This is a genomic window from Moraxella sp. CTOTU46934 (assembly GCF_031979465.1).
GTDB lineage: Bacteria > Pseudomonadota > Gammaproteobacteria > Pseudomonadales > Moraxellaceae > Faucicola > Faucicola tetraodonis.
Window position 1 is genome coordinate 1 of record NZ_DALZEG010000007.1, and the last position, 57,671, is coordinate 57,671.

The following is a 57,671-nucleotide window of genomic DNA, read 5'->3' on the forward strand; positions in this document are numbered from 1 at the left end:
ATTTACCAATCTTGCTTTCATCGCTTTGTTATTGAAAAGATTGTGAACAGGTTCTAATAACCATTCATCAGCATTTAAGTATTTAGCGACATATTCTAGGATATCGTCATAATCAAGATAGTGACGTTCTTGCTTTTGTTTTTGATAGCCTGCCATGATAAGTTTTATCTCATCCATCACTGGCTGATAGTCAGGTAGCTGCTTATACAGTGCATCTTCAAATTTGGTTTGGGTATTGCGGGCATAGGAGTATAAGTCAGCCAGTTCTTTAGCCTTTGGTAGCTTCTCACCGACGGGTTGCTGACGATTGTTTTGAAAGGTAATGGTTTTACCCGTTGACGTGATTTGGCTATTACGTTTGTCTTCGAGTTTACCACGAAGTAGCTTGAACATCATAACTTGGTCATCACGGTCGATGACGTTAAAGCCTTGTAAGCCAAACACTTTTGAATAGCGACGTAGAATAGTTAAACAAAAGGTATGGAAGGTGGACGCGCGCAGTCCTTCTGCTTGCAATCCTAAATGACTTTCGACACGGGTGACAATCTCACTGGCAGCACGACGGGTAAAGGTGACGATTTGGATTTCATTGGCAGGCACACCTTTATCAATTAGATAGGCAGCGCGAGCCACAATGGTCTTAGTTTTACCACTGCCTGCCCCTGCCAACACCAAAGTATTTTGAGCGTTGGTGGTGGCAGCTTTGCGCTGGGCAGGATTAAGTTCGTCAAGCAAGTTATTGATGGTCATAGTAAAGGAATTTGGCTAATAAGCATTGGTTTAGGCTAGCAAACTATATAGAGGTTGTCTAATTATATTCTTGAGACGTCAGATTGATAAATCGGTTTTAGAAGAGCATACGTAACGAATTTTTGTTCTATTTAATAAATATGTGCGACTTAGATTAACTTAAATGATTATTAAATTCATTTAAAACCCCAAATTTAACGTCGGGGTCACTTTAAAAAAGGGTGAAAAATGCGTGGTCACAAAATGGTCACGTTTTGGTCACGGTCTAAAATTTTGCAAAAAATTGATTAGTTAAATTAACAAAGCATTTTTAGTAAAAAAGGGAGCACAAAGCTTGAAAGCCTTGATACAGGCGGATTTATAAACAATAAAAAAGCCTAACTATTAAGTTAGGCTTTCTTGAATTTGGAGCGGGAAACGAGATTCGAACTCGCGACCCCGACCTTGGCAAGGTCGTGCTCTACCAACTGAGCTATTCCCGCATTAGGTGGTCAACTAGCAATGTTGAATATTTGTTGCGTCGTTGTGGATGCGTATTATAAGGATTTTTGACACGGCGTCAAGCATTTTTGCAAAAAAAAATCAAAAAAATGCGTTTTTTTTAAATTTAACTGTTTTTACTGGGTTTCATGGGGAAGTAGTTTTTTTTGACTCCTTATTCTCTTATTAATTTTTTCCTTTCTACCCATAATTATTAGCTTGTTTTATCACACTATGAAACACACCACGTATCTATCGTTACGCAATTACTGCAAATCTCAGCAGATTGTTTTTTAATGACTTCGCTATAATGCGTTTAAACTTGCTATTTCTCTTGGTCCTTTTTGCTGTTTTTGGAGATAACGATAAGATGAAAATTTCAAAAAAACTCATGATGTCAAGTTTGGCGGCATCGGTCATTGCAGTAGGTGCCACCGGTTGCTCAACCACTACTGACACGGGCGCGATTGGCGTTGACCGTAATCAGTTGTTGGTAGTATCCGACCAACAAGTGCAACAACTTTCTAATCAAGCTTTTCAACAAGAAATTGCCGCTGCCCGTGCCAAAGGTCTGCTTGATACCAATCCGGCACAGTTGGCGCGTTTACAGAAAATTTCTCAGCGTTTGATTGCACAGACAGGTGCCTATCGCAGCGATGCAAGACAATGGCCGTGGGAAGTGCATGTCATTAAAAGTAATGAGCTTAATGCGCACGTATTCCCCGGCGGTAAAATTGTCTTTTACTCAGGTATTATCGATCGTTTGAGTCTAACCGATGCTGAGATTGCTGCCATTATGGGTCATGAGATGGCGCATGCATTACGTGAGCATACCCGTGAGCGTCTATCGCGTGAGGTGGCGACCCAGACAGGGATTGGTATTGCCGCGAGTGTCTTAGGTTTATCTCAAGGTCAGACACAATTAGCAGGCTTAGCTGGGGATTTGGGTATTTCACGTCCCCATAGCCGTACCCAAGAAACGGAAGCTGATTTGATGGGGCTAGAGTTGATGGCACGGGCAGGTTACGACCCTAATGCAGCAATTAGCCTATGGCGTAAAATGCAGAGTGCGAGTGGTCGCGGCGAGCCACCTCAGTTTTTAAGTACTCACCCGGTGAGCTCAACACGTATCGCCACCATTCAATCATTATTGCCACGTGTGATGCCATTGTACCAACAAAGCCGTTACCGTTAATTTTAACTTTGTATTTTATAAGCCAATATTCAGTTGATATTGGCTTTTTTAGTGAGCAAATTTGGTAATCAAAATAACGGATCGATTAAAATTTTGCTTATCCACAATAATCCATTGCGCATCAATTTACTCAACAATTGACCTACTCATCAATTTATCTAGCAAGCCTAACAAGTTGTCAAAAAACCGATTGATTGAAGTTTTTTAACTATCTCAACAGCACAGCGGCATCGTCAGTGGCATAATAAGCGTTTGGTCACCGCTATAGGGTAAATTCATGAATCAGCTTGATATTAATTTGCTAGTCTTGTTCGTCATTTTGGGCTGCGGTATTTTTGTGCACAATCCCACGATTTGGGTCAGTGCGACTGCGCTGATTATCATCAAATTTTTACCCCACAACCAACCTATCTTTTCTTATATTCAGCAATATGGACTCAACTTAGGTATTTTGCTGCTCACCATTGCCGTCATTGCGCCCATCGCTTCCGAACAAGTCAGTAGCAAAGCCTTGATGACCTCTTTTGCCAGTTGGCGCTCATTATTGGCTATTGCCGTGGGATTGCTGGTGACTTGGCTGGGTGCAAGAGGGGTGAATTTAATGAAAGTTGACCCCAATGTGGTCACGGGGTTGATGATTGGCACAGTAGCAGGGGTGGTATTGTTTCGCGGGGTGGCGGTCGGTCCGTTAATTGCCGCAGGGATTTTATCCTTGCTATATTGGTCCAAGTGAGCCATAGAAGCTACTGAGCCATCAAACATAGAGAAAAATTGAGCGGTATTGACACAAGATTATTTTTGCCCCTCAAACCCATTTGATAGATTAGGCTACCTTAAAACTATGCTAAAATAGCTAAAATGCGGTAAGTGGTGACCAGTTGGATTTGTCATTGGCTACCCATTTTTGATGAATAAAATCAGTGAACCGAGGACGACATGAGTCAACTTGCTACCCCGATTGCCGATGCCGTGACAGCGCGTTTGCAAACGTTACAGCCCAGTGTCTATCAGCTAGAAAACGAGTCAATGCGCCATGCTGGCTATTTTGAGGGCAAAGAAACCCATTTTAAACTGACCATTGTCAGTGAGGCATTTACCGGCAAACGCTTGGTACAGCGTCATCAGTTGGTGTATGGACTCATTCATACGTTACTGTCACAAGGCGGTGGGCAAATTCACGCGTTTTCAATTCATGCTTATACCCAAGCAGAATGGCAAGCGGTTGGGCAATCTCCTGAAAGTCCCAATTGCGCAGGACAAAACGCAGGGTAATATGATAAAAAAGAGTGTCAACATAAGCTAAAACCACAGACCCATTGAGTTAATTTACGCTATATTATGATAAAAAAGGTTGATGTATGAAACACGCACATATGCTGATGGCATTGATTTTAATTGCCTTATTCTTGTGGCAAGCCGTGTTGGTATTTACCGCACCAAAAGGACAAGGCTTGCCAAAATCTGCCAAAATCGGCGCCCACGTGATGTATGCCTTGGTGATTTTAACAGGCGCGGTGACAGCCATGCCATTGTTTGGCGCAGGTATAGTGCCGCACTGGTTGATTGCCAAGATGGTATTACTCATTGTTGCCATTTCGGCGACTGTCAAAGCCACGCGCCAGACGACTACGCCCAATCAAGCCAAAATAGGTATGTTGATTGCTTTTATTGCCTATATAGGTATTTTGACATTGGCATTTGTTAAGCCGCTCAACCTATTTTAAGGCTAAAGCAGTGAACATAAGGGAGTAGGATAATGAAAAAATTAGCTAGCTCAATACTTTTAGCGACGGCCGCCACGGCAGGTTTGACAGGGTGTATGACCACGCCTACCCCTGAATACGTATCCGCCAACAATTACCAAAGCTATGACTGTGTTGCGCTTGCTAATGAATACACGCGCGTCAATCAATACATTGATGCCAATGCCAATCAGCGCACGGGCTTGCAAGCTTCAGGTATCGGGATTGGTGTATCGGGCAATCGCCATGGTATTTATCCTACCGTGAGTGTCGGCTTAGGCTCAATCAATGGCGGCAACCGTCATAATCTATCGATTGCTATGGGACAACGAGATGCGATGGTACAAGCCGCTCGCTTAAAACAATGTCCCTTTGCTACCGGCATCAAACTCTATAGCGAAAAATAATTTATCCCATTTTACCCTGTTAAGTGTAGAACCCATCTTTACATAGTGAGATGGGTTTTTTTATGGTCAGCCAAATCAGTGGCTGGGTTAGGGGTATTCAGTGTCATTGAATACCTATTGAATATGTATCGAATATTTTTTTAGCTTAAAGATAATTTTTATTTCGATAAAGATTGTCTCGTTTTAGATTGACAAGTCCATAATTTATTGATTAATATGTCACATATTGATGGTTAAACACGGTAAAAATTTTAAAAAAATGAATTAAAATGCGTGTGAGAACAATACTTTAAGTCAAGGAATACTTGGGTATTAATCAGTGGGTAAAAATTTTTACTCAGGTAAACACGAAGTTTTCACTAGCTTTCGTCAATACCTTTAGTAAACACCCCAAAAAATTGATAGAAAGACACGCTAAAAAACACGATAGTAAGGATGCTACCATGACCAAAGACGTGCTAACCCTGCCACGCATCGTAATGGGTGCGAAATCTGCCAACGCCCCACTCACCCAAAGCTATGATAAAGGACCGGTCACGCCACTGATAGAACTGACCATTGGTGATTTTTTTGATCAGATGGTGGAACAAAACCCCGATAAAGACGCCTTAATTTCCGCACACCAAAACATTCGTCTCACCTACCGCGAGCTACAGCGTAAAGTCAATCAGCTAGCAAGCAGCATGATTCGTATGGGTCTGCAAAAAGGTGATCGCGTGGGTATTTGGTCACACAACAACGTTGAATGGGTCATCATGCAATTGGCGACAGCCAAAGCCGGTATCATACTGGTCAACATCAACCCAGCGTATCGTATCTTTGAGCTTGAATACGCCATCAACAAAGTCGACTGCCAAGTGCTGGTATTGATGCGTCACTTCAGATCTAGCGACTATGCGGTGATGCTTCAAGAGCTTGCCCCTGAAGCGCGTCACCAAAGCTACCAAAATTTAGAGCTCGTACAATTACCCAATCTCAAACGGGTCATCTGGATTGATAGCCCAGAGTCCACTGAAGATTTTAGCTATATGCAAAAATTCTCAGCGTGGATTGCTGAAGGCGATGCCGATGATCCGGCAGTGGCGGAACGTGCCAAAAAGCTCAACCCCAATGACCCGATAAATATCCAATTTACCAGTGGCACCACAGGCACGCCCAAAGGCGCGACGCTTACCCACCGCAATATTTTGAACAACGGTTATTTCATCGGTGAAGCCATGAGCTTCACTGCCGATGACCGTCTGTGTATCCCTGTCCCGCTTTACCACTGTTTTGGCATGGTACTGGGCAACCTTGCCATCTTGACCCACGGTGGCACGATTGTGTATCCCAACGATGGCTTTGACCCCATCACCGTACTTGAAACCGTGCAAAAAGAACAATGTACAGGTCTGCATGGGGTACCGACCATGTTTATCGCCGAGCTTGACCACCCAGATTTTGCCAATTATGACTTATCGACTTTACGTACCGGCATCATGGCAGGCTCAAGCTGTCCGATTGAGGTCATGCGCCGCGTGATTGACCAAATGCACATGAAAGAAGTCACCATTGCCTATGGCATGACCGAAACATCGCCGGTATCTTGTCAAACCAACCAGCACACGCCACTTGAAAAACAAGTCTCAACCGTAGGTCTGGTACAGCCAAACCTAGAAGTCAAAATCGTCAACCCAGAAACGGGCGAAACGCTTGGCATCGGTGAGACAGGTGAGCTGTGTACCAAAGGTTACTCAATCATGCTCGGCTATTGGAATGACACCAATAAAACGGCGGAAGCCATTGTCGATGGCTGGATGTATACCGGTGACTTGGCAACCATGGACGAAGAAGGTTATGTCAAAATCGTCGGACGTAGTAAAGATATGGTGATTCGCGGTGGTGAAAACATTTACCCTGTTGAAATTGAAAACTACCTATATCGCCACCCAAAAATCCGTGACGTCCAAATCGTGGGCGTACCCGACAAGAAATTTGGTGAAGTCCTTGCCGCTTGGATTATCCCCAAAAAAGACAGCAACTTAACCGAACAAGACATCCGTGATTTTTGTAAAGATCACATCGCACACTATAAAGTACCGACTTACATGAAGTTTGTCGACGAGTTCCCAATGACCGTCACGGGTAAAATTCAAAAATTCAAAATCGTGGAAGCGATGACACAAGAATTAGGACTCTAAATTTTCAACTTCAGCAAAAACTTAACATAAATACAGAGGGCATCTGATAGCAATTTAGCTGCACCCTTTGACAGAATTAGGATTTACAATGACGGTTATCCAAAGTAAATTAAGCCCAAATGGTGCGGAGTTTCAAGCCAATGCCGCTGCCATGCAAACTATCGTTGATGACCTCAAAGCCAAACTTGCGGTCATTGCTCAGGGCGGTTCAGCGTCTGCCCGCGCCAAACATGTGGCTCGGGGTAAGTTATTGCCCCGTGAACGTGTCGAGCGCTTGCTAGATGCCGGTACGCCATTTTTGGAAGTCTCACCGATGGCAGCGTATGGCATGTATGATGCCGATATCCCTGCCGCAGGCGTGATTGCTGGCATTGGTCGTGTCGCTGGTATTGACTGTATGATTGTGTGTAACGATGCCACCGTCAAAGGCGGCACTTACTACCCGATGACGGTCAAAAAACATTTACGGGCGCAAGAAATCGCACGAGAAAACCGCTTGCCATGTATCTATTTGGTGGACTCTGGCGGCGCGAACTTACCCAACCAAGATGAAGTATTCCCAGATAAAGACCACTTTGGTCGTATCTTCTTTAACCAAGCCAATATGAGCGCCGAAGGCATACCCCAAATCGCCGTCGTGATGGGTAGCTGTACTGCAGGTGGTGCCTATGTACCCGCCATGAGTGACGAGTCGATTATCGTCAAAGATCAAGGGACGATTTTTTTGGGCGGACCGCCGCTGGTCAAAGCTGCCACAGGTGAAGAAGTGACTGCAGAAGACTTAGGCGGTGGCGATGTGCATACCCGTCTGTCAGGCGTGGTTGACCATCTTGCCCAAAACGATTTACACGCGTTATCACTGGCGCGCAACATCGTCGGCAATTTAAACCAACAAAAAATGCCTATCCACCACGCTACCGCGCAAAAAACCCCGCGTCCACCCAAATACGACGCCAAAGAATTGTACGGTATCATCCCAACTGACACCCGTAAGCCGTTTGATATCCGTGAAATCATCGCTCGCATTGTCGATGGCAGTGAGTTTGATGAGTTTAAAGCCCGTTTTGGCACGACGCTGGTGTGTGGTTTTGCCCATATTGAAGGTATGCCAGTGGGTATTATCGCTAACAACGGTATTTTATTTAGCGAGTCAGCGCAAAAAGCCACCCATTTTATCGAGCTATGCTGCAAACGTAAAATTCCGCTGGTGTTTTTGCAAAATATCACAGGCTTTATGGTCGGGCGCAAATACGAAAATGAAGGGATTGCCCGTCATGGTGCCAAAATGGTGATGGCGGTTGCCAATGCCAAAGTGCCGAAGTTTACTGTGATTGTCGGCGGCTCATTCGGTGCAGGCAACTACGGTATGTGTGGTCGTGCGTACAGTCCACGTTTCTTGTGGATGTGGCCAAATGCGCGTATCTCGGTGATGGGTGGCGAGCAAGCGGCCTCAGTATTAGCAACGGTCAAACGCAGCCAATACCATGCCAAAGGTGAGAACTGGTCTAGCGAGGACGAAGAAGCGTTCAAAGCGCCAGTGCGTCAGCAATTTGATGAGCAAGGTCATCCGTATTATGCCTCGGCTAGACTGTGGGATGATGGCGTGATTGACCCAGCCGATACCCGTCAAGTATTGGCACTCGGCTTAAGTGCCGCTTATAACGCACCGATTGAAGACACCACCTTTGGTGTATTTAGAATGTAATTTTCAGCGTGTAAAATCGGAAGTCTTGGTTGGTTGTTCTATCACCATTGAGCAAGCATCAAAAACGCTTCAACTTTACCCAACAAGAAAAAGGAAAAACACGATGAAATTACCGACTTATGACAGCCTACTGTTAGACATTGACCAGCACGTAGCGACCATTACCCTCAATCGCCCAGACAAACGCAATGCCTTTAATGACGATGTCATCCAAGAACTGACCGATGTGTTTCAATTTTGCGCTGCGCAAGACGAAGTGCGTGTGGTGGTATTGACTGCCAATGGCAAAGCCTTCTGTGCCGGTGCAGACCTAAACTGGATGCGCGCGATGGCGGATTATAGCCACGATGAAAACTTGGCAGACGCTGGCAAGCTTGCGCAAATGCTAGCCACCATCTACCACTGTCCAAAACCGACTGTCGCTGCCATTCAAGGCGATGTGTATGCCGGTGGTATGGGTCTGGTTGCGGCTTGTGATATCGCTATTAGCGTTAAAAACGCCAATTTTTGCTTAAGTGAAGTCAAACTTGGCTTGATTCCTGCGACCATTAGCCCGTATGTGATTCGTGCGATGGGTGCACGAGCCGCGCATCGGTACTTCTTAACCGCTGAAGTATTTGATGCCAAAGAAGCCAAAAAAATCGGTTTTATCCATGAGCGGGTGGATGAAGAAGAGTTTACACAAAGCCTTGATAATTTGGTCAAACACTTGGTCAATGCTAGCCCAAACGCTGTTAAAGTGTGTAAAAAACTGGTGCAAGATGTGGCATTTGCGGAGATTAATGAGCAGTTAATCAAAGATACCGTTGCAGGCATTGCTGATATCCGCGCATCTGATGAAGGTAAAGAAGGCGTACAGTCATTTTTGCAAAAACGTAAACCAAGCTGGCTTGAATGACGCAGGTAAAATAACTGAGGTAAAAAGCTGGATTTTATAAGCCAAATTTTATAAGTATGCCAAGTTAGATTCGCGGTGATGCGGTCTTGAAAAAATAAAAAGGGACGATTATGTTTTCAAAAATCTTAATAGCCAATCGGGGTGAGATTGCTTGCCGCGTGGCAGCCACCGCCAAAAAACTGGGCGTGCGTACCGTTGCGGTATATTCAGACGCTGACCGCTTTGCCAAGCACGTAGCCGTGTGTGATGAAGCCATTTATATAGGCGGTTCTGCGCCCAAAGACAGCTATCTGCGTTGGGAGCGCATTTTGGAGGCTGCCAAACAAACAGGCGCACAAGCGATTCACCCTGGCTATGGGTTTTTGAGTGAAAACGACGAATTTGCCCAAGCGTGCGTGGATGCGGGTTTGGTGTTTATCGGTCCCCCTGCGTCTGCCATCACCGCCATGGGTCTTAAAGCCGAGTCCAAACGCTTGATGGAAGCGGCCAATGTACCACTCATTCCAGGGTATCATGGCACCAACCAAGACCCTGATTTTTTACATAACGAGGCCGACAAAATTGGCTACCCTGTGCTAATCAAAGCCAGCTCTGGTGGCGGCGGCAAAGGGATGCGGTTAGTTGAAAAAACCGAAGATTTTATTGATGCCTTAGGCTCATGTCAACGTGAAGCCATTAGCAGCTTTGGCAATGACAGCGTATTGATTGAAAAATACGCCCTACGTCCCCGCCATATTGAAATTCAAGTCTTTGGCGACAGCCACGGCAACTATGTGTATTTATTTGAGCGTGATTGCTCGGTACAGCGCCGCCATCAAAAAGTGCTCGAAGAAGCCCCTGCCCCCGATGTCAGCGTGGCAATGCGGGAGGCGATGGGCGCAGCGGCGATAGCGGCGGCAAAAGCGGTCAATTATGTGGGGGCGGGTACGGTTGAATTTATCGTAGAGCAACGTGAGTGTTCACCCGAAGATAAATTTGGCGGCATGAATTTCTACTTTATGGAAATGAATACGCGCCTGCAAGTAGAACATCCTGTCACCGAGGCGATTACTGGTACTGACCTTGTCGAGTGGCAACTGCGTATTGCTAGCGGCGAGCCGTTACCAAAACAGCAAGCAGACTTGACCATTAACGGTCATGCGATTGAAGCACGTATCAATGCTGAAAACCCAGACAACAACTTCTTGCCCGCCACAGGTACGCTAAACGTTTACCGCACGCCAACTCACAGCGAGTTTAGGGTGTCAGATGTGCGTATAGATGATGGGGTACGCGAAGGCGATGTCATCAGTCCTTACTATGACTCGATGATTGCCAAACTCATCGTCCATGCGCCAACCCGTGAGCAGGCGCTTGCCAAACTAGACAAAGCCTTATCAGAAACCCGTATTGTCGGTTTGCCAAACAACGTGGCGTTTTTGCGTCACGTGGTGCAATCAGATTCGTTCAAATATGCCAATCTTGATACTGCATTGATTGAACGTGAAAAAGACGTACTGTTTGGACAGCAGCGCGGTGAGCTACCTTGGCTGGTAGCCACCGCGATTGTCAAAGAGCTTGCCCAAGAAGCGCAAACCCAAAACCACGACCCCTTTAGCAAAACTGACGCATGGCGCGCGTATAGCCACTATGAGCGTCCGTTTGATTTGGTGTATCACGATAAGCCATTGCGGGCTGTTATCAGCCAAATTCAGGGGCAAGCATTTCATCTAACGATTAACGCCATTGCCAAAGCGGAAAAACAAGGCGCGGATGTTGCCACGCCCATCTATCAAGGCGATGTTCGTTATTTGCCCACTGCCGATGATACCTTCACGATATGGCTAAGTGACGGAGAAACAGCCGGCAAACGCCAACAGATGCAGGCATGGCGACACAATGAGCAAGTATATGTGTTCTCAAATCATGCCAGCGATACCATCACCTTGGTGGATAGCATGGCGCATGTGGGCATCGAGCCCCAAGATGCCGGTAGCCTCAAATCGCCCATGCCAGGTCAAGTGGTGGCGTTTCGGGTCAATGTGGGCGATGAAGTGAAAAAAGGTCAAGCCTTGGCGGTGATTGAAGCCATGAAAATTGAGCATACCATCAATGCCCCGGCTGATGGTACGGTGGCAGAGCTGCTGTTCAAAGCAGGGGATTTGGTATCCGATGGCGATGAGCTATTAAAACTTGATACGGGCAGCCAATCATGAACTACCCAAATTTTGTCAAAATCATCGACGTGGGCGCAAGAGACGGACTACAAAACGAAAAGCAAGCCGTACCCAGCGACGTCAAAATCGAGTTGATTAATGGCTTGATTGATGCAGGGGTGCGCAAGCTTGAAGCCACTAGCTTTGTGTCGCCAAAGTGGGTACCACAAATGGCAGACAATGATACCGTATTAAATGGCATTAGCAAACGCGATGACGTGGTCTATTCGGTGCTGACGCCTAATATGAAAGGCTTTGATGCCGCCCTTGCCCACCGTGACCAATTTGCCAATTATGAAGTGGTGATTTTTGGCTCAGCGAGTGAAGCTTTTAGCCAAAAAAATATCAACTGTAGCATCGCTGAGAGTATTGAGCGTTTTGCCCCCGTGGCTGACGCTGCCAAAGCGCATGGCATCAAAGTGCGCGGTGTCATCTCTTGTACCGTGGGCTGCCCGTATGAAGGGGATATTTCAGCTGATAAAGTCGCCTATGTGACAGAAAAGCTCGTTGCCATTGGCGCTCAGCATATTGGCATTGCTGATACCATCGGCGTGGGCACACCTATCAAGGTGCAAAAAGCGTTGGATGCTGCCTTGCGTTATATTGATATTGACAATATTTCTGGGCATTTTCATGACACCTATGGTCAAGCACTGAGCAATACCTTAGCGGCATTACAAATGGGTGTATGGCAGTTTGATACCTCGGTGGCAGGGCTTGGCGGCTGTCCGTATGCCAAAGGCGCAACCGGCAATGTTGCCACTGAAGATGTGGTATATCTGCTACATGGCATGGGTATTGAAACGGGCATTGACCTCGACAAACTGGTCGATGTCGGACAAAAAATTAGCGCGTTTTTGGGCAGGCAAAATGGCTCAAAGGTGGCAACAGCGATTTTAAATAAACGTAAATCTTTAACAGTCAGTTAATAAACAAGGAATGACTATGAACTTAGGACTCGATTACCAACTTGGCGATGACATCAACGCCCTACGCGAAACCGTCAAAGCCTTTGCCGATGCCGAAATCGTCCCACGTGCTGCCGAGCTTGACCGCACCGACCAATTCCCGATGGACTTGTGGCAAAAAATGGGTGAGCTTGGACTGCATGGCATCACTGTACCCGAAACTTACGGTGGCGTGGACATGGGCTATGTGGCGCACATGGTCGCCATGGAAGAAATCAGCCGCGCATCAGGCTCAGTGGCGCTAAGCTATGGCGCGCACTCCAATTTATGTATCAACCAAATCAAACGCAACGGTACAGAAGCCCAAAAACAAAAATACTTGCCAAAGCTCATCAGCGGTGAATTCATTGGTGCCTTAGCCATGAGTGAACCCGGTGCAGGCTCAGACGTGACCAGCATGAAACTACGTGCCGAAGACAAAGGTGGCGTATATGTACTAAACGGCTCAAAAATGTGGATTACCAATGGACCGGATGCCGATGTGATGGTGGTGTATGCCAAAACCAACCCAGAGCTCGGGGCAAAAGGCATCACCGCGTTTTTGGTAGAAAAAGGCATGAAAGGCTTTTATACCGCACAAAAACTCGACAAACTCGGTATGCGCGGCAGTCACACAGGTGAGATGGTGTTTGACAATGTCGAAGTGCCAAGCGACAACATCTTGGGCGGTCTTAACAACGGCGTCAAAGTATTGATGAGTGGCTTGGACTACGAGCGTGCGGTACTTGCCGCAGGTCCTATCGGGCTGATGCAAGCAGTGATGGACAACGTCATTCCCTACATCCACGACCGCAAGCAATTTGGTCAAGCCATCGGTGAATTCCAGTTGATTCAAGGTAAAGTGGCGGACATGTACACCACCTTACAGGCAGGACGCAGCTTTCTTTACACCGTGGGCAAAAACTTGGATAGGCTAGGCTCAGACCATGTGCGCCAAGTACGTAAAGACTGCGCCAGCGTAATTTTGTGGACAGCGGAAAAAGCCACTTGGATGGCAGGAGAAGGTATCCAAATCTTCGGCGGCAATGGCTATACCAACGAGTACCCACTAGGGCGTATTTGGCGTGATGCCAAGCTATATGAGATTGGCGCAGGTACTAGCGAGGTACGGCGTATGCTGATTGGTCGTGAGCTGTTCAACGAAACCGCTTAATTGATTAGCTTTGTCAGCACCAGCCCTAGCTAAAACTAGGGCTTTTTTATTAGATTGTCAAAATAGGTTGTCAAAATCCGCCTTATTAGCTGTGCGCTATGTTAAGGTTGATTGTAAAATCGCTTGGTATTGCGCCGGTTTGAGACGGGGTCCGAACTGCTGAATGATTTGGCTTGCGACGCTACTGGCTAATTTGCCACAATCTGCCAACGCATGACCATGCGATAGCGCGTATAAAAAACTGCCCGCAAAATTATCGCCTGCCCCATTGGTATCTAGCACTTGGTCAACGGGTAGCGATGCCACGTCAATCAATTTTGTTTCACGTGAAACATCGTCCCGTACCGCAATGATTGACCCTGCTGCACCATTGGTCACCACTGCCATATTGGCAACTGACAATAACGCTGCTGCGGCTTGCGAATGACTGGTTTGGTTGGTAAATAGCTGCGCTTCATCACAGTTACAAAACACCGCATCCACGCCACCTTCTAGCATGGCATCAAGTCCTTCGCGACCAAATTTGACCACAGCAGGGTCGGCAAAACTGACCGCGATTTTAGCCCCTTTGTTTTTGGCTTGTTGTTTTAGCTGGGCAATCGCCTGTTGTACCGAGGGGGACATAGCAAGATAACCTTCAAGGTACAACCAATCAGCATCATTAAGCGCATCAAAGTCGATATCGGTTTCGCTGATTTCTGCTGAAGTACCCAAATGCGTTTGCATGGTGCGCTCGCCATCTGGGGTCACCATCACCATACAACTGCCTGTGGTACCATCAGCAAATGACTTGGTAGATGTCTTGATACCTGCGGCATTTAAATCCGCCAAATAAAAACGCCCTGCCTCGTCTTCACCCACTCGGCAAGCGTAAAAAGTATCGCTACCGAGGCTTGCGGCGGCATAGATACTGTTGGCAGCCGAGCCGCCACCTGCTTGTTTGGTCGCAGTGATGTTTTGCGTGGTGAGCGAGGCGATGAGGTCAGCTTGCTCACTGTGACTGGCTAGGGTCATGTTACCTTTGGTCAGGCCTGTGGCGTTAAGCTGTGCATCGGTGACGACAAATTCACTGTCAACTAACGCATTGCCGATGGCGACGATTTTTGCCATGTGGTTTTTCCTTTTTGAGATAAATTGGTTAGGGTGTTTTTTTATGTACTTGATGGTTCATTAGGCATGACTATTAAAAAATCTGTCATACCAATGTCAACACCTTGTTGAGATAATAGCGTTGTGGTTTGCCCACGATGGTGTGTTTGGTGATTAAAAAAGTGACTGAGTAACAAACCAAATTCTCGGTTAAATGTCTGTCCTTTGGTATTGTGATAAATCATTGGCTGTTGCAATTGGCTTTCAGTCACTTCTTCCACCAAAGCTATAATGATATTGTCAAGCTCAGTTCTTGCAGCTGCATAGGCTGTTAAGTTGTCAAACAATAACGTATCTAAAGCAGTCGGTTTTGGAAAATTGGCTAAAATCTGTAAAATTTTAAAATTAAAGAACTGGTTGAAACGATTTAACCAAATTAAATCCCCTACCATCAAATGATTCATGGTACCTAAAATTGAGCCAAAAAATGCGTGCTGATTTTTAAGTAAACTATCGGTATCAAGTTGTTTCATCGCTTGAATCATTGCTTGATTCAAGTTTTGATTATAGTTTGCAAATAGTTGAAACATGGGCTTTCGCATGATTTTTCCATTTTTATTCTAAGGCTGGTTTATCATAGCAGACTTTATTGTCCAAATCCGTAGCAGCATTTTACTGTAAAAATTGAAACTTTACTTGATAACAATAAGTCATTTTCTCTTTAATAAAACGATTTTGACCCCCATTTCTCAAAAATAAATCCGACAAAACTGCTATACTTTCTGTTTGTTTTTACAGTTGGTTTTGCTGATAAATTCTGACAAATATTATGATGACACACAGGTAACTTCATGCCCGCAACTTCTCACGACTCTGCTTTAGATTTGACCCTACACCCTGATTTTACCCTACGCTCTCATGAGCGTATCGATGCGTTATCGCTTGATGTGCTAGTGAGCGAACATAACGCCACTGGGTTGATTCATTATCACCTCGCCCACCCGAGTGATGAAAATGCCTTTATGATTGGCTTTCGCACCCAGCCGATGACCGACCGCGGTGAGGCGCATATTTTGGAGCATACCAGTCTATGTGGCTCTGAAAAATATCCCGTGCGCGACCCGTTTTTTAGCATGATTAAGCGCTCGCTCAATACGTTTATGAATGCGTTTACCGCGGCAGATTGGACGGCGTATCCGTTTGCCACCCAAAACCGTCAAGATTATTTTAACTTGTTGTCGGTGTATTTAGATGCGACATTTTTCCCAAGTTTAAATCCGCTCGATTTTGCCCAAGAAGGGATTCGTGTGGAGCTTGATGATGATGGCAAACCGCAGTATAAAGGCATTGTGTTTAATGAAATGAAAGGCGCGATGAGTGGCGAGATTGACCAGTTGTATCACACGCTGGCGCGTCATTTATTCCCCACAACCACTTATCACTACAATTCTGGCGGTGAGCCTGCTGCTATTACTGAGCTGACTCATGCTGATTTGGTCAAATTTCATCAAAGTCACTATCACCCAAGCAATGCGGTGGTGATGAGCTTTGGCAATATCCCTGTGGCAGAGACCCAAGCCCGTATCCACGAGGATGCATTGGCGGTGGCAGGCAAAGCGTTTGCTAAAGGGCAAAAACACGCCTCACGACTCGAAAAACCATTGACCGCGCCAATCAGCGTGACGGACACTTACAGTGTCGATACGGTGAAACCCAAACAAACCCATCACGTCATGGCATGGTTATTACCATCGATTTTAGACGGTAAGCAGCGTCTGGCTATGCGATTACTTGAAGGCGTATTGGTTGAACATGCAGGTTCGCCGCTGCGGGCGTATCTTGATAGCCATCCGCTGGCATCTGCCCCGACGCCGCTACTGGGCTTGGATGACAGCCATTATCAGATGGTGTTTTATGCGGGGGTTCGTGGCTCTGAGCCTGAGCATGGCGATGCCATTGAGCAAGGGATTTTGGACTTACTCAAACAAGTGGCAGACCAGCCTGTGGACAGTGAAGCGATTGAAACCATTTTGCACCAAATCGAAATCGACCAACGTCATATCGGTGGCGATAGTATGCCATATGGTCTAAATTTGATGCTAGAAGGCTTTAGTACTGCTATCCACGACGGCGACCCCATGCATGTGTGGGATATCGATGAAAACCTAAACTGGCTACGTGAGCAAGTACAAAACCCTGATTTTATCGCCAATTTGATTCGCAGCTTTTTGCTCGACAATCCGCATCGCGTGCGCTTGACACTCATCCCTGATGCGAGCAAATCTGAGCAACAAGCCAAGGATGAGCAAGCCAAACTTGACACCATCGCAGCGGCACTGACCGATGACACCCGTAATGCACTCATCAGCCAAGCCAAAGCCCTTGCCGAACGCCAAGCTACGCCTGATGATGTGGATTTGCTACCCAAAGTGGGATTGGCGGATATTCCTGCCCAAATTCAATTTAAAACAGGTACAAAACGCGATATCACTTTAAGTGGTGTGCCAAGTACGTTGTATGAATATGAAGCAGGCACCAACGGTCTGTACTATTATCAAGTGATTATGCCCCTAGAGGGTCATGAAGCGCTCATCAATCACCCAGATTTACCAACGTATCTGAGCTTGATCAGCGAAGTGGGCACGCGCAAACACGATGCTTTGGCATTTCAAGCGCGGCAAGCACGTCATTCAAGCGGTGTGACTGTCAGAATCAGCCAGCGCACATCGCCAGACAACCCCGAAAAAATGGATAGCTTCTTGGTGGTCGCTACCCGCTCATTGTCACGTAAATTTGAAGCGATTGAGCTGCTTAAAGAAGTACTCAACGACACTATTTTTACCGAATATGCGCGGATGGAAGAGCTACTGACCCAAAAACAAATGGGCTGGCAATCGCGCCTTGCCAATGCAGGTCATGCGTATGCCATGCAAACAGCGAGCCGTAACACCAGTAAAATCGCCCGTCTTGAATATGTACGCGGTGGTTTGCCTGCATTAAATAGCTTAACTGAATTTTTGCAGCAAGCGGAGCAAGATAGCAGTGCGTGGCAAAAGCTCGGAGAGCGCTTAGCCAATTTACATCGCTACATCAAAGCCCTGCCAAAACAAGCACTTATCATCGCCGAAGCAGAGGTATTACCGACGCTGCAGCAAGCAATTAGCGAGAGCTGGCAAGCGCCTGTTGACGAGCCTACCGCTACTTTAATCGAATCGCCTATTACCACTGACGGTAACGATATCGCGTGGCTTGCGCAAACCAATGTGTTTCATCATGCGCTTGTCTTTGCTGCCGTGCCGACCAACCATCCCGATGCCCCTGCCTTGATGGTGCTCTCAAGCGTGCTACGCAATAACTATCTGCATCGTACCATTCGTGAGCAAGGCGGGGCGTATGGCGGCGGCGCGAGCTATGATAGCAATGCTTGCTCTTTCAAGTTTTATAGCTACCGTGACCCGCGTGACCAAGCCACGTTTGATGATTTTTTGGGCAGTATTGATTGGTTACTGGCGCAAACCACAGGCGAAAAAACCGATGCTTGGATTGAAGAAGCGATTTTAGGATTGATGGCAGGCATGGACAAACCCGCAAGTCCTGCGGGTGAAGCGGTCAAGGCGCTGTTTGCTGAGTTACACGGTCGCGGCAAAGACTGGCAACAAGCGATGCGTGCCAAAATCTTGGCGGTCAGCCTTGATGACTTACAGCGCGTGGCAAGAACTTATCTTAAAGACAAGCCTTACACACGCGCAAGCCTTGCGCCGTTTGATAAAGCTGAACTCATGCAAAACATGGGTTTTCAGATTGAAAAAGTGCTATAACAAACGTAACAATAAAATTAATCATCTTAATAAAAAAGGCGCTGTTATTAGCGCCTTTTTTCATCTTTTATACTCGAAGTTTTACACAACCAGCAACTCAATTTTACCCAGTCCGTCAATTTGCGCGAGGATGGTATCGCCTTTGACCACCGCACCGACGCCCGCTGGCGTCCCTGTAAAAATCAAATCCCCTGCTTTGAGCTCAAAAAACTCAGATAAATTGGCAATGGTCTCTGCCACATTCCAGATTAACTGATTGATATTGCCTTGTTGTTTGGGCTCGCCATTCACCGCCAGTGAAATATTTGCTTGTTGTATCTCAGCAACGCTAGCAACGGGATAAATTTCGCCAATGGGTGCCGAATAGTCAAACGCTTTGCCAATCTCCCACGGACGACCGTTTTGCTTCATGACGTTTTGCAAGTCGCGGCGCGTCATGTCGAGCCCCACGGCATAGCCAAAAATCAAGTTATGTGCCTCTGCCACACTCACATTAGCGCCCGCTTTGCCAATCGCAACTACCAATTCTACTTCATAATGTAGCGCTTGCGTTTTAGTCGGATAAGGCAATTGGGCAACGCTATCGGGTCGAACTGCAATAATCGACTCACTGTCACCGGCTTTACAGAAGAAAAATGGCGGCTCACGGTCTGGGTCACTACCCATTTCTCGGGCGTGGTCGGCATAGTTGCGCCCCACGCAATACACGCGGCGGACAGGAAAGGTTTGCTCAGATTGATGGATGGGCAGTGCCACCACTTGGCTGGGTGGAAAAATCGTATTCATGGTGATTCTACTTGGGTGGTTGGGTTATCAGATGATAGCTGGGTGATGGCGATATCAGTGACACGTTGGTCAGCGGCTAAATTGCTAGCAGGTTGCCACGCTTGCAAAAATTTATCATGGCGCAGGCTATTGTCTTGATTGGTGAACGATTGCAGATAGTCTCGGGTGGTGGACTCCCATTGCTCGCTTTGCTGCGCTGAAAATTGTCCCGTGAGTCGTTGGTAGCGCAAAAAAATCAGCCAAGTATTAAGCACATCACTTTCACAATAAGTAGTGAGCTTATCCCATGCTTCTGCTTGCACCATAGGCACCACATCATAGCCGTCCAACGCTTGCTTGCCTGCAAAGCCGCATAAGGATGCCACGACATCAAGTTTTTGCGACGTGCTATTCATGGCAAGCTTCACCATCAAATCGGTATGACGGTCATGATAGCGGTTGATATAGTTGTTGTATCTCATCTCACCGGTTTGGCTAAACAGCTTGGGCGCGGTTAGACCATGCTGTAACGCCCGATACACCATGACGGGTATATCAAAGCCCTTGCCATTCCAGCTCACCAACAACGGATTTTTTTCGATGGCATTAAAAAAGGTTTGAATCATTTGCGCTTCGCTATGGTCAGCCAGCGACAGCGATTTGAGCGTCATTTTGCCGCCCGCCACCCACAACACCGAAAGACAGGCGATTTGGTGCAAAGGCAGGGGCATAAAAGGATGCCCAACATCCTGCTCACGCAGTGCCATGAGCTTAGTCATGGCATCGTTATCCGATAACCCAGCCAACTCAGGGTATAGCCGCTTGCCTGTGGCAACATCGGGTATGGTTTCGATATCAAATACTAAAATCGGCGCTGGCGTAGCCATAATACTTCCTTGTTAGTTTCTGCTTTATGCTTTCTGCTTTAGTTTATTGGGTATTAAACGTCATCTTTAACACCAAACAACCCTGTTGATAGATAACGATCGCCACGGTCACAGACGATAAATGCAATCACCGCATCCGGGTGTTCTTTAGCGATTTGGTATGCTGCCCACGCCGCCCCACCTGATGACACCCCCGCAAAAAGCCCTTCTTCGCGGGCAAGCTTACGCATAAACACTTCCGCATCGTGCTGCTCGATGTCCATCACTATATCCACCAAACTTGGCTCAAAAATCTTTGGCAAATAGGCGGCTGGCCATCGGCGAATCCCTGCGATATTAGCGCCTTCAGCGGGCTGTAAACCGATAATTTGCACGTTTGGGTTTTGCTCTTTTAGGTATTTGGACACGCCCATGATGGTGCCTGTGGTCCCCATTGAGCTAATAAAGTGGGTAATCGTGCCATTCGTTTGCTGCCAAATCTCAGGACCTGTGGTCAGATAATGCGCTTGTTTGTTGTCAGGGTTGTTAAACTGGTCGAGTACGATGCCTTTACCTTCTGCCTGCATTTGCTGGGCAAGGTCACGTGCCGACTCCATGTTATCGACTTCAATCAATGTCGCCCCATACGCTGCCATCGCGTCTTTACGCTCTTGGGTAGAGTTGCTAGGCATAATCAGCGTCATCGCATAGCCGCGCATTGCTGCGACCATGGCAAGGGCGATGCCTGTATTGCCACTGGTGGCCTCAATGATGGTGTCGCCTGGCTTGATAGTGCCACGCAGTTCCGCTTGATAAAACATATTAAACGCAGGGCGGTCTTTCACTGAGCCCGCTGGATTGTTGCCTTCAAGTTTGGCAAGCAGGGTGGCTGTGCCTTGGTCGGTTTGCGGTGCAAATCGCGCTAGCTTAACCAGTGGCGTATGTCCAATGCAGTCATTGAGCGTGCTGGTTTCAGTGATGAAATTATTATGGGTCATAAGACAACCTTAGTTTTTGGCCATGAAGTTTTGATGATACGAGTTTTGAGCAGACGCATTTAGTCTAGCTTATAGATTAGCTAGCGTTGATTAGTTTTTTTAACAGTAAATTTTTTGGATTGTGCGCGTAGTTTAGCAAAATTCGTATCACCCGTCAGTGGCGAATCATGATTATTATGCAAGTCATTTTTCCACCGCTACCCCTTCTGATTTTATCTGGATTTTTTGCTGGGGTATAGACTTGTCAAAAATTTACTTGCGACAAAAACCCTAGCCGCGCAAGCAAAATTGGCTAAAATCCTATAAAATGAAACGCTATACCCCAAAACCCTGATAAAAAATCTGATGCCTAAATTAGGCTGATGCAAGGCTAGCAATGTGAGCAAACGATTTCACTTGGATTTTTCCACCGCTTATGGACAGTTGATACTGTTGGTGTTTTTGCCGATTAGCGCACTCGCGTTGACGGGTGGTTTTTTGGTGTTATCGGATACCAGCCGTGCTGCGCGTACTATTCAGCAATCAACCGCGGATAATTTGCTGGTGACTCTGCAGCCAGTCGCCGCTTCTATGCAGACGAATCTGCTTAAAATCAACCAAGCGCTATCTACAACTAGCACTCAGACTAATAGCGATAATGGTTCAAACAAAGATGGCTTAAATAAAGATAACTTAAACAAACACAGCGCAAATAAAGCTGAGCTATCGCCCAAAGAGTTGGCGGCGCTACAAGCCAGTGTGAAATTTGCCCTACAAAATGCCATCAACGACAAACACTTGCAAGGCGTGGCGATTGTCAACGAACAAAGTAAAGTGTTGGTCAGTTTTGGTGATTTGTCACAACAGCCCAATCCACGCTTGTTGCCTTTTTTGGGACGCCACCTTGAGGCGCAAAGCAATACGCAGCAAACTTATTTGCTAACGCAGCTCAACACCCAATCCAACAGCCTGTTTAATAGCAAGGGTAGTAGCTTATTTGGTCGAAAATTGGTACTAAGCGCGCCCGCCAATGCGACTGCCCCACTACCGACCTTATGGCTTATTGTCAATATTGATAATGAGCCGCTACAAGTGGCTCGATATCAAGTGATGTTGGCGTTAGCGATTACCGGACTCTTTACTATTTTACTGCTGCTATTGACCACCCATATATATGCTAGACGCTGGATTGCGCCGATTTATGAGATGCGGTTACATTTGCAGCGCACCAACGCCAACAACCTGTATAAACCGATGACCATCAACGCCAGTGGTGAAATCAACCAGCTGCAACAGGATTTGGTCAAGACCTTAAGACGTCTGCATAAAAGTTTCCAAGAACTCAAAAATCACGCCGAACAGACCGAAGATGATTTGCGATTGGCTTTTGACGAGATGGAAATGCAAAACATCTCAATTCGCAATGCGCGTGATGCCGCGGTTTCAGCCAGTCAAACCAAATCGGCATTTTTAGCCAATATCAGTCATGAATTACGCACCCCACTTAACAGTATTGATGGGTTTATCAACCTATTATCCCGTCATGGCGGCTTAAATGCCGAGCAAGACTTGTACGTGCAAACGATTCGTAAGTCTTCAGCGCACCTATTAGCACTGGTCAATGACGTGCTTGATTTTTCTAAGATTGAAGCCGGTAAACTGGTACTGGATAGTCATGAATTTGACCTGTATGCCAGTATCTACGATGTGGTGGATATGCTATCGCCACTTGCGGCAGAGAAAGATTTACGCCTGTCGGTGTTCTTCTATGACGATGTGCCGCATTATCTGGTGGGGGATGCGTTACGCACCAAGCAAGTGTTGACCAATCTTGTTAACAACGCCATCAAATTTACCGATGATGGCGAGGTCATTGTGCGGGTCAGTCTGGATGATGACATCGATGATTTAATTCATATCAGTGTGCAAGATACAGGGCGCGGGATTTCGCCTGAGCATCAAAAAGTGCTGTTCCAAAGTTTTTCGCAAGGCGATCCTTCGATTACTCGCCAGTATGGCGGTACGGGGCTGGGGTTGGTGATTTCAAAACAGCTTACCTATCTGATGGGCGGCAATATTGGTTTTTATGACAACGCCACTGAGCAAGCGGGTGATGCGAGCCAATCGCACAAAATCAAAGGCACGACGTTTTGGTTTACCTTGCCGATGACCATCAGTAACCAAGAGCAGCAGCGGCTGCTTATCCATGACCCCATTTGGCAGTTACCCGCCATCGTCCCGCCAAAAACCGATGCCGGTTATATGGCGGCTGATGCTATCGCTGCGCTAAATATTTTGGTTTGGATTGACCATCCTGCAAGCTTACAAGTGTTAAAAGGCTCGCTGCGTGAATTGCCGATTGCCATTACTACCGCAAGTACGCTAGCCAGCCTACTTGAATCGCTCAAAGAAACAGGCAATCATTGGGATTGGGTCATCGTGGACAATGGTACCACTGAGGATACCACGTCGCTACTCAAACAAGTACGCTTACATTATGCCGGTAAATTGCTACTATTTGGCTATCAAGTCAATCTTGAGCCAGAATTGTTGTCGCGTTACCAAGCCCAAGCCTTGTATCAGCCGCTCGATCGCCGCCAACTTTATCAGCTGCTCGATAGCAATTCTGCCAGCAGCCAAGAGCCAACACTGCCGCAGTGGCATGGCTTTACTGTGCTTGCCGTGGATGACCATCTGCCCAATTTGTTGGTACTAGAAGCGTTATTGGCTGAGCTGAGCATTAATGTGGTGACGGTTAATAGTGGGTTTGATGCCATTGAATACATCACCACCCACCAGTCACAAAGCGATACCGCCGTGGATTTGATTTTTATGGACATTCAAATGCCAAGAATGTCAGGCAGTGAAGCCGCCATCCAAATCCGTAAGGTTGAAACGCAAGCAGGACATCAGCATATTCCGATTATTGCACTGACTGCGCATAGTCTATCGGATGAACGCGATAAATTATTGGCGTCCGGGATTGATGACTATGTGGGTAAACCAATCAGTCAAGCCCAGTTATTGCAAATCCTGCAACGCTGGTTGGGTAAACACAGCACGTCCGTGTCCCCTGATGTGGCTTCTGACAGATCTGCTATCAACTCACCCATCTCGGCGCGGTCGATAGCGTCTATAGTATCTGGGGCAAATAACCTGCGTACTGCACCTGCAACCCCCAAAGAGAGTGCCGTATTTGCTCATACACCATTAGCTGCCTCAGCGACTACCACCGATGACAACGCTAATTTGCCAAGCCTACCATCGGTCAGCAGTCAGCATAGCGCTGAGTCACTAGCAAGTCTTGCGGTCATTGATTGGGATGATGCGGTGATGCGGGTAGCAGGTAAGCCTGATTTGGCAGCCAATTTAATTACCCTACTGATTGAGTCGATTGAGCAGGAAAAAAGTGACTTGCAGCAGGCTTGGCAGCGCCACGACAGGCAAGCCTTGTCCCACGCGGCGCATCGCATTTTAGGGGCGAGTCGTTATACGGGCGTACCACAGCTCCGCCAAGCCAGCCAAAATCTTGAAGACAAGTGCTTGCTAAATATCAACAATAGCTCGCCTGCGCAATTTGCCATTTTGGCGCCTTATTACGAGCAAATGCTACAAGCGCTCGATAACTTGGCACAGGCTGATTTGAGTCAATTCCCTGCACTCAAATATGCCCAGCTCAAAGAAAACGACATGACTTGGAAGATGATTTGATACCCATCACCATAATGCCCCCTAGGTTTAGCATACTTGCCATTTCACGTTACCTTTCTTAAACGTATCGTCTGATATCGCCTCTTGTGCCTAACCAACAAAATCAGTAAAGTGAGATTAATGATTGCAAATCTTCGCGTTTCGCAACATTTTTTAAGTGTATTGGATTGGTCAAATTTTAAGGATGCGTATGTCGGTTTTGTCGGTATCGAAAATATTGCCGGGTGTAGGGTTTTTGCCATTTTCTCAGCGTGCTACTGCTTCATCTTTAGCGCAGCGTATCAAAGCTGCAAACGATAACCTTGCGCCCGATGTGCGGTTGGAACTTAGCGGTGATGATGATAGTGTCATTGTTTGGTTGGCACGGATTGACAAGCGCAATGCGTTAAGTTTTGCGTTGATGGATAAACTCATTGATTTAGCCCACCTGCTCACTACTTGGACAGACGTGCGGGCGGTGATTTTGGCAGGTGAAGGTAAAAGCTTTTCTACCGGTATTGATTTGGCGGATTTAAACAACCCAAAAAATCTAAAACAGGTCGCTTGGGAGCTTATCAAACCGTTCCAAAGTAAATTTCAAAAAGTGTGCCTTGTGTGGCGAGAACTACCGATGCCTGTCATCAGTGTATTGCATGGACATTGCCTTGGCGCAGGACTACAGTTGGCGCTGGCGACCGATATTCGTATCGCCACAGCGGATTGCCAATTTGCCATTATGGAAGCCAAATGGGGACTGGTACCGGATATGGGACTGACCCAGTCTGCGATGGGGGTGCTACGCGCCGATATCGTCAAGGAGTTAGCGATGACGGCACGGATTTTTGACGGTCAACAAGCCTTTGACTACGGTGTGGTCAGCCATCTAAGCGATACACCGATGGCAGTTGCGAAGAATTTGGTCACAGAATTAAGTAATCGCTCCCCCGATGCCGTCTTGGCGAGCAAACGCATCATCAATGCCATGTATCACACGCCCGCGACAACCTTGTATCAAGAAAAACTGTGGCAAATCAAATTACTGCTGGGACAAAACCGCAAACTTGCCGTCAAAAAAGCCAAGGATGAAACCGTCAAATTTATTGGGCGTCAATTTAACTAATTTAACCTATGGCTTAATTGACCTTGGTGAGTGCCATCATGCTAAGACCCCTGTTCAAACGTCGTCTTATTTTTTTAGCCAGCCTGTTTTTGATGTGTATGGCGATTTTGTTTTTTATCGCCTGGTGGGGTCGTCTGCCTGCCAACTCGGGCAAATCCAGCACGTATCAAACCGCTGTCATTACCAAAGACAATCAAAAAACGGTGGCAACCGATATGCCACCTGATGAGCCCTCCAGCCGTTTTCGCCAATTTGGCTCGCAAAGCATGGCCGATGGCATCGCAGAATTGGTTAAAAGCAATCCACAAAAAACGGGCGTTTATCCCTTGCCAGATGGTATGGATGCGTTTGCCGCACGTATGCTGCTCATTAGCACCGCAGAGAAAACGCTAGATGTGCAGTATTATATTTGGAATAACGACATCACTGGCAATCTGATGTTCCAAGCCATCAAAGAAGCGGCAGAGCGCGGTGTGCGCGTGCGATTATTGATAGATGACAATAATACCCGTGGTCTCGACCCAACGCTGTGGGTACTCAATGAACACCCCAATATTGAAGTGAGATTGATGAACCCCAATCGTTTTCGCTCGTGGCGCTGGCTAGGGTTTGTGGGCGATTTTGAGCGGCTCAATCATCGTATGCACAACAAATCTATCACCGCTGATAGCCAAATCACCATCACAGGCGGGCGTAATATCGGGGATGAGTATTTTTCTTTAAACCAAGAGATGGTATTTTCTGACCTAGATGTGCTGATGGTTGGGCATATTGTGCCGCAAATGTCACAAGCATTTGACCAATATTGGAACCATAAACTGGCTTTTCTTATCACCGATTTGGTCAAAAAACCTAAGGCATCCGCCCTAAACCAAGTATTTACCCCAAAAACCCAAAAAGTTGATAAACCCGCATCGCAACAACTCGACCCTGTGCTAAAGCTGAAAAACGACTATCTAAAGCGCTTGGTGGCAATCGACTTTGTCAACCAAATCAAACAACAAAAATTGCCGCTCTACTGGGCAAGCGTGCAGCTGTTAACGGACAATCCTGACAAACTGGGCAGCAAAGCCAATACCCAAGGGTTAGACATCAACCAAAGCTTAGGTAAAATCAGCCGTGAACTCAATTTAATCTCTGCGTATTTTGTACCGACGGAACGAGGCAAAGACTATTTTATCAACCTTGCAAAAAAAGGCGTAGCGGTGAATATTTTGACCAATGCCATGAGCGCCACCGATGTCAAGCTCGTGCATTCTGGCTATGCCAAACACCGCAAAGACTTACTAAAAGCTGGGGTCAAGCTATATGAACTAAAGCCCAATGCCAGCAAAGACAATCTGCGTGATTCATACTTGACGGGAAGCTCTGCAACCAGCTTGCATGCCAAAACGTTTGAAAGTGATGGTGAAAAGGTGTATATCGGCTCGTTCAACTTTGATCCGCGTTCAGCATTGACCAATACTGAACTTGGCGTTGCCATCGCCCACCCTGTACTTGCCAACAAAATCCGCAATGAATTTTTGCAGGCCTTGCCAACAACCAGCTACACCTTGTCGCTCAAAGATGACAATATTCAGTGGTCAACGCTCGAGAACGGTCAAATCGTCACGTATGATGAAGAGCCTCAAACCAAGGCTTGGCAGCGTACGCTAGTATGGATGCTATCGCACCTACCGCTTGAAAAATTGTTATAAGCTGTCATTGTTATGAACGACAGCGTTAGCCAATACGCTTAGCGCAATTGACTATCCTTACTCCCACGGCGATTAAATAGCTCAACTTTTTGCTGATGCTGTTCTAGCGATTGTTGACAACGCACGCACAAGCGCACCCCAGGCATCGCAAGACGCCGTGCTTCGGGAATCGGCGCATCGCACTCCTCACAATGAGTTAGGCTCTCACCCTGTGGCAATGCCCGTTTTGCCCGTTCAATCGCATCATTAATAGTTGCTTCAATTTGTTCGTTTTCTGCGCCATCTGCAGCCCAACCACTTGCCATATTTTTCCTTATATTTTAATAGGTTAACCATAATATGGTAGTGGTTTTATCAAATTTCAATAGCGTATTAACGCCGTTATCGCGCCATTTTATTGTGGCTGTAAATCAATCACCTGACCTTTGATACCTGCCGCTTCATCAGTCATCAAGGCAACATACGCACTCATCAAGTCTTCGGGCGCAAGCAAGGTGTTGGGGTTTTCGCTTGGATAAGCAGCAGCTCGCATTTGGGTACGCGTGGCACCGGGATTGATGCAGTTAAAGCGCAGGGTGGTGGTTTTTTGGGTTTCTTGGGTGAAAATATCGCTCATCCCTTCTACCGCCAATTTTGACAGCGCATATGCCCCCCAAAACGCGCGTGGACGGCTGCCGACACTGCTAGAGGTAAACACCACTGAGCCACTTTGCGCAGATTTGAGTAGCGGTAGCAAAGCTTGGGTAAGGGTAAAGGTGGCATTAAAATTGACTTTCATCACTTGCTCAAAAATAATCGGGTCATACATCTCAAGTGGGGTCAATACACCGAGTAACCCTGCATTGTGTAAAACACCGTCCAAATGCCCGACTTCACGCTCAATCAAAATCGCCAATTGCTGCATTTCTGTGTAGCTGGCGCTCTCTAAATTCATCAGTAGCATAGCAGGCTGTGCACCGCCTTCTGCTTCAATTAGGTCATACACGGCTTCAAGCTTGCTCGCGGTTTTGCCAAGTAGTAGCACAGTCGCGCCATACTTTGCATAGCTTAGCGCTGCTGCTTTGCCGATGCCATCACCTGCCCCTGTGACCAAAATATTTTTACCTTTTAGACAATCGGTAGGTGGGATAAAGTTACGGATATCATCATGCGTTGCTAAAGTCATAGTTTCCTCAAAATTTTTCTCAAAAGCTTGCTAAAAAATTTCCTAAAAATCGGGCAAATTGTTAACACCGTGTCTATGCATCAACCGCCTAGTTGCTTGTTCAGGTATCCACTCAAGCATCCGTCCAATCGCTAAGCAAAGCGGTCAATTCAGCGACGCTATGGATTATGTTATCCGCGCCCCAACTGCCCAAATCCGCTTGGTCTTCAGGGGGAATGTAGCCATAAGCTGCCAAAATCGTGCGCATATTCGCCGCATTGCCCGCTTGAATGTCACGAATATGGTCACCAACATATACACAATTTTCAGGCTGTAGCTGACCCCTGAGTTGTTCATTCAAACGCGCTACTGCCAAATACATGGGCTCTGGGTCAGGTTTGGTGTGTTTGACATCATCAGGGCATACCAATACACCACAGCGCTCAGTTAGCTGAAGTCTCTCTAATAAATTTTCTGCCAAGTAACGCGGCTTATTGGTCACAATGCCCCATACAATACCACGTGATTCCAAGTTTTTTAGCAGCGAATCCAGTCCATCAAACAAGCGACTATCAACACAGATATCGGCCTCATAGGTGTCCAAAAACTCTTGCCGATAAGCCAACAAGGTTGGGTCATCCTCAGTCACATTGGCAAGCTCGCCAAACATCAGCTTGACCATGGCTCTGGCGCCTGCAGAAACTTGCTCGCGAATGGCGATATCACTGGGCGCTGGGTGCTGATGTCTAGCGCACATCACCTTGATAATACGGATAAAATCAGGTGCTGTATCAATCAAGGTACCATCAAGGTCAAATAAAACTGCTTGGCATTTTTCAGTCATTTTTTGCTCAAATCAACGATTAATATTTTAGTAAAGCCAACTACTGAGGTTTGTAGACTGCCATCATGTAGTTAACGTCAACATTTTGTGCCAGCCAATAGTGCTTGATAAGGGGATTGTAATGTAAGCCAATTAAATCTTGACGTTTGCAGCCTGCCCGCTGAGCAAAGCGATCTAGCTCGGCTGGGGTGATGAATTTTTCATAATCATGTGTGCCGCGTGGCAACAAGCGTAATAAGTATTCAGCGCCAATCACCGCAAACAGGTAGGATTTTGGGTTGCGATTGATGGTCGATAGTACCAATACGCCATTGGGTTTGAGCAGGGTAAAACAAGCATTGATAATTGACTGCGGGTCTGGCACGTGCTCAAGCATTTCCATACAAGTCACCACATCAAACTCACCAGCGTGCGCTTTGGCAAAATCTTCTACAGCAACACAAGCAAAATCAATCGCTTGGCTAGTTTGCTCGGCGTGGATTTGTGCTGCCTTGATGTTGGCTTCTCCCAAATCAATACCCGTCACCGTGGCACCGCGCACTGCCATGCTATGTGACAAAATACCACCACCACAGCCGACATCTAACACTTTTTTGCCCGTTAAGCCTGATTGCTGGCGGGCGATGGTTTGCTGTTCAATCCAGTTTAAGCGTAGCGGATTGATTTGGTGCAAGGTGGCAAACGCACCTGATTTGTCCCACCATTCATTGGCAAGGTCGGTGAATTTTTGTACTTCTTGTAAGTCGACGTTTTGCTGTAGATTCGGTTGTGTCATGATGATAGTTCCGTTTGATTTTTACTTCGCTATTTTTTTAATTCGATACTTTTTACTTTAATAGCATGTTATCGCGTTTTTTGAAATGCGGTTACTCGCTAACCACAATTGCTATCAAAAATAGCCTTATTCTAACAGTTTTTAGCCCATTCGCTGTAGAATTTATGTGGCAGGCTGATAGCGTAAAATTGTAGGATAAATTAGTTGGGTAAAGTAGCTTATTGCTGCATAATCTCATAACCTTCCAACTTTAAATATGACTGATAAATTAAACTTAAAAAAGTATGCTTTTTTATTTAGAAAATTTAATTAACATATTGCTTATGTTTTTCACCAGTGTAGTTTTTTTTAGTTTACAAAGTATTACACTTAGGCACGTCCTTAATTTATGATAGTATAACGCGCAGGTATTTTCGTATTTTGAGCCCTACTAGCAAGCGATTTTCTATAAGATATGAGCCGTGCTAGACCCTATGATTTGACTGTTAATGAGGCAACCATGAAAAAATTAGCAATGACCGCAATCGCCGCCGCTATCGGCTTGACCAGTTTATCAACCCAAGCTGCAGATTTTGTCGCGGGTCAAGACTATAAGGTGCTGGCAAACCCAGAAAAAATTGAAGGCAATAAAATCATTGTTCGTGAATTTTTTTGGTATGGTTGCCCACACTGCTACAAATTAGAACCTTACATGGCACAGTGGTCAAAAAAATTGCCAGCTGATGTGGTGTTTATGCAGACGCCAGCTGCGATGAACCCTGTGTGGGAACAAAACGCGCGCGGTTTTTATGCCGCACAGTTATTAGGTTATCAAGGCAAAACCCACCAAGCGATGTTTGATGCCATTCAAAAAGACCGCCAAAAATTGTTTGACCAAGCCTCTATCGGCCAATGGTACGCATCAAAAGGCGTGGATATCAATAAATTTAACAGCATGTACAATTCTTTTGCGGTGAATACCCGTATCGCACGTTCAAAAGATGCGGCGCAGCGCTTCCAACTATCAGGGGTCCCTGCGGTTGTGGTTGATGGCAAATACGTGGTTGAGGGTGAGGATGGTAAAGTGCCACAAGTGGTTAACTATCTCATCAATAAAGCCCGTGCTGAGCGTGGTGGTAAATAATCCGCCAGCCATTTGCTGAGGATTAATAGTTTTATCTTAGATGGTTTTAGCTTAAATAGTAAAAAAGCCATTTCAATGAATTAGCATTGAAACGGCTTTTTTTATAGCAGCGGCTTTTTTATGGTAGTTAATAAAACCTAGTGGTCGGCTGGCGTGCCGCCCTGTGCCACAATCCAATTTTCTAGCTGTTTGGTTTTTTCATCCAATAGCGTTTTATCACCGCTTGCTTCGACATTAAGACGAATCAGTGGCTCGGTGTTAGAAGCGCGGACATTAAAGCGCCAGCGTGGAAAATTGACCGACAAGCCATCGAGTTTATCAAGGGTCGCCGTTTGGCTATCAAATTGTTGGTAGCTATCTTCAAGTTTTGCCAACACCGCAGGCGCAGTGATACCGTCTAATTTAAAGTTAATCTCACCTGAGATAGGAAAAGCGGCAATCATCTCATCAACCAGTTGCGACAGTTTTTTTGGCGCCTCTGTTTTGCCTGATTTTGATAGCAATTCGATCACTAATAACCAAGGAATCATGCCACTATCGCAGTAGTTAAAATCGCGAAAATAATGATGCGCAGACATCTCGCCACCATACACTGCATTGTTTTCACGCATGACTTGTTTGATAAAAGAATGCCCTGACTTACTGATGGTCGCTTTGCCACCGGCCGCCGCGATGACGCTTTCGGTATTTAAGATATTGCGCGGGTCATAGACAATCGCCTCGGCAGGGTTTTTATCCAAGAAAGCTTTGGCAAGCACCCCCACTACATAAGTGCCTTCCAAGAATCGAGCGTTTTCATCAAAGAAAAAACAGCGGTCAAAATCGCCATCAAACGCTATCGCTAAGTCCGCTTTCTCCGCCAATAGCTTATCTGCCGTCACTTTACGGTTGGCAATAATCATGGGATTGGGAATACCATTGGGAAAACTGCCATCAGGCACATGATTGATTTTGATAAATTTAATAGGCGCGTTGGCAGCTTGTAGACGCTGCTCAAGCAAATCAATCGTGGGTGCGGCACTACCGTTGCCACAGTTGACGACCACTGTCAAAGGTCGTAACGCGTTGACGTCAATATAGCTTATCAGGTGGTCGATATAGGCGGTTTTATCTTCTTTTAACTGATACTCGCCTTTACTGGCTGCCACTTTGAACGCGCCTTTTTCTGCGATTTGTTGAATGTCTGCCAAGCCGGTGTCCGCACTAATGGGTTTTGACTGTTCACGCACCAATTTTAGCCCGTTATAATTGATGGGGTTGTGACTGGCGGTCACTTCAATACCGCCAATCGCGCCATAGTGACTGGTGGCAAAATACACTTCTTCAGTGCCTGTCATGCCCAAATCAATCACATCGATGCCTGCATCTAATATGCCTTGTATGGTGGCTTTTTTAAGGGCTTCACTACTGGGACGAATGTCACAGCCAATCACAATCGCTGATTTTTGCTGATTTGATAGCGGTGCACTTAAAAATTGGGCGAAAGCACGTCCGATACGGTAGGCGATGTCCTCGTCAAGATTTTTACCGAGTTCGCCGCGGATGTCATAGGCTTTAAAAGACGAAATTGTGATGGGAGAAAAATCATTCATATACGTGGCTCATGGGATTAAGAATTAAGAATGTCATTCAATTAACTGTTAATTATTCACTATCAGTTATTTACTAGCAATAATCAACTATCACCAAACACATCGCGGCTATACACTTTTGCCTCGACGTGCGCTAATTCGGGATGTAATCGGTTCGCGACAATCACATCGCTGGTTTGTAAAAAGCTCGCTAAATCATTGACTACGGGACAATCCATAAACTGCGGTGACGACAGACTGGGCTCATAGATTTGTACATCAATGGCATGTTGTTTGAGCAGTTCAATAATGTCCAAAATTGCAGAATCTCTAAAGTTATCGGCATCTTTTTTCATGCTCAATCGGTACACCCCCACGGTATTAGGCTGCTTGGCGATAATTTGACGGGCGATAAAGCGTTTGCGGGTATTGTTGGCATCCACCACCGCATGAATCACATTGGCAGGAATCCCTTCATAATTGGCTTTAAGCTGTTGGGTATCTTTGGGTAGACAATAGCCACCATACCCAAATGATGGGTTGTTGTAATGCATGCCAATCCGCGGGTCTAAGCTCACACCGGTGATAATCGACTCACTATCAAGCCCCATGCTTTCGGCAAAGCTATCTAACTCGTTAAAAAATGCAATGCGTGTGGCAAGGTAGCTATTGGCAAATAGTTTGACCGCCTCTGCCTCAGTGGGCGGCATGATTTGGCTTGGGGTGTCGGTTTGCTCACTGGCAGTTTGGTATTGGGTGATTAGTTGGTGGCAAACATCTTGCAGCGCTGGCACATGGTTTATATCACAGCCAACGATAATACGTGACGGATGCAGATTGTCATATAACGCTTTGCCTTCCCGCAAAAACTCCGGCATAAACAAAATACGCGTATCAAATTGTGCCTGCATGTCAGCGGTAAATCCAATCGGCACAGTCGATTTGATCACAATCGGCACTTGTGCGTTGTGAGCGCGTACGGTTTGGATACTGGCTTCCACCGATGAGGTATCGAATTTGCCAGTGGTGACATCGTAGTTGGTCGGTGTGGCGATAATCACTAAATCTGCGGTTGAAAAATCCGCCTCACTTACCAACTGCGCTGTTAAATTCAAGGACTGGGTTGCCAAGAACTGCGCAATCAACGCATCGTCAATCGGCGACGCTTGCTGTTGTAATTGGGCAATCTTTTGGGCGTCGATATCAACCAAGGTGACTTGGTTAGCGAGTTTAGGCTGGGCTAAAAGTACCGCATTGGACAGACCGACATAGCCTGCCCCAATGACAAAGATGGTTGTAATCATGGGTGATGAAACCTTACAAATCGCAGCAAAAATTAGCGAAGCCGTCGCGTATTTTTAGCCTTGATATTTCTTATATTTATAAATTAGGTAAGTTTTTGCCAATATCACTATAGTTTGACAAAATGGCATAGCAATGACAACGATTATTTTACAGCCTCTGTATTTTAGGCATCTAGACTGTCAAGGCAAATACTTACCAATGGACTTAGATTGCCACGTCAAATGCGCTAAAATAGCTAGGTCAATGTTATATTGTGAATTTTTCATCATTTACCATCAATCACCCTTCAGAGATAACGATGCAACCGACTTCCAATTTTGCTGACCTCATTGCCTTAATGGCACGACTGCGCCAAGACTGCCCTTGGGATAAAAAACAAACCAACGACAGCCTCATTCCCTACGCCCTGGAAGAAACCTATGAGCTTGTCGAAGCCATACAATCGGGTGACATTGACGACATCAAGGGTGAGCTTGGCGATGTGCTGTTACAAGTGGTTTTTCACGCTTGTCTATATGAAGAACAGCAGCAGTTTGATATCAGCGAGGTGATTTTCACCTTGCAACAAAAACTCATTCGCCGTCACCCGCATGTGTTCGACAAAGAAAATCTAAAAACCGATGAAGATGTCAAAAAACGCTGGGATGAAATCAAAGCCTTGGAAAATGCCGAAAAAGCCAAACAGGGTAAACTGATAAACCATCGCCGCACCCTTGATGCGGTCAAGGCAGGCTCAGCGTTAATGCAAGCGCAAGAACTACAAAAAACTGCCAATAAAGTCGGTTTTGATTGGGATGTGGTGTCAGGTGCGGTGGACAAATTGGATGAAGAAGTGGCAGAGCTCAAAGAAATCTTACCAATCGATGGTCAAAAACCGACGCCTGAGCAAAAAGCGCTGCTAGAAAAAGAACTGGGGGATTGTTTTTTTGCCCTAGTCAATATTGCCCGCAAATTGGGCATTGATAGCGAAAAAGCGACTTTGACCACCGTGCATAAATTTCGCTCTCGTTTTGGCTTTATTGAAGATGAGCTCGCCAAAATGGGTAAAACCCCTGAAACTGCTAGCTTAGCCGAAATGGATAACTTGTGGGATTTGGCAAAACAGCATGAAAAACTTATATAAGGGGTTTTGAGCACGACCTAGGTTTTAGGGTCTAGTATTATTGACAGCTAATACCCTGTTTACATGCCGTGTACATTTTTTTGGTAAAACAGTTTTTTAGCTAAGTTTGTACTACGTTTGGCTTTTTTATTGCTCAAGATTTATTGTTCCAGACGCGTTGGCAAGGTATACTGAGTCAACAGGGATTTGACCGTTAAAGCAATGATTTTTCGATTATTATTTGGCTCAACTTTTGCCATTTTAGTTCTAGCCATTTTATTTCTAGCCCTGTGGGCAATGCCCGCACAGGCGCAAGTATGTACCCCAACCTTGACGCCCGAGCAGGCTTTTTTGGCGGTGACAAATTTGACGGGGACTAACGGTAATACCAAAAAATCCTCTGCAAATGACCTTGCCAATTCACCCAAAGTGATTAATATCAATACAGCCAGTGAAGCACAGCTTACACAGCTTGATGGTATCGGCGCCAAAAAAGCCCAGCAAATTATTTTATACCGGCAAATGATAGCGCCGTTTGCCACGGCAGATGACCTAGCCAACGTCAAAGGTATCGGCAAAGCGACTGTCGATAAAAATCGCCACCGCATTACCACCCAATAGTGATAGCAAAGCATTGGCAATCATCGCAAGCCTATTCTTATTTTATACATTCTGTACTAGCCACCAAACCATCTCATCCGGTAGCGTTAACGCACTACCAATAATCAATTAGTAGACAATATTTTTTGCTCACTGGATTTTTTGTAACCGTGAATTAATATCCCTAGTTAGGCAGAAATTTGGTACACTAACCGCTAATAAATTTCTGCCGTTTTCATGGATTTTGGTTACTATACATGGCAAAAAAAACTCGCAAATCACCTAGCACGGCAACCGCTGCTGGCAATACCGCAACCGATTATGTTTTAGATAGACAGTCGGCTCGCCGTGATGCCAAAAAACTGGGCTTAAACAAAGCTGATTTACCCAACTCCATCAAAGAAGTGATTAGCACACTGACGCAGGCGGGTTTTGAAGCCTACATCGTCGGTGGTGGGGTGCGTGATGCCTTGTTAGGCTTAAAGCCCAAAGACTTTGATGCTGTGACCAACGCCACCCCCAACCAAATCAAAGAAGTATTTGGCAAACGCTGCCGCATCATCGGACGGCGTTTTCAGCTGTGTCATGTGTATTCGGGTCGCGATATGATTGAAGTTGCCACCTTTCGCGCGCCGCCTAAGGACAACAATCATGTCACCGAAGACGGCATGATCATGCGTGACAATGTGTGGGGTGATATCTATCAAGATGTGGTGCGCCGCGATTTTAGTATCAATGCCCTGTACTATCAGCCATTTGACGATATCGTTTATGATTTTTGTGGTGGGCTAAAAGATGTTGAAAACCGCACCATCCGTCTGCTCGGAGACACCCAAAAACGGGTGGAAGAAGACCCTGTACGTCTACTACGAGCGCTGCGTTTTAAAGCAAAATTGCAGTTTGATTTTGACAATGCATTAAACCAACAATTCAACGCGCAAAACTGGGCATTATTGGCGCAAGTATCCCCTCACCGCTTGTACGATGAAACGCAAAAAATGTTCACAGGCGGCTACTTGGTGCCGATGTTACCACTGCTATTTGATTATGGTGCGTTTTCTCAATTGTTGTTTTACCCACCGACAACCGTGACACCGCTACTCAACCAAGTCACCATAAATACCGATAGGCGCATAGGTAGTGGTAAAAGCATTAACCCTGCATTCTTTTATGCGACTATTTTGTGGGAAAATTATCTATATTTATTGGATAAGTTTAAAAAGAATACACCGTTTAGCGACGCGCAAAACCAAGCCGCCAATAAAGTGTTGGATAAGCAGCGCCAGCACACGGCCATGCCCAAGTTTGCCGAGCAGTTTATTAAAGATATTTGGCTCATGCAGCCAAGACTTGCCCAGCCGCGCAAAAAAAATCTGCAAAAGCTGTTTGAAAACCCACGTTTTCGGGCTGCCTATGACTTTTTGATGATGCGTGAGCAAGTGGAAGCCAAAAACCAAGCGCTTGCCAAACAGCATGGCGCAGCGATTACGTTGGATGATGAAAGCACCAACGGCATGGGACATTGGTGGGCATGGTTTCAAACCCTAGGTGCCAAGCAGCAGCAGCAAGCGATTGATGAGTTCGACCTTGAATCGGTACGTTTGCGCTTTGCGAATATTGTCAATCAAACCAGTTTTGAGGACGACAGCGTTGCTTACCAAACTAGCGATGTGTTGCGTGATAATGAGGCAGACATGGGTAGCGATTTTAGTCATGGACAGCGCCGCCGCCAACGACGTCGTTTGCCGTTTGCAGCAAGCAGCCAAATTGAGCATGAACAGTTACCAGATACGGCGCTATCTACCAAAGCACACAAACTAACGCAGCAGCAGCAACTTGAAAAAGCCCAACTGCAGCAGTTATCGCTTGCCAGTCACACCAACTCAGCACCGGCTAAGTCACTTATCGTAGCGCCAATCACAGCGCAAAAAGACGATGACCACCCTTATCAGCCGCCAGTTTCTGCTTTAGCATCAGCTTATACTGAGACAAGTGCACGCCCAAATAGTTCACACCCAAATGATTCGCACCCAAATAATTCACAACTGAGTCGCTCACGCAAACGCGACAAAGCCTATTTATCGGCAGCCAGTGTACCTGCCAAACGTGCGCGACGTACCCCTAGCTCAAACTGGTCGATTTTGGAGCAACGCCAGCAAGCGGATATCACAACATCCGCTAATGATTTGCTTGGCGAATCTGTCAGCCCAACGCCCGTCAGACAAAGCATTGATAATCAGGCGGTGACTCATACCGATACTGATATTGGCACTGACATTCGCACTGGCACGGTCAAGCGTTCGGCACCCAATGAATCAATGATTGACAATGGCGTGGTACAGCCAAAGCCAAAGCGAGCGCCACGGACGCGTAAAAAAGCGGTTGCTGATAGCAAAGTCTTAGCAGAAGCGGTGACTAAGGACGAGGCACCGGCAGCGCCAAAACGCACCCGCAAACGCGCGGTCAAAATCGACGGTCATCAGCCATGATTACGTGCTATATCGGTTTGGGTGGCAATATCGCAAACGCGCTTGGTACGCCAAAGCAGCATATTGCCAATGCTATTGTGGCGTTTTACGCATCACCGCACTTTGCCAATGTTACAGCATCATCACTGTATCAATCCAAAGCCTTTGGAGTCACCGACCAGCCCGATTTTTTTAATGCAGTGGTAAAAGTTGATACCGATTTGGCACCCTTAGCCCTGTTGGATTTTTGCCAAAGTTTGGAGAGCGCTGCCAAGCGCACGCGTTTGCGTCACTGGGGTGAGCGTAGTTTGGATGTCGATGTGTTGTTGTATGGTAATGACACAATCAACAATGCGCGTTTAACCGTGCCACATGAGGGCTTATTTGCGCGTAATTTTGTGCTAATTCCGATGCTAGAGCTTGACCCGACCCTTATGGTAAATGGGCAAAAATTGGCAGACTTACCGACCAGTCAAGATTGGCAAGGCCTGCAAAAATTAACCGTGCTTTAACTTATATCGGTTAACATTGGTTTTTTGTAAAAATTAACAAATTATGGGTGCTATGGATTTGAAATCGCAAAAAATTAAACCATTGATAAAGTAACGTTTTTTGTTTTCCCTATTTCTTGTTTTTGCCTGTTTCTTTTGCCCTTGCTTCTTTTAGCTTTACTTCTTTTACCCTTGATTCTTTTAACCTTGCTTTTTAAAGGAAACCGCATGAGCTACGTTAGCAACCTAGAATCTAACCGTGATTCAACAACTGAGTCAACATCTGCCGCAGCGACGACCAAGCCTAAATTACCTGTCACCTTGTCCACCTTAAACAAACTCAAAGCCAATGGTGAGACGTTCTCGTGCTTGACATGTTATGACGCCAGTTTTGCAGCAGCCATGCAAGTTGCAGGGATTGATACGATTTTGATTGGCGATAGCCTTGGCATGGTGGTACAAGGACAAACCTCAACCTTGCCGGTGACAATCGCAGACATGGTATATCATACCCAAAACGTGGCTCGTGCCAACAGTCATGCACTGATTTTATGTGATTTACCTTTTATGAGCGTTGCCACGCTTGAGCGCGCACTCGATGCCAGCCAAGCGGTGATGCAAGCAGGCGCCCATGTGGTCAAAATCGAAGGCGGTGCCGAGCTTGCCGAAATCGTATCAGTGCTTGCCAACAACGGCGTGCCGACCTGCGTGCATCTAGGTTTGACGCCGCAATCCGTGAATGTGTTTGGTGGCTACAAAGTACAAGGCAAAACCGATGCCCAAGCGGAAAAACTTATGGCTGATTGTCAAGCAGTGGTAGAAGCAGGCGCCGCCATTTTACTGCTCGAATGTGTCCCTGCTGAGCTTGCCAAAAAAGTGCGTGACACTTTCCCCGTGCCAGTGATTGGTATCGGTGCGGGCGTGGAGTGTGATGGTCAAGTGCTGGTCATGCACGATATGCTTGGGGTATATACCCGTAAACCTGCCAAGTTTGTCAAAAACTTTTTGACCGACGAGCATAACGAAACCAAGGATATCACCGGGGCGTTTAAAGCCTATCATCAGGCGGTCAAAGACCGTACGTTCCCAACGCCAGCGCATAGTTTTTAGTAATCATAAAGGCAAAAAAATGCAAGTATTTCATACCATCAGCGCATTACGTGACACCTTAAACCCTTTACGCCATCAAGCGGCTGCGCCAAAGATAGCGCTGGTTCCCACGATGGGTAATTTGCACAGCGGTCACGTGACCCTCGTCAAAAAAGCCAAAGAACTTGCCGATATCGTGGTGGTCAGTGTGTTTGTTAACCCAACCCAATTTGGTGTGGGTGAAGACTTTGATACCTACCCACGCACGCTAGAGGCTGATGTGGCAAAACTCACCGACGCGGGGGCAAATTTTGTATTTGCCCCAAGCGTGGAAGAAATGTACCCAACCTACCCTAACAACGTGCAAGTGCTGTCAGGCGATATCAGCAAAATCTTGTGTGCCAACACTCGCCCCACCCACTTTGATGGTGTGGGCTTGGTGGTGAGCAAACTATTTAATATTGTCCAGCCTGACATCGCTGTTTTTGGCAAAAAAGACTATCAACAGCTTGCCATTATCCGCCAGTTGGTCGCTGAGCTAAATTTCCCGATTGAGATTGTCGGGGTGGATATCGTGCGGGCTGAGGATGGGCTGGCATTATCGTCTCGCAATCAATACCTAAGTGAAGCAGAACGTCAACTTGCCCCCACCTTGCAAAAAAGCTTGCAACAGCTTGCCAATGAGTTAAAAACTGCCAATTTTGCCGATTTTGACAAGATTATTGCCGGCGCAATTGATAAGTTAAATCGCCTGACGGTGGCTGATTCAGGCTTTAAAGTGGATTATTTGGAAGTTAAAAATCGCTTATTACAGCCGCCGAAGCCCACTGATAAAGATTTGGTAATTTTGACCGCCGCTTTTTTGGGCAAGAAAACACGGCTTTTAGATAACCTAGAGTTTAGCCGGGAGTTAAATCAGGAATTTAGTCCGGAATTGAATCAGCAATTGGGTCAGCAATCGGCTAGCGATTTTAATCGACAACCTACCACCGCATCTGTGAAGGATTAACTATGTCAACGCTACAAGTTATCATTGTTTCAGGACGTTCAGGCTCGGGTAAGACATCGGTTCTCAATATTATGGAAGACTTTGGCTATTATCCAATTGATAATTTGCCACTTTCGCTAGTCCCTAGTGCCATTGATAAACTTGTACATGACAGCCAAATTTATAAAATCGCCATTGGTGTGGATGTACGCTCGCCACAAGCGGACTTATCGCGGTTTGCCGATGTCTATCATAAGCTCATAGAGACTTATAGCAAACCGGCGATTAAAATACTGTATGTGACTGCCCAAGAAAGCGTCCTGGTGGCACGGTTTGATGCCACGCGCCGTCTGCATCCGTTAATGGCGGTGTCGGGCAATCTACCCAATGCCATCAAAAAAGAAATCGATATCTTAGAGCCGATTGCTATTCGCGCTGATATCAAAATTGACACAAGCCTACTTAATATCCACCAACTCAAAGAAGTCATCCGCGATCATTTGGGCGTGGATAATGCGGTAACCGTCAACATTTTATCCTTTGGGTTTAAATATGGGGCGCCGATTGATGCCGATTTTATTTTTGATGTGCGTACCCTGCCAAACCCCCATTGGAAGATTGAACTGCGCAACCAGACAGGGTTAGACGATGGCGTCAAAGCATTTTTTGATGACTATAGCGAAGTAGATGAGATGGCGAATGATATTATCGCTTTTTTTAAAAAATGGTTACCGCCTTTTTTGCACAACAATCGCCATACCGTGACCATCGCTATCGGCTGTACTGGGGGCAAACACCGCTCTGTGTATATCGCAGAGAAATTGGGCGAATCACTGACCCAATCGCTACCCAAAGAGATGGTGGTACGTATTAAACACCGTGAAAAAAACCGCTGGTAGCACGTTTTGAATCAACTTTGTACTTATGATTGATAACTTTGAGATTGATAAATGATTAATTTTGCTGAAATGGATATGGCGGTTAGCCGTACCGAACTAAAAAAAGCCCATGAACGCCTACAGCGACTGGCTGAGCCGCTTGCCAATTTGTCAAAAAAACAAATGAAGGCACTGCCTGCCAGTGAGTTTTTTTTGGATGACTTGCTGCAGCTTGCCGATATCACCAGCCATGAAGCACGTAAACGTCACATCAAGCGTTTGGGTAAATTGCTGGCTGAAGAAGAACCGCATGCGATTGTCGAATTTTTATTTCGCCATACCTTTAGCCCTGAGCAACAAGCCAAAATTGAAAGTTGGCAAACGCGGCTAAATTTGCAAGATGACAACACCTTAAAACAATTTACCAAAACCTTTTTTGACAGTGAATTCAACACCATCAAGCAGCTGCTGATTTGGATTGCCTACGCCGAATATACCCAAGATGATGAATTGATGAATGAGAGTGTGGCTGATTTACACACTTATATCCGCCAAGTGGCGATTTTGTCCAAAGGTAAATAGTCGGACTGACTGCCAGTTTTTTAACCACTTATCCCTATATTGCTTGGCTAGTGGGTATTGCTTTTTTGGTGAGTTGGGGTTGGCGCGCTACCCTATGAGTCGATTTTTTACTACTAAAGCTATTTTCACCATAAAATAACGTAAAATTGCTTTTATTTTATAGAGTGAGCCGCTAAGGTATGCCATCAGCCTTAGCCATCCTGCCTGCAATGAGTCATTTTCACCAGTTACGCCAACACACCCAGTCCAACCCCAATTATCCCAACCAAATTCGCCAGTGGCGCGTGATTGTCATGGCGATTTCGGCATTTATTTTTAATACCACTGAATTTGTGCCGATTGCGCTGCTGTCTGACATTGGTCATAGCTTTGCCATGCCGGTAGAAACAGTGGGGCATATGATAACCATTTATGCTTGGATTGTGGCTATTTTGTCGCTCCCTGCCATGCTTGCTACTGCCCGTATCGAACGGCGTAAGCTATTGATAGCATTATTTGTTATCTTTATCGGGGGGCATGCGGTGTCGGTGATGGCGCAAAGTTTTGCCATGCTGTTGGTTGGGAGAGCATTGATTGCGCTAGCGCATGCGGTGTTTTGGTCAATTACCGCAAGCCTTGTGGTGCGTGTGGCGCCCAAAGATCGTCAAACCAAAGCCTTGGGGCTATTGTCGATGGGTAGCGCACTGGCGACGGTGCTTGGGCTGCCGTTGGGTCGGATGATTGGGCAGTGGCTCGGGTGGCGGATGACGTTTGGTACGATTGGCGCGGCTGCGCTCTTGGCAATGATTATGGTGTGGTGGATTTTGCCAAAACTGCCGAGCAAAGATGTCGGCTCAGCCGCAAGTTTACCCAGTATTTTTAATAATATCCCCTTGCTCACTGTCTATACACTCACTGTGCTATGTGTGACGGCACACTTTACGGCGTATAGTTATATTGAGCCTTATATGCTGACGATTAGTCAGTTTAGTCAACAATTTGCCACAGTGATTTTGCTGAGTTTTGGGGTGGCAGGGTTGCTAGCGAGCTGGCTATTTGGGCACTTTTATGACCGTTTTCCACGGGCGTTTTTGATTAGCGCGATGGCAACGCTGCTGTTTTCGTTACTGGCATCTGCTTGGCTGCCCCATGTGCCAATCTTATGGCTTGTCCTAGCGATGCTATGGGGCTTGGCAATTACGGCGATTAGCCTTGCTTTGCAGCTACGCGTATTACAGCTTGCGCCGAATGCCACTGATGTAGCGATGTCAATTTTTTCAGGAATTTATAACATCGGTATCGGCGGCGGCGCGTTCGTCGGTGGACTGGTGATTGCAAGCCTAGGCCTGGCTATGGTGGGTTATGTGGGGGCAGGTATCGCGCTCATTGCCATGGTTTGCCTAATGGTGTATTTGGCGCGCACCCAAAAGTAATCAAATCCAGTAGCTTACTTGTAATTGGACTTGCGCTTAGACTTACGATTGGGCTTGCTTGCCACCGACTTTTCCCACTGACAAGTTAACTGACATTCAGCGTTTCTACCAATGCCTGTTTGAGTTTTTCGAGTCGCTCAGCCGATAGCGGTTTGTCTTCATGGTCAGTGATAAAGAACATATCTTCGGCGCGCTCACCCAATGTGGTAATGCGGGCAAAATGCACTTCAATATCATGTGCCAAAAACACCTGCCCCACACGCGCAAGCAAGGCTGGCTGGTCAAGGGTTTCCAAAATCATCATATGCTGATTGGATTGCGGGTTAAAACTAAAAGACACTTTGGTGGGTACATGAAAATGCTTGAGCTGTCTAGGCATGCGTCGCTGCGCCACCTCAGGCAACGTTGGACTAATAAAGGCTTGTTTTAGACGCTCTATGAGTTCAGTTTGGCGCTCGGTATCGGTGAGTAGCGTGCCATGTCGGTCAAGCAGTACGTAAGAATCTAGGGCAAAATCTCGCGAGGCGGTGATGACGCGCGCATCGAGTACGTCCAAATCCATTTGGTCAAACACCGTCATGGTCACCGCAAATAAATTGGATTGGTCATGGGTGTAGATAAACACTTGCACGGCATCGAGTGCCAACTCGCGATGTTCACGCAAAATAATCAGCGGCTCAGGTTGCTCGCTCTCTGTGCGTTGTTTTTGTGCCTCATCATGCGCCATGATGGCTTTGGAATGCCAAACAATATCGCTTGGGACTTCACGTAAAAAATACTCCTCCCCTAGCCCATCCCACAAGCTTTCAATGTCAGCCAAGCCATTATCAGCTGCTAGCAAATCACGGGCGCTTTGCTTGTTGCTGGCAATCATGTCTTGGCGGTTCATCGGCGCATCGATATCGGCTCGCAGGATACGGCGGGTTTGGGTATATAGTTGACGCATCAAGGTTGCGCGCCAACTGTTCCAAAGCTGTGGGTTGGTGGCATTCATATCGGCAACGGTGAGCACATACAAATAATTCAAATAAGTCACATTCCCGACTTTATCGGCAAATTCTGCGACAACTTCGGGGTCGGAGATGTCTTTTTTCTGCGCGGTCATCGACATCAATAAATGCTGAGACACCAACCAGCCGACAAGCTCGGCATCGGCTTGGCTTAAACCATGTGACAAGCAAAACTTGATGGCATCTTGCTCGCCAAGTTCACTATGGTCACCGCCCCGACCTTTGGCAATATCATGGAAAATCGCTGCCAACACCAGCATCTCTTTACGGTCAATACGGCGGTAGATACCACTGACAAGCGGATAAGTATCAACATAATTGTCATCGGTAAAGCGGTGCAACATACGTATCAACATCAAAATATGGGCATCCACCGTATAACGGTGAAACAAGTCATATTGCATCAATCCTGTAACTTGACCAAAAGCAGGCAAATAGCTACCTAGCACGCCATAACGCTTCATGACTCGCAGTCGCCAAAATAGCAGATTTTGCTCTTTGAGATTGTCCATAAACATAGCTTTATTGACGGGATCATTGCGAAAATGCTCATCAATGCCGCGTGCAGCGATTTTTAAAATCCGTAGCGTGCGGGTACGAATATGGCGAATATTTTGCTGACCCATCAACAAAAACATTTCTAAAATCGCGGTCGGATGTTGGGCAAACACCCGCGTATGCGTCACCGCAATGCGATCACCGACCAGTTTGAAGCGCTCATTAATCACCTTTCTCACCGGGCGCTGTTCATCAGGTAGACGCGCCTCAATCAACGTTTCATAGTAGTGCTGGGTGAGCATTTCAGACAATGTTGAGTTTGACATGGCATAGCGGTAATAATCGCGCATAAACTGCTCAACTGCGGCATTGGGATGCGAATTGTCACGGTAACCGATGCGCTCAGCAATCAGGCGCTGATAGTCAAATAAAACACGGTTTTCATTGCGTTTGGCAATTTTGTGCAGATGATGGCGAATCAACCACAAAAAATCTTCTGCTTCTTGCAGCTCATCAAATTCTTTTTCGGTAATAAATTCTTGCTGCACCAGTCCAAACAAGTTTGTCACGCGAAAATAGCGCTTACTAATCCAGCCGACAGTATGAATATCTCGCAAGCCCCCAGGCGCGTTTTTAAGGTCAGGCTCTAGGTTATACTCCGTCGAATTATGTTTAAGATAGCGCTCTTTGGCTTCTGCCATTTTGGCCTCATAAAACTTGGTTTGTGACCAGTTTTTATTGAGTAGCTGCATCGGCAACCCAGCTTGGGCAACATTGCCTACCAAAATTCGTGCTTCTAACAGACTTGTTGCTACCGTGATATCATCGTGACAAGCCTCATCGCATTCTTCAACGGAGCGCACCACCAAAGCAGGATCAATCCCAATATCCCAAAGCTTGGCGACGAACGGCGAAATTTTTTGATTCAATGCTTCATCAATCGGGTTTGGACTTAACAGCAATAAATCCACATCCGAAAACGGGTGCAACTCCCCACGCCCATACCCTCCTGTGGCAAACAGCGTCAAATCGGTTTGATCGAGTTCATACAACTCAAATAAGGCTGCCATCATACTATCAATCGCACAGCAGCGCCCCATGACGACTTGGCGAATCGGTGTGCCAGATACCAACGCCTTATCCAAGTCCGCTTCCACTACTGCTAACCAAGCGGGTATGCCAAGATTGGCTTCGCCTTGCAGGCTAAGCGCAGGCAGTGGGGTAAAATACGGTAGTATCGGTGGGCAAGTAAACATAGCAAATCCTAATCGACGCCATTGTTATCAGAGTTAGCAGAGCAATTTTAAGTATTACAAATTTGATGCAAAAAAGCTAGCCGCCGCTTGTAGCGAAAACTTGCGCTTAAAAACTTGGGCTTAAAAGCTCAGCAATAGGAAAATTATTGCTTGTTAATTATTGATTGTCAAAAGACGGTGACGCTGGCTCGTCATCAAGCAGGGTGTTGTTATGGGTGAGATAGGGGCATTTGTCTTTGCGAAAGGCATGGGTCAGATGTTGTGCCACAAAATTGACGGTTTCTACGGGCTGTTCGCTAGCCGTTTCTCGCAATAGTTTGGACGGTGCATGGGTTAACGTTTGGGTGAGTTTACGGGTCAGTTCGGTCAACACGGCTTCGGCTGCATGACCATCGGCAAGCTGCTGTAAGGATTGGCTTAAAATCATATCCGCATGGTGTTTGGCTTGCTCACGGTACTGCTGAATATCCTGACCCACTTGGCGCACCAAGTATTTGCGCTCAATCGCCACCACGATTTGGCTCACCAATAATTCTGCTTCTACGGCAGCTTGGCGACGCTGTTCAAGGTTGCCTGCAATCACATGTTGTAAGTCATCAATTGAGTATAAATACACGTCATCTAGCTCACTGACGGTAGGGTCAATATCGCGAGGCACAGCCAAATCAATCATTAACATGGGCTGATGACGGCGCTGTTTTAACGCCTGTTTCACCATGGTTTTATCAATCAAGGTATATAGGCTACCGCTACAGCTAGTTACAATATCCGCTTGCGGCAACACGTTGGCTAATTGATCAAGCGGGGTAATCTCAATGTGCGGCACAATCGTTTCAAGCTCAGAGGCAAGCAGCGCGGCACGCTCAGGACTACGATTACAGATGATGACTTTGCCGACACCTAAACCTGCGATATTGGTCGCAACCAGCCGATTCATCTCACCTGCCGCGACAACCAGCAAAGTGTTGTTGCTAGGTTTTTGAAAAATTTGCGTCACCAATTTGGCGGCGGCAAAGCCTAACGACACCGCTTGTGAGCCTACCCGCGTTTCGTTACGCACTTGTTTGGCGGCGGCAAATACCTGCTGAATCACCCAGCTAAGCTTACTCGAGATAGCTTCTTTGGCACGGGATTGGCGCACCGCCTGTTTGATTTGTCCCAAAATCTGCGGCTCGCCCAAAATCATCGAGTCTAGCCCAGACGCTACCCGCACCCAATGTAGCAGTGCATGGTTATTTTGATATTGATACAGGTGTGGCGCGATTTTTTGCATGGGCGTGTTTTTAAAAGCCGCTAGCCATTCAATCACTTGTGACATCGTACTAGTAAGGGTCTGTCCTTCGGGGGCTAGCGCATAGATTTCAGTGCGGTTGCAGGTCGATAAAATCACCGCGCCTTGGGTGATCGCTTTGAGCGAATCTAGGGCAATCGGCAAATCTTCAGCAGCAAACGCCAATTGCTCACGCATGGCAACTGGCGCTGTTTTATGATTTAACCCAATAACCAGAAGCTGCATATAACGTAATGACCTTAAAAATGACCGCGTTTATCAAAGCCGATTTTTGTGAACCCAAGTTTGCTAGCTAAGTGTGCTAGCTAAGCGACATCCAGCCCATATCAGCCTATCGACGCTTGTCATGCTTGATAACACAGGGGGAAAAGTGGCAATATAAAGAAACCTAAAGCAACTTAATAATAACCACTTAATAAAAGTAAAGTAGAAAAGTGGATTATTATACCATTGCTAATAACAAATGAAAAACATCCTGCTTTTTTGATTCAGGGAAATTCTTTAGCCACGATTTAAAGTATTACGATTTAACGCATTACCAGGTCTAGCATGCCTAGCATTTTGAACGGTCATTCGAGCTATCATCATATTTTTTTACTTAACTCTGCCACATCCGCTTATTTGGTTGCTATTTACCCATACGATTTAACCATAATTCTACATAGTTCGACCAGTTGACCCCGTATAATTTAAGTTTCTCATGAACATTTTGTTACATCTTACTTGTCACTGATTGTAATACTGACTGTAATTTTTAGGTACGTTACTGTCCAAGCGAGCTAAATGCGAAAGTTGTTTCCAGCGGTTATTTCATCGGCTTGTTGCGCTGTGCGTGGTTGTCCCCTCAATCCACGCTTTTTTGCGTCGAAATATGTCAAGCCTTATTGTTTATCGATTTATTTACCGATGCATTTATCAATACCGCAGCAACTTTTTGTCAATCTAAAGCCGAATCTAAAACCGCTTCATATACTTAAACCCTCTACCGCTTTAGGCAAAAATGTAGTCGCGACTACGCTCACGTTGGCAAGTTTATTGTTTAGCCCAGCGGTTTTTAGTGCCGGGGCAAATTTTGCATCCGCTAGTCAATCTGTGAATCAGTCTCTTAGCCAGCCAAGCCTGTATGCGATTTTGATGGCGGAGTTTGCCGCAGATCGCGGTCGTATCGATCAGGCGTTAGCGACCTATAAGCAGCAGTCTTTTTTGGCGGATGCTGCCCCCGTCTTTGAACGCGCCCTCGGTTTATCTTTACAAAATGAACCGCCACAGTTGTCACTCGCTTTTGCCAATGCGTGGCAACAGCAAAACCCTGACCATGTGCCGGCGATTTTTTATGTGACCCATCTGGCACTCAAAGCGCACGAGTATGAATTAGCCGGCGAAAAGCTCAATCAAATTTTGCAGTACGATCCTGACGCTGATTTAAGTCAGATTTTGATTGGGATTTATCCCACGGAAACCCGTGACCAAGCTGAATTGCTTGCTACGCTCAATCGATTAGACATCAAAAACAACCCTTCACTACTGGTCATGAAAGCGGGTCTGCTGCTACAGTTTCAACAGCCCAAAGCCGCGTTAGTGGCGATTAATCGGGCGCTTAAAACCAACCCCAAAAGCCCGGCTTTTTTGACGTTAAAAGCAGATATCCTGCAAGCCTTATCGCCCAGTCATCAAGTGATTGCGTTTATTGCGCAGGCGCGTAAAACCGTGCCTGACAATAAAGCGCTATTTGTCTATCAAATTCGCTATATGCTAAAGCAAGGCAAAAGCGCGCAAGTATGGCAACAGCTCAATGCCCGTGCTAATCAGCAGTTTTTGGCAGATGAAGAAATCAAACTACTGGCCGCTTTGGTGGGTATTGATTTAAAAAAATACGCCGCAGCAGATCGCTTGCTCAAAACATTGATTGCCAGCCCCAACTTTAAGGACCAAGCCAATTATTATTTGGCTGTCAGCGCCGAACGCCAGAACCTACTCAATGATGCGATTGGCTACTATGGCAAAGTGATGCAACCTGACTTGGTGCTCAAAGCCAGACAGCAACAGATTGATTTATTAATCTCGCAAAGTCGTTTTGAGGAAGCGATTGCCAGTAGCATCAAATTACGGGAGCAATTTGACAGTTTTGCGCCGCAAAGCTACATCATGCAAGCCAACATTTTGCAAAAAAATAACCAAACCGCGCAAGCGTTAGCCTTGCTTAATAGCGCGCAAACCAGTTTACCCAATAATACCGATATTTTATTTGCCAAGGTATTGTTACTGCCCGATGATGATTACACCAGTAAACTGCGACTGTTAAAAGAGTTGATTCGACTTGCACCGGCAAACGTGGATTATCAACTCGAATATGCGCAAACCTTGGTCAATTTAAAACAAAATAATGAAGAGGTGACCGCCCTACTGACGGCATTAATCAATGACAAAGAAGTCGGTTTAAAGGCGCGGCAAATACTGTCGCAACAAGCGCTGCATCAGGCTAATAACGCCACCGTCATTAGTCTGTTATCGGATAATTTTGATATCGTACCCGATGTGATTAGCGGGTTGCTGCTGCAACAAGCCTACTTAAATTTGGGCAACCAAAAAGAAGCGGAGCGCATCAACCAAATCTTGGTCCATGAACTCGGTTATCAACCCGAAAACCTGCAATAGCACCGCCTAAAATCGTCTCTAAGCACGACGACTAGCGAGCAATAAAGGTTGTAAAGCAGATAGATGACAGGTAAATGGCAGATAAACAACAGATAAATAATAACCGCTTTTTCACCAATTTGAGCAGTTAAGCAAAACAGGCTTAACAATGGCTATTTATAGTTTACCCATCAGTTTTTTAAATCATCATACTTAAGCACAACCAGTTAATATTTGATGAAAACTTGATTAACAAATTTGATTAACATTTGAGGATATTATGCATTTATTACCAGCTGTCATCAGCAAAATCACGGGGTTAAGTATTGCCTGTTTGGGCATCAGTAGTATGCTGCTAACAGGCTGTCAGTCCGTACAGGCAACAACTAAGCCCATCGCAGCCAAGCCTGTCGCCACAGTGATGACAACTCCTGTGGTCAATACCCAAACAGCCACAGCGCCATCGACTACCACTACTGAGCAAGCGGATCCAAGTACGCTATCGAGCGCGCAATTTACTATCAATGGTAAAATTGGCATGACCACGCCGCAGCAGGCAGGTAGTGCGTTTTATATTTGGACACAGCAAGGTCAAAACTTTGCCATTGAGATTGCTGGTGCGATGAATGCGGGTCAAACCAAAATCAGCTACAATGGTCAATCTGCGACGTTAACCAACGAAAAAGGCACCATCAATGCCGCTACCCCTGAAGAATTGCTATTACGTGCAACCGGTTGGCAAGCGCCCATCTCACAGCTGCCTTACTGGATTCAAGGGCAGCCAGCACCCAGTGATGCCAATGGTAAAAAAGACAGCATTAATCGCCTAGTGAGCGCCCAAAATGGCGATTGGACAGCCACGTTTAGCTATAGCAACAGTAACGATAAACTGCCTTCTCGCTTAACTGCCAATCATCCCGATGGCTATAAAGTGGTGATGACCATCAATCGGTTAAGCTAGCCATGCAACCGAAAAGAGGCGTGGGGTGTTCCTCAACGCTTTTTTATAGCTTTATACCATGAACTATTAGCGCTTTGAATTTTTTGCGGACGTAGCTTTGGCATAAAATCGACACCAAGCCCATGCCACTGCCGCGCAAATCCCCCATGCCAAGCTCATAGATACCAGCGTATGACTGAAAAAATGGTCACCTATCAACATTTTATACCCACCCATTAGCCAAGCTATCACCGTCACCATCGCTGCGATTTGCCAGCGCTTGTGCCAAAGACTTGGGATAAACGCCCAAGCATACAGGGCAAACCCAGCACTGGCGTGCGCCGCAGGGAAGCATTTTGAGCGGGTTCCGGCTTGGATGTCTTCTAGTATCGTGAGATAAGGATATTCACCGCCAAAAATTTGCAAGTGATTGGGACACACCACATGAGTCACCCCTTTAAGCGATGCGATAATCAAAGGTACCAACACCATCACGATGAATAGATAGCCTATTTCAGTCAGTGATAGCCGCTTAAAAGGTTTAAACCATGCCTGTTGCTTGGCAAGCCAGTGACTTGATGGATGGCGTTGTAATAAATAGCGTTGTAGCCATGCGATTGCCATATAGACTTCAAACGCAATTAATAATCTTTTGGGAATAGTATAAAAAATTAAGTTAGGGAGTAGTGATTCTTTGGCAAGCAGCCAGCCATCTGTGGGGGAATAAAAATACTGGCTGATGGCTACATCAATGGCGCTGTGCTCAAGCGTTAGCGTAAAGATAATCGCCAGCACCATTCCGAGCACGGTCTGCCTACTGGCAAAATTTTTTAATTTAGCGATCTGTATACTCATCTATTTTGAACCATATATCTTGCCGTCACTGTCGCTGGAGTTAGACGCAATTTTTATGTCGCTAACATTACTTAAATGGCTCTAATTACCCAAATAGCTTTACTGGATAACTTTACTTGATAACTTTACTTGATAAACAAGGGTTTGCCTTGTACGGTTTGCGCACGCACATCAAACAGTTTTAACAAAGTTGGGGTAATAGCATCATGGGTGAGCTCAGTATTAGATGGCACTGCTTGAATGCCTGAGTGCTTACCTGCCCAAAACATCGATGCGACGTGTTTTTGCGCTTTAGGCGCGATTTTATAAGGCATACCATGTAAATAGATGCCGTTTTCGCCCAAACTTTCACCGTGGTCACTGACATACAGCATCGCCACTTGGTGGGTACTGTCATATTTGTCTAACCAGTTCACCGTTTTTGCCAAAAAGTCATCGGTGGCAAGTAGCGCATTGTCAAAGGCATTAATCACGCTTTGTGGGTCGCATTTGGCAAGTTCATTGCTTTGGCAGACTGGGGTGAATTTTTCAAATTGCTTATCATATCGTTTAAAATACGCAGGTCCGTGATTACCCATTTGGTGCAGCACAATTAGGGTGTCCTGGTTAAGCGTATTCTGGTTAGCTAGTTGTTTGACGTAGTCATCTAAGCCTACTAGCATACCCACATCGCGGCACTCGCCATAGGGGTTGGTATTACACATCGTATTGTTGCGCGCGGTTTTATAATCGACAAAATCTGCCGCGGGCAAACGATTAGTGACGCCTTTTGAGCTTGAGTTGTTATCACGCCACAAGATATTAACCTTTAGGCGATTTAAAGTATCAAGTACGTTTTCTTGGTAGTTGGCAGTATCCACATCGTAGTCTTTCATACCGACATAACTAAACATACAAGGCACCGAGTAAGCGGTTGAGGTACCGCAGGCGATGACTTGGTTAAAATTAGTTACCCCAGCCGTCGCTGCCATCTGCGGGAAGGTGGTTCGGTTATACCCATTTAGCTGCACATGGTCGCCGCGCGCGGTTTCTCCGACCACCAATACCACCAGCTTTGGCTTACGGGTGGTGGGGTTGCTCACCTGCACCGCATCGGTTGCATGCATGATTTGGGTTTTGGGTGCCTGTGCTTGTTTGAGCTGTATACTGGCAAGTTTACCCAGTGCATATACAGGGGTAGCAGGATTGGTATAGCTACGAAGCTGTTTATGTTCACGGAAAAAACTGGCGTAATTTTTACTCATCGCCAAAATCGGTAACACCACCAAGCCGAAGCTGACCAAATACGTCAAGCCGCGCTGCAACAGACTGCGCTTGATGGGGGGAAATGTGATCTTTTGCCACGCCACCCATACACTAGGCAATACCCCAAGCAATAAAATGCGTAAGATAAAATTGACATTAAACAAATCGGCGCTTTCTGCTTTATCGGTTTGTAGCGCATTTTGTAGCATATTGACATCATAGACAGTGCCATAGGTATCAGTAAAATACGCCGTGACTGCCGCGGTCAATAGCAAAAAAATCAATACCGCTTTAAGGGTGTAACGATAGCTAAGCAGCACAATAACCAGTAGCATGACACCGCATAGCACCAACGGCAATGAGCCTATAAACCCAATATGCTGGGCAAACGGATAGACTTCAGTGGCTTTATCAAAGAAAGTAACGTTTGCGGTCAGGGTCAAAAATAGCGCGACAATACCCATCATCACATAAGCATTGATACCTTGAGTACTAATACCTTGAGCATTGCCACCTTGAGCACTAATACCTTGAGCATTGCCACCTTGCTGACGCCATGCTACCCATCGAGAGTTATTCACTGACATACGATTACTCACCTTATCTAAATGCACCAAAAAATAGCCATTATATAATAACCGAGTTTAGGATGAGGCTATCATACAGATTTAGCTTAACTGAACCTTAAGACACCCATCCATCAAGCAATTATACCAAAAAAACCACCGCCATCGCTACAAACATTGGGTGGTGACAGCGACACAGAGAGTTGATAACGCTAGGCGGTGGCAGGCTGTAAACTGGCAAACGGAATAAAGGCGAGTAATGGCTCATAATCCTGTTTGAGCTCACGTTTTCGATAATAATCTTCCACCATACGCGCTTGCTGCTCTATGCCATAACGACCAAATGGCTTATTCGCTTGCAGCTCGTAGCTATAGCGCCGATTGAGCAGGGCGCGGCGAAACACCTTAACGCCTTGTTGGATTTGCCAGACATGGGTCAATTCATGCACCAGCCACGCGCGCAGATAGACATTTTGCTGGCTAAAATCATCACAAAAATCTGCTGGATGAAAATACACATGACCATTGGGACTGACCGCATAGCCTTTGAGCACCCACCATGCGGTTTTTAGGCGTATACTATCAAGCTGTAACGTATCACCAAATACGCTACTTGCGATGGCTTTTTCGCCCGCCGTTAGTGGACGGCATTGAGCAGGTTGTTTTGAAAAACACATCATCATTTCACAGAGTTTGTCCAAGATTTGGTTAACCCAAAAAAGCCATCACGGCTTGCCAACGCCTTGACAGCTTTTATTTTTAGCAAAAAATACTGGATAACAATTACAAGTTTGTTGGTATCCTAGTTACTATTTTATACTAAATCAACATGCGCTAATTAAAACGTGAGCTAATTAAAAAGGAGGGCTTTATGCCATTAGAATCCGTTGCCATCAATAACTTTGAAAACAACCGCATTGACGATCCTGAACTCAAATTGCGGGTGGAAAAATTGTACGACAGCTCATCTGAGTTTGCGACAGGTCGTGATGCTGTGGCGTTTTTTGAAAAGGCCTTTGCCAAAGGTGATATCCTTTATTTGGGGATGTTTAATGAAAAACCGATTGCCGCGATTGGCTGCTTTAATGAAGGCATCGAGTCTAGCCGCTTACTGCAGTACATCGTACTACATCCTGCAAATCGCGGGCGCGGTCTTGCCCCTAAATTTGTCAAACAAGTCACCGATATTGAGCGCAAAAAAGGCAATACCAAGTTTGTACCCGGCTGCGGCGCAATTCATCGTATTTTAGCCATGTACGAGTTGATATAACTTGATATGACTTGGGATTTTGCCAGTTACTAGCAACTTTTTGCAAAAAGTTTAAAATAGTGCTTGACACCTTTGGCAATTTTTAGTTTAATAGCCGCTCAAATACTGATGCTGACAAACATGGCGCGGTAGCTCAGTCGGTAGAGCAACGGATTGAAAATCCGTGTGTCGGCAGTTCGATCCTGCCCCACGCCACCATTATTTGTCTTAGGTATAAATCGATTAACCCCAAGCTTATTATTTTGGGGTTTTTTGTTGTCGGTTATTTTTATATCAATTACCGCCAAACTTAACTGTTTAGCGGTTTTATCAGCTTAAATCTTGGCACAGCTTCGCCATTGACTTCCACCGTTTCGGCAAACATCGCAAGCGGTCGCGCCCAAACCCCATAATCGCCATAAAGGGCACGATAGACAATCAGTTCTTCTTCACTCTCGCTATGCTTGGCAAGGTGTAATACTTGATACAAATTGCCTTTGTAGTGCTGATAAATGCCTAATTTAATCTCAATCACGAGTTTTGACATCCAATAATTCAATTTCAAAGGTTAAGTCTGAATTTGGCGGGATTTTACCGATTTGGCGCTCACCATACGCCAAGTGACTTGGCACGATGAGTTTGCGCTTACCACCAACTTGCATGGCTATGAGATTGGTAGGGTCTTCAACTTGGGCTTGATAGCCGATTTTTTGCGCATATTCGCCACCCAAAACACCCACATCCCAACCTTTAATCACCCGCCCTGTGCCAATCACGGTTTCAAACGGTTGCCCGCGGTGATGCGATGAGTCAAATACCGTGCCATCTGGCAGATAGCCCGTGTAATGCGCAGTAATCAGTGCCCCACGCTCGGCAGTTTTACCTGTGCCGATAATTAGGTCTTGGAATTGCAGTTTACTTGTCATATTTATTTTCCGTTATTTTGCCTTATGGGATAGTTGGGTAAACTCTTGTACTTGCTGACACAATATGTCCCATAGGTTAAGCTGGGCGTTGACGCTGCCCCACGCATTATGGGGGGTAAAAATCACTCTTGGGTGGTCTTTAAGTGTGAGTAATGGGTCGTTGTCTTGGATAGGTTCATGTTCAAACACATCTGCCCCATAGCCTAATAATTTACCTTGTGTAACGGCATCAGCCACCGCCTGACTATCGACCACGCCACCGCGCGCGACATTGATAATCAATGGTTTTTTTGTCATCTTAGCAATGCTATCGGCATTCACTAAATGCTGCGTTTGCGCAGTCAATGGACAATGTAGGGTAATGACATCGGACTGAGCGAGGACATCATCAAACGCGCTATAGTCGCTATTTCTTGGCGGTTTGTTTTGGTGTTCGGCTATCAATACTGTCATACCAAAGACTTTGGCAATTTCCCCAACCCGTTTGCCAATCGTACCATAGCCAATAATGCCCAGCGTTTTGCCTTCAAGGTCAATGAGTGGCGTGTCGAGCAGACAAAAGCGACCATCTTTTTGCCAGTCCCCATGGACCACTTCATGATGATAGTGGCGAGCCGCTCGCATGGCTGAGAGTATCAGCATAAAGGTATGTTCGGGGACGCTTTTGACCGCATAGCCTGCGACGTTTTTAACAGTAATGCCGTGCTTGTCACAAGCGTCTTTATCGACGTTGTTCATCCCTGTGGCGGTCAGTTGGATGAGTTTGAGCTTTGGGAGCTGCGCGATAATTTCGGCGGTAAGCTCAACTTTATTGGTGATGACAATATCCGCGTCTTGGCAACGCTCAATGATGATTTTGGGGTCATTGGGCGTTTGCGCATACACTTGATAGTCGCTCAGTTCGTGTGGGGGTGCTAATGCTAAATCAGCGGAAAAGGTGGCTCGGTCGAGGAAGATGGCTTTCATTTTTAAATCCCTTTTTATTCAAATAATTCGTTATGTGTTCCTGCACGAGTAAAATAAACTGTTTCAAATTTTGTGATGGTTTGAATTTTGTAGATTAATAAAAAATCGCCACCCACATGTAACTCTCTAAATCCTGCCCAATTTCCTTTTAGTTCATGGTCTTTCCAC

At 46.1% G+C, this 57,671-nt stretch carries 49 protein-coding genes and 2 tRNA genes (1 of these 51 running past the window's edge); 29 read left to right on the forward strand and 22 right to left on the reverse strand.

Features of this window, described 5'->3' with window-relative positions; all coding sequences use genetic code 11:
* Together RTN07_RS06825 and RTN07_RS06830 are read right to left on the reverse strand one after the other, a co-directional pair.
* Window positions 1-750: UvrD-helicase domain-containing protein (locus RTN07_RS06825; protein ID WP_312176845.1), on the reverse strand; the 750-nt coding region annotated here is incomplete at its 3' end.
* 406 nt (window positions 751-1,156) lie between these two features.
* Window positions 1,157-1,232, reverse strand: a tRNA-Gly gene (locus RTN07_RS06830).
* A gap of 368 nt (window positions 1,233-1,600) precedes the next feature.
* On the opposite strand from RTN07_RS06830, the gene RTN07_RS06835 reads away from it, so the two are divergent.
* The 11 genes from RTN07_RS06835 to RTN07_RS06885 all read left to right on the forward strand — a co-directional run bounded on the left by RTN07_RS06835 (window position 1,601) and on the right by RTN07_RS06885 (window position 13,673).
* Complete coding sequence (locus RTN07_RS06835; protein ID WP_101964458.1) at window positions 1,601-2,425, forward strand: M48 family metallopeptidase; 825 nt, start codon at window positions 1,601-1,603, stop codon at window positions 2,423-2,425.
* A gap of 277 nt (window positions 2,426-2,702) precedes the next feature.
* On the forward strand, window positions 2,703-3,158 hold the full coding sequence (locus tag RTN07_RS06840) for a DUF441 domain-containing protein (protein WP_060996159.1): 456 nt from the start codon (window positions 2,703-2,705) through the stop codon (window positions 3,156-3,158).
* 203 nt (window positions 3,159-3,361) lie between these two features.
* Window positions 3,362-3,697, forward strand: a complete 336-nt coding sequence (locus RTN07_RS06845) for a BolA family protein (RefSeq protein ID WP_007116216.1) — start codon at window positions 3,362-3,364, stop codon at window positions 3,695-3,697.
* 86 nt (window positions 3,698-3,783) lie between these two features.
* Complete coding sequence (locus RTN07_RS06850; RefSeq protein WP_312176847.1) at window positions 3,784-4,149, forward strand: SirB2 family protein; 366 nt, start codon at window positions 3,784-3,786, stop codon at window positions 4,147-4,149.
* Window positions 4,150-4,181: 32 nt separating this feature from the next.
* On the forward strand, window positions 4,182-4,574 hold the full coding sequence (locus RTN07_RS06855) for a hypothetical protein (protein WP_198001274.1): 393 nt from the start codon (window positions 4,182-4,184) through the stop codon (window positions 4,572-4,574).
* A 443-nt stretch (window positions 4,575-5,017) separates the two neighbouring features.
* Window positions 5,018-6,754: an AMP-binding protein gene (locus RTN07_RS06860; protein WP_312176849.1), complete on the forward strand. Its 1,737-nt coding sequence runs from the start codon at window positions 5,018-5,020 to the stop codon at window positions 6,752-6,754.
* An 88-nt stretch (window positions 6,755-6,842) separates the two neighbouring features.
* Entirely contained in the window at window positions 6,843-8,459 is a 1,617-nt protein-coding gene (locus RTN07_RS06865) for a carboxyl transferase domain-containing protein (protein WP_312176851.1), read from the forward strand.
* Window positions 8,460-8,562: 103 nt separating this feature from the next.
* Window positions 8,563-9,357 carry an enoyl-CoA hydratase/isomerase family protein gene (locus RTN07_RS06870; RefSeq protein ID WP_312176853.1) on the forward strand — a complete coding sequence of 265 codons (795 nt, stop codon included), beginning with the start codon at window positions 8,563-8,565 and terminating at the stop codon, window positions 9,355-9,357.
* Window positions 9,358-9,467: 110 nt separating this feature from the next.
* Window positions 9,468-11,552, forward strand: coding sequence for an acetyl/propionyl/methylcrotonyl-CoA carboxylase subunit alpha (locus tag RTN07_RS06875; RefSeq protein WP_312176855.1), 2,085 nt, complete (start codon window positions 9,468-9,470; stop codon window positions 11,550-11,552).
* Window positions 11,549-12,481 (forward strand): hydroxymethylglutaryl-CoA lyase, encoded by a 933-nt coding sequence (locus RTN07_RS06880; RefSeq protein WP_312176857.1) that lies wholly within the window; start codon window positions 11,549-11,551, stop codon window positions 12,479-12,481. The genes RTN07_RS06875 and RTN07_RS06880 overlap by 4 nt, the downstream gene beginning before the upstream one ends.
* 16 nt (window positions 12,482-12,497) lie before the next feature.
* Entirely contained in the window at window positions 12,498-13,673 is a 1,176-nt protein-coding gene (locus RTN07_RS06885) for an isovaleryl-CoA dehydrogenase (RefSeq protein WP_312176859.1), read from the forward strand.
* Between the two features lie 96 nt (window positions 13,674-13,769).
* Here the strand turns inward: RTN07_RS06885 and RTN07_RS06890 are convergent, their stop codons facing one another.
* Together RTN07_RS06890 and RTN07_RS06895 are read right to left on the reverse strand one after the other, a co-directional pair.
* Entirely contained in the window at window positions 13,770-14,783 is a 1,014-nt protein-coding gene (locus tag RTN07_RS06890; RefSeq protein ID WP_312176861.1) for an adenosine kinase, read from the reverse strand.
* A gap of 41 nt (window positions 14,784-14,824) precedes the next feature.
* Window positions 14,825-15,364 (reverse strand): DinB family protein, encoded by a 540-nt coding sequence (locus RTN07_RS06895; RefSeq protein ID WP_312176863.1) that lies wholly within the window; start codon window positions 15,362-15,364, stop codon window positions 14,825-14,827.
* Between the two features lie 249 nt (window positions 15,365-15,613).
* Between RTN07_RS06895 and RTN07_RS06900 the strand changes: the two genes are divergently transcribed.
* On the forward strand, window positions 15,614-18,580 hold the full coding sequence (locus RTN07_RS06900; protein WP_312176865.1) for an insulinase family protein: 2,967 nt from the start codon (window positions 15,614-15,616) through the stop codon (window positions 18,578-18,580).
* A gap of 81 nt (window positions 18,581-18,661) precedes the next feature.
* Here RTN07_RS06900 and RTN07_RS06905 read toward each other — a convergent pair whose 3' ends face one another.
* Genes RTN07_RS06905 through cysM form a run of 3 tightly spaced genes read right to left on the reverse strand, consistent with a single transcriptional unit; the run spans window position 18,662 to window position 21,209 of the window.
* Complete coding sequence (locus RTN07_RS06905) at window positions 18,662-19,366, reverse strand: fumarylacetoacetate hydrolase family protein (protein ID WP_203171206.1); 705 nt, start codon at window positions 19,364-19,366, stop codon at window positions 18,662-18,664.
* Window positions 19,363-20,232: a 3'-5' exonuclease gene (locus RTN07_RS06910; protein ID WP_138018195.1), complete on the reverse strand. Its 870-nt coding sequence runs from the start codon at window positions 20,230-20,232 to the stop codon at window positions 19,363-19,365. Before RTN07_RS06910 ends, RTN07_RS06905 begins: the two co-directional genes overlap by 4 nt.
* Window positions 20,233-20,285: 53 nt before the next feature.
* Window positions 20,286-21,209, reverse strand: coding sequence for a cysteine synthase CysM (gene cysM / locus RTN07_RS06915; protein WP_312176869.1), 924 nt, complete (start codon window positions 21,207-21,209; stop codon window positions 20,286-20,288).
* 378 nt (window positions 21,210-21,587) lie between these two features.
* Here cysM and RTN07_RS06920 point away from each other — a divergent pair, with 378 nt between their 5' ends.
* From RTN07_RS06920 to RTN07_RS06930, 3 genes are all read left to right on the forward strand, one after another.
* Window positions 21,588-24,899 (forward strand): ATP-binding protein, encoded by a 3,312-nt coding sequence (locus tag RTN07_RS06920; RefSeq protein WP_312176871.1) that lies wholly within the window; start codon window positions 21,588-21,590, stop codon window positions 24,897-24,899.
* A 190-nt stretch (window positions 24,900-25,089) separates the two neighbouring features.
* Window positions 25,090-25,998 (forward strand): crotonase/enoyl-CoA hydratase family protein, encoded by a 909-nt coding sequence (locus RTN07_RS06925; RefSeq protein WP_312176873.1) that lies wholly within the window; start codon window positions 25,090-25,092, stop codon window positions 25,996-25,998.
* 38 nt (window positions 25,999-26,036) lie between these two features.
* The gene (locus RTN07_RS06930; RefSeq protein ID WP_312176875.1) at window positions 26,037-27,695 is read left to right on the forward strand and encodes a phospholipase D family protein; all 1,659 of its coding nucleotides are present in this window, start codon (window positions 26,037-26,039) and stop codon (window positions 27,693-27,695) included.
* A gap of 38 nt (window positions 27,696-27,733) precedes the next feature.
* Here the strand turns inward: RTN07_RS06930 and RTN07_RS06935 are convergent, their stop codons facing one another.
* The 4 genes from RTN07_RS06935 to ubiG all read right to left on the reverse strand — a co-directional run bounded on the left by RTN07_RS06935 (window position 27,734) and on the right by ubiG (window position 30,458).
* A complete protein-coding gene (locus RTN07_RS06935) occupies window positions 27,734-28,000 on the reverse strand; it encodes a DksA/TraR family C4-type zinc finger protein (RefSeq protein WP_007116234.1) in 267 nt (88 codons plus the stop codon).
* An 89-nt stretch (window positions 28,001-28,089) separates the two neighbouring features.
* Entirely contained in the window at window positions 28,090-28,860 is a 771-nt protein-coding gene (locus RTN07_RS06940) for a YciK family oxidoreductase (RefSeq protein ID WP_007116235.1), read from the reverse strand.
* A gap of 112 nt (window positions 28,861-28,972) precedes the next feature.
* Window positions 28,973-29,683, reverse strand: coding sequence for an HAD family hydrolase (locus RTN07_RS06945; protein WP_312176880.1), 711 nt, complete (start codon window positions 29,681-29,683; stop codon window positions 28,973-28,975).
* Window positions 29,684-29,723: 40 nt separating this feature from the next.
* Entirely contained in the window at window positions 29,724-30,458 is a 735-nt protein-coding gene (ubiG, locus tag RTN07_RS06950; RefSeq protein ID WP_007116237.1) for a bifunctional 2-polyprenyl-6-hydroxyphenol methylase/3-demethylubiquinol 3-O-methyltransferase UbiG, read from the reverse strand.
* Window positions 30,459-30,957: 499 nt separating this feature from the next.
* Between ubiG and RTN07_RS06955 the strand changes: the two genes are divergently transcribed.
* On the forward strand, window positions 30,958-31,581 hold the full coding sequence (locus RTN07_RS06955) for a thiol:disulfide interchange protein DsbA/DsbL (protein ID WP_040403627.1): 624 nt from the start codon (window positions 30,958-30,960) through the stop codon (window positions 31,579-31,581).
* 137 nt (window positions 31,582-31,718) lie between these two features.
* Here RTN07_RS06955 and RTN07_RS06960 read toward each other — a convergent pair whose 3' ends face one another.
* Together RTN07_RS06960 and RTN07_RS06965 are read right to left on the reverse strand one after the other, a co-directional pair.
* Window positions 31,719-33,173 carry a phosphohexomutase domain-containing protein gene (locus RTN07_RS06960; RefSeq protein ID WP_312176882.1) on the reverse strand — a complete coding sequence of 485 codons (1,455 nt, stop codon included), beginning with the start codon at window positions 33,171-33,173 and terminating at the stop codon, window positions 31,719-31,721.
* A gap of 83 nt (window positions 33,174-33,256) precedes the next feature.
* On the reverse strand, window positions 33,257-34,456 hold the full coding sequence (locus tag RTN07_RS06965; protein ID WP_312176885.1) for a nucleotide sugar dehydrogenase: 1,200 nt from the start codon (window positions 34,454-34,456) through the stop codon (window positions 33,257-33,259).
* A gap of 299 nt (window positions 34,457-34,755) precedes the next feature.
* On the opposite strand from RTN07_RS06965, the gene mazG reads away from it, so the two are divergent.
* The 9 genes from mazG to RTN07_RS07010 all read left to right on the forward strand — a co-directional run bounded on the left by mazG (window position 34,756) and on the right by RTN07_RS07010 (window position 44,067).
* Window positions 34,756-35,580 (forward strand): nucleoside triphosphate pyrophosphohydrolase, encoded by an 825-nt coding sequence (gene mazG / locus RTN07_RS06970; RefSeq protein WP_076775558.1) that lies wholly within the window; start codon window positions 34,756-34,758, stop codon window positions 35,578-35,580.
* Between the two features lie 201 nt (window positions 35,581-35,781).
* Window positions 35,782-36,180, forward strand: a complete 399-nt coding sequence (locus RTN07_RS06975; protein WP_312176888.1) for a ComEA family DNA-binding protein — start codon at window positions 35,782-35,784, stop codon at window positions 36,178-36,180.
* Between the two features lie 236 nt (window positions 36,181-36,416).
* A complete protein-coding gene (gene pcnB, locus RTN07_RS06980) occupies window positions 36,417-38,648 on the forward strand; it encodes a polynucleotide adenylyltransferase PcnB (protein WP_312176890.1) in 2,232 nt (743 codons plus the stop codon).
* Window positions 38,645-39,139 carry a 2-amino-4-hydroxy-6-hydroxymethyldihydropteridine diphosphokinase gene (gene folK, locus RTN07_RS06985; protein WP_312176893.1) on the forward strand — a complete coding sequence of 165 codons (495 nt, stop codon included), beginning with the start codon at window positions 38,645-38,647 and terminating at the stop codon, window positions 39,137-39,139. The genes pcnB and folK overlap by 4 nt, the downstream gene beginning before the upstream one ends.
* A 207-nt stretch (window positions 39,140-39,346) precedes the next feature.
* The gene (panB, locus tag RTN07_RS06990) at window positions 39,347-40,228 is read left to right on the forward strand and encodes a 3-methyl-2-oxobutanoate hydroxymethyltransferase (protein ID WP_312176896.1); all 882 of its coding nucleotides are present in this window, start codon (window positions 39,347-39,349) and stop codon (window positions 40,226-40,228) included.
* A gap of 19 nt (window positions 40,229-40,247) precedes the next feature.
* Window positions 40,248-41,216, forward strand: coding sequence for a pantoate--beta-alanine ligase (panC, locus tag RTN07_RS06995; protein WP_312176897.1), 969 nt, complete (start codon window positions 40,248-40,250; stop codon window positions 41,214-41,216).
* Between the two features lie 2 nt (window positions 41,217-41,218).
* Entirely contained in the window at window positions 41,219-42,094 is an 876-nt protein-coding gene (gene rapZ / locus RTN07_RS07000; protein ID WP_312176899.1) for an RNase adapter RapZ, read from the forward strand.
* A 51-nt stretch (window positions 42,095-42,145) separates the two neighbouring features.
* Entirely contained in the window at window positions 42,146-42,655 is a 510-nt protein-coding gene (yjgA, locus tag RTN07_RS07005; RefSeq protein WP_007116564.1) for a ribosome biogenesis factor YjgA, read from the forward strand.
* A gap of 179 nt (window positions 42,656-42,834) precedes the next feature.
* Window positions 42,835-44,067 (forward strand): sugar transporter, encoded by a 1,233-nt coding sequence (locus tag RTN07_RS07010; RefSeq protein WP_312176902.1) that lies wholly within the window; start codon window positions 42,835-42,837, stop codon window positions 44,065-44,067.
* A gap of 85 nt (window positions 44,068-44,152) precedes the next feature.
* Here RTN07_RS07010 and glnD read toward each other — a convergent pair whose 3' ends face one another.
* Entirely contained in the window at window positions 44,153-46,831 is a 2,679-nt protein-coding gene (gene glnD / locus RTN07_RS07015) for a [protein-PII] uridylyltransferase (RefSeq protein WP_312176903.1), read from the reverse strand.
* Window positions 46,832-46,988: 157 nt separating this feature from the next.
* A complete protein-coding gene (hemA, locus tag RTN07_RS07020) occupies window positions 46,989-48,347 on the reverse strand; it encodes a glutamyl-tRNA reductase (RefSeq protein WP_312176905.1) in 1,359 nt (452 codons plus the stop codon).
* Window positions 48,348-48,905: 558 nt separating this feature from the next.
* Between hemA and RTN07_RS07025 the strand changes: the two genes are divergently transcribed.
* Window positions 48,906-50,777 (forward strand): tetratricopeptide repeat protein, encoded by a 1,872-nt coding sequence (locus RTN07_RS07025; RefSeq protein WP_312176908.1) that lies wholly within the window; start codon window positions 48,906-48,908, stop codon window positions 50,775-50,777.
* Window positions 50,778-51,036: 259 nt separating this feature from the next.
* Window positions 51,037-51,717, forward strand: coding sequence for a lipoprotein insertase outer membrane protein LolB (lolB, locus tag RTN07_RS07030; RefSeq protein WP_309593117.1), 681 nt, complete (start codon window positions 51,037-51,039; stop codon window positions 51,715-51,717).
* Between the two features lie 66 nt (window positions 51,718-51,783).
* On the opposite strand, the gene RTN07_RS07035 is transcribed toward lolB, so the two are convergent.
* From RTN07_RS07035 to RTN07_RS07045, 3 genes are all read right to left on the reverse strand, one after another.
* On the reverse strand, window positions 51,784-52,551 hold the full coding sequence (locus tag RTN07_RS07035; RefSeq protein ID WP_312176911.1) for a PAP2 family lipid A phosphatase: 768 nt from the start codon (window positions 52,549-52,551) through the stop codon (window positions 51,784-51,786).
* A 125-nt stretch (window positions 52,552-52,676) separates the two neighbouring features.
* Window positions 52,677-54,383: a phosphoethanolamine transferase gene (locus RTN07_RS07040; protein ID WP_312176914.1), complete on the reverse strand. Its 1,707-nt coding sequence runs from the start codon at window positions 54,381-54,383 to the stop codon at window positions 52,677-52,679.
* A 191-nt stretch (window positions 54,384-54,574) separates the two neighbouring features.
* Window positions 54,575-55,039 (reverse strand): type IV secretion protein Rhs, encoded by a 465-nt coding sequence (locus RTN07_RS07045; protein WP_312176917.1) that lies wholly within the window; start codon window positions 55,037-55,039, stop codon window positions 54,575-54,577.
* A 194-nt stretch (window positions 55,040-55,233) separates the two neighbouring features.
* On the opposite strand from RTN07_RS07045, the gene RTN07_RS07050 reads away from it, so the two are divergent.
* A complete protein-coding gene (locus tag RTN07_RS07050; RefSeq protein WP_050325294.1) occupies window positions 55,234-55,632 on the forward strand; it encodes a hypothetical protein in 399 nt (132 codons plus the stop codon).
* A 122-nt stretch (window positions 55,633-55,754) separates the two neighbouring features.
* Window positions 55,755-55,830 (forward strand) — tRNA-Phe (locus RTN07_RS07055).
* Between the two features lie 91 nt (window positions 55,831-55,921).
* On the opposite strand, the gene RTN07_RS07060 is transcribed toward RTN07_RS07055, so the two are convergent.
* The 4 genes in view from RTN07_RS07060 to RTN07_RS07075 are tightly spaced (at most 14 nt apart) and all read right to left on the reverse strand, a layout consistent with a single transcriptional unit that may run on beyond the window.
* Window positions 55,922-56,143 (reverse strand): DUF1653 domain-containing protein, encoded by a 222-nt coding sequence (locus tag RTN07_RS07060; protein ID WP_095356330.1) that lies wholly within the window; start codon window positions 56,141-56,143, stop codon window positions 55,922-55,924.
* Window positions 56,139-56,537 carry an FKBP-type peptidyl-prolyl cis-trans isomerase gene (locus RTN07_RS07065; protein ID WP_095356284.1) on the reverse strand — a complete coding sequence of 133 codons (399 nt, stop codon included), beginning with the start codon at window positions 56,535-56,537 and terminating at the stop codon, window positions 56,139-56,141. Before RTN07_RS07065 ends, RTN07_RS07060 begins: the two co-directional genes overlap by 5 nt.
* A 12-nt stretch (window positions 56,538-56,549) precedes the next feature.
* Window positions 56,550-57,503 carry a D-2-hydroxyacid dehydrogenase gene (locus tag RTN07_RS07070; protein ID WP_312176919.1) on the reverse strand — a complete coding sequence of 318 codons (954 nt, stop codon included), beginning with the start codon at window positions 57,501-57,503 and terminating at the stop codon, window positions 56,550-56,552.
* A 14-nt stretch (window positions 57,504-57,517) separates the two neighbouring features.
* Window positions 57,518-57,671, reverse strand: the final stretch of a protein-coding gene (locus RTN07_RS07075) for a type II toxin-antitoxin system YafQ family toxin (RefSeq protein ID WP_050325297.1). Its footprint extends 176 nt past the window's final position; 154 of the gene's 330 nt are visible here — the last part of the coding sequence; the start codon falls outside the window, past its right edge — the gene reads right to left on this strand; it ends in the stop codon at window positions 57,518-57,520.

Bases quoted from the DNA above. Each gene is read 5' to 3' on its own strand.
- RTN07_RS06845 (WP_007116216.1), top strand. From the start codon at position 3,362: ATGAGTCAACTTGCTACCCCGATTGCCGATGCCGTGACAGCGCGTTTG.
- RTN07_RS07010 (WP_312176902.1), top strand. From the start codon at position 42,835: ATGCCATCAGCCTTAGCCATCCTGCCTGCAATGAGTCATTTTCACCAG.
- RTN07_RS06890 (WP_312176861.1), bottom strand. From the start codon at position 14,783: ATGGCAAAAATCGTCGCCATCGGCAATGCGTTAGTTGACAGTGAATTT.
- RTN07_RS06885 (WP_312176859.1), top strand. From the start codon at position 12,498: ATGAACTTAGGACTCGATTACCAACTTGGCGATGACATCAACGCCCTA.
- RTN07_RS06895 (WP_312176863.1), bottom strand. From the start codon at position 15,364: ATGCGAAAGCCCATGTTTCAACTATTTGCAAACTATAATCAAAACTTG.
- RTN07_RS06835 (WP_101964458.1), top strand. From the start codon at position 1,601: ATGAAAATTTCAAAAAAACTCATGATGTCAAGTTTGGCGGCATCGGTC.
- RTN07_RS06855 (WP_198001274.1), top strand. From the start codon at position 4,182: ATGAAAAAATTAGCTAGCTCAATACTTTTAGCGACGGCCGCCACGGCA.
- RTN07_RS07050 (WP_050325294.1), top strand. From the start codon at position 55,234: ATGCCATTAGAATCCGTTGCCATCAATAACTTTGAAAACAACCGCATT.
- RTN07_RS07035 (WP_312176911.1), bottom strand. From the start codon at position 52,551: ATGAGTATACAGATCGCTAAATTAAAAAATTTTGCCAGTAGGCAGACC.
- rapZ (WP_312176899.1), top strand. From the start codon at position 41,219: ATGTCAACGCTACAAGTTATCATTGTTTCAGGACGTTCAGGCTCGGGT.
- RTN07_RS06945 (WP_312176880.1), bottom strand. From the start codon at position 29,683: ATGACTGAAAAATGCCAAGCAGTTTTATTTGACCTTGATGGTACCTTG.
- panB (WP_312176896.1), top strand. From the start codon at position 39,347: ATGAGCTACGTTAGCAACCTAGAATCTAACCGTGATTCAACAACTGAG.
- panC (WP_312176897.1), top strand. From the start codon at position 40,248: ATGCAAGTATTTCATACCATCAGCGCATTACGTGACACCTTAAACCCT.
- RTN07_RS07025 (WP_312176908.1), top strand. From the start codon at position 48,906: ATGCGAAAGTTGTTTCCAGCGGTTATTTCATCGGCTTGTTGCGCTGTG.
- hemA (WP_312176905.1), bottom strand. From the start codon at position 48,347: ATGCAGCTTCTGGTTATTGGGTTAAATCATAAAACAGCGCCAGTTGCC.
- yjgA (WP_007116564.1), top strand. From the start codon at position 42,146: ATGATTAATTTTGCTGAAATGGATATGGCGGTTAGCCGTACCGAACTA.
- RTN07_RS06850 (WP_312176847.1), top strand. From the start codon at position 3,784: ATGAAACACGCACATATGCTGATGGCATTGATTTTAATTGCCTTATTC.
- RTN07_RS06935 (WP_007116234.1), bottom strand. From the start codon at position 28,000: ATGGCAAGTGGTTGGGCTGCAGATGGCGCAGAAAACGAACAAATTGAA.
- RTN07_RS06975 (WP_312176888.1), top strand. From the start codon at position 35,782: ATGATTTTTCGATTATTATTTGGCTCAACTTTTGCCATTTTAGTTCTA.
- RTN07_RS06905 (WP_203171206.1), bottom strand. From the start codon at position 19,366: ATGAATACGATTTTTCCACCCAGCCAAGTGGTGGCACTGCCCATCCAT.
- RTN07_RS06940 (WP_007116235.1), bottom strand. From the start codon at position 28,860: ATGACTTTAGCAACGCATGATGATATCCGTAACTTTATCCCACCTACC.
- RTN07_RS06925 (WP_312176873.1), top strand. From the start codon at position 25,090: ATGTCGGTTTTGTCGGTATCGAAAATATTGCCGGGTGTAGGGTTTTTG.
- folK (WP_312176893.1), top strand. From the start codon at position 38,645: ATGATTACGTGCTATATCGGTTTGGGTGGCAATATCGCAAACGCGCTT.
- mazG (WP_076775558.1), top strand. From the start codon at position 34,756: ATGCAACCGACTTCCAATTTTGCTGACCTCATTGCCTTAATGGCACGA.
- RTN07_RS06910 (WP_138018195.1), bottom strand. From the start codon at position 20,232: ATGGCTACGCCAGCGCCGATTTTAGTATTTGATATCGAAACCATACCC.
- RTN07_RS06880 (WP_312176857.1), top strand. From the start codon at position 11,549: ATGAACTACCCAAATTTTGTCAAAATCATCGACGTGGGCGCAAGAGAC.
- RTN07_RS07040 (WP_312176914.1), bottom strand. From the start codon at position 54,383: ATGTCAGTGAATAACTCTCGATGGGTAGCATGGCGTCAGCAAGGTGGC.
- RTN07_RS06840 (WP_060996159.1), top strand. From the start codon at position 2,703: ATGAATCAGCTTGATATTAATTTGCTAGTCTTGTTCGTCATTTTGGGC.
- lolB (WP_309593117.1), top strand. From the start codon at position 51,037: ATGCATTTATTACCAGCTGTCATCAGCAAAATCACGGGGTTAAGTATT.
- RTN07_RS07045 (WP_312176917.1), bottom strand. From the start codon at position 55,039: ATGTGTTTTTCAAAACAACCTGCTCAATGCCGTCCACTAACGGCGGGC.
- ubiG (WP_007116237.1), bottom strand. From the start codon at position 30,458: ATGACACAACCGAATCTACAGCAAAACGTCGACTTACAAGAAGTACAA.
- RTN07_RS06965 (WP_312176885.1), bottom strand. From the start codon at position 34,456: ATGATTACAACCATCTTTGTCATTGGGGCAGGCTATGTCGGTCTGTCC.
- RTN07_RS06860 (WP_312176849.1), top strand. From the start codon at position 5,018: ATGACCAAAGACGTGCTAACCCTGCCACGCATCGTAATGGGTGCGAAA.
- RTN07_RS06930 (WP_312176875.1), top strand. From the start codon at position 26,037: ATGCTAAGACCCCTGTTCAAACGTCGTCTTATTTTTTTAGCCAGCCTG.
- RTN07_RS06875 (WP_312176855.1), top strand. From the start codon at position 9,468: ATGTTTTCAAAAATCTTAATAGCCAATCGGGGTGAGATTGCTTGCCGC.
- cysM (WP_312176869.1), bottom strand. From the start codon at position 21,209: ATGACCCATAATAATTTCATCACTGAAACCAGCACGCTCAATGACTGC.
- RTN07_RS07070 (WP_312176919.1), bottom strand. From the start codon at position 57,503: ATGAAAGCCATCTTCCTCGACCGAGCCACCTTTTCCGCTGATTTAGCA.
- RTN07_RS06900 (WP_312176865.1), top strand. From the start codon at position 15,614: ATGCCCGCAACTTCTCACGACTCTGCTTTAGATTTGACCCTACACCCT.
- RTN07_RS07065 (WP_095356284.1), bottom strand. From the start codon at position 56,537: ATGACAAGTAAACTGCAATTCCAAGACCTAATTATCGGCACAGGTAAA.
- RTN07_RS06955 (WP_040403627.1), top strand. From the start codon at position 30,958: ATGAAAAAATTAGCAATGACCGCAATCGCCGCCGCTATCGGCTTGACC.
- glnD (WP_312176903.1), bottom strand. From the start codon at position 46,831: ATGTTTACTTGCCCACCGATACTACCGTATTTTACCCCACTGCCTGCG.
- RTN07_RS06960 (WP_312176882.1), bottom strand. From the start codon at position 33,173: ATGAATGATTTTTCTCCCATCACAATTTCGTCTTTTAAAGCCTATGAC.
- RTN07_RS06870 (WP_312176853.1), top strand. From the start codon at position 8,563: ATGAAATTACCGACTTATGACAGCCTACTGTTAGACATTGACCAGCAC.
- RTN07_RS06865 (WP_312176851.1), top strand. From the start codon at position 6,843: ATGACGGTTATCCAAAGTAAATTAAGCCCAAATGGTGCGGAGTTTCAA.
- pcnB (WP_312176890.1), top strand. From the start codon at position 36,417: ATGGCAAAAAAAACTCGCAAATCACCTAGCACGGCAACCGCTGCTGGC.